Source organism: Streptomyces sp. NPDC054813 (assembly GCF_053611365.1).
Genome location: NZ_JBSHAF010000005.1, coordinates 348564 through 405223, shown reverse-complemented (window position 1 = coordinate 405223; position 56660 = coordinate 348564). Strand labels below are relative to the sequence as shown.

The following is a 56660-nucleotide window of genomic DNA, read 5'->3' as shown; positions in this document are numbered from 1 at the left end:
GGTCGTCCGGGACTCCCGCGAGGCGGGCCCCGGCAGCCTGTTCGCCGCCTTCGTGGGCGAGCGCGTGGACGGCCACGACTTCGCCGCCCAGGTCGTGGGACAGGGCGCGGTCGCCGTTCTGGCGTCCCGCCCCGTCGGCGTGCCCGCGATCGTCGTGGACGACGTCCAGACCGCCCTCGGCGCCCTCGCCCGCCATGTCGTACGACGGCTCGGCGCGACCCTGGTGGCCCTCACCGGCTCGGCCGGCAAGACCAGCACCAAGGACCTGATCGCCCAGGTGCTGCGCACCAAGGCGCCGACCGTGTTCACGCCGGGCTCGCTCAACAACGAGATCGGCCTGCCGCTGACCGCCCTGTCCGCCACCGAGGAGACGAAGTTCCTGGTGCTGGAGATGGGCGCCCGCGGCATCGGACACATCCGCTACCTGACGGATCTGACGCCCCCGAGGATCGGCCTGGTCCTCAACGTCGGCACCGCCCACATCGGCGAGTTCGGCGGCCGTGAGCAGATCGCCCAGGCGAAGGGCGAGTTGGTGGAGGCCCTGCCCCCGGCCGAGGACGGCGGCGCCGCGATCCTCAACGCGGACGACCCCCTGGTGCGGGCCATGGCATCCCGTACCAAGGCGAAGGTGGTCCTTTTCGGAGAGTCGGCCGAAGCGGACGTACGCGCCGAGAACGTACGACTCACGGACACGGGACAGCCCGCGTTCAGCCTTCACACACCCTCCGGTGCAAGCGATGTGACCATGCGCCTGTACGGTGAGCACCACGTGTCGAACGCGCTCGCCGCGGCCGCCGTCGCCCATGAGCTGGGCATGTCCGCGGAAGAGATCGCCACCGCGCTCTCCGAGGCTGGCTCCCTCTCCCGCTGGCGTATGGAGGTCACCGAGCGCCCGGACGGCGTGACCATCGTCAACGACGCCTACAACGCCAACCCCGAGTCCATGCGAGCCGCGCTGCGCGCGCTCGCGGCCATGGGCCAGGGGCGCCGCACGTGGGCGGTGCTCGGCAAGATGGCCGAGCTCGGGGACGAGGCGCTCGCCGAGCACGACGCGGTCGGACGGCTCGCCGTCCGGCTCAATGTCGGCAAGCTCGTCGCGGTCGGGGGAGTAGAAGCCTCCTGGCTGCAACTGGGCGCATATAACGAGGGTTCGTGGGGTGAGGAGTCGGTGCACGTGTCCGACGCACAGGCGGCGGTCGACCTGTTGCGCAGCGAGTTGCGCCCGGGGGACGTCGTCCTCGTGAAGGCGTCACGGTCGGTGGGCCTGGAGAGTGTTGCCCAGGCGCTCCTCCAGAGCGGTGCCGAGGGTGTTGATGCCCGATGATGAAGCAGATCCTCTTCTCGGGCGTCATCGGTCTCTTCCTGACGCTGATCGGCACTCCGCTGCTGATCAAGCTCCTCGCGCGCAAGGGCTACGGCCAGTACATCCGTGACGACGGCCCGCGCGAACACGCCAGCAAGCGCGGTACGCCGACGATGGGCGGTATCGCCTTCATCCTGTCGACGGTCGCCGCCTACTTCCTGTCCAAGGTGATCACCGGCTACGCCCCGACCTACTCGGGTGTGCTGGTGCTCGGCCTGATGTGCGGCATGGGCCTGGTCGGCTTCCTGGACGACTACATCAAGATCGTCAAGCGGCGTTCGCTGGGTCTGCGGGCCAAGGCGAAGATGGCCGGCCAGCTGATCGTCGGCATCTCCTTCGCGGTCCTCTCGCTGCAGTTCCCGGATGCCATCGGCAACACCCCGGCGTCCACCAAGCTGTCCTTCATCACGGACTTCGGCTGGACCATCGGCCCGGTGCTGTTCGTGGTCTGGGCGCTGTTCATGATCCTCGCGATGTCCAACGGCGTGAACCTGACGGACGGTCTGGACGGTCTCGCCACCGGCGCCTCCGTGCTCGTCTTCGGCGCCTACACGTTCATCGGCGTCTGGCAGTTCCAGGAGTCCTGCGCCAACGCGATGACCCTGACCAACCCCAACGCCTGCTACACGGTCCGCGATCCGCTGGACCTCGCGGTCATCGCCTCCGCGCTGATGGGTTCCTGCCTCGGCTTCCTGTGGTGGAACACCTCGCCGGCCAAGATCTTCATGGGCGACACCGGTTCGCTCGCGCTCGGCGGTGTCCTCACCGGCCTCGCGATCCTGTCCCGCACGGAACTCCTCGTCGCCCTCATGGGCGGCCTGTTCGTCCTCATCACCATGTCGGTCGTCATCCAGGTCGGCTCCTTCCGGCTCACCGGAAGGCGCGTCTTCCGGATGGCACCACTCCAGCACCACTTCGAACTCAAGGGCTGGTCCGAGGTACTTGTGGTGGTCCGCTTCTGGATCATCCAGGGTATTTGCGTGATTGTCGGACTCGGCCTCTTCTATGCGGGATGGGCAGCGGACAAGTGACCTCCTCGGTGTCCCCGGAATTCCACGGCACGCACGTCACCGTCGCCGGGCTCGGCGTCTCCGGCGTCCCGGCGGCGAAGGTGCTGCACGCGCGCGGGGCGATCGTCACGGTCGTCAACGACGGCGACGACGAGCGCGCGCGTGCGCAGGCCGCGGAGCTGGAGGCGCTCGGCATCACCGTGCGTCTCGGCGACGGCGCCACCCTGCCGGAGGGCACCGAGCTGATCGTCACCGCGCCCGGCTGGAAGCCGGACAAGCCGCTGTTCGCGGCGGCCCGTGCGGCGGACGTGCCGATCTGGGGCGACGTCGAACTCGCCTGGCGGCTCAGGGGCCCCGACGCGGCCCCCTGGCTGGCCGTCACGGGCACCAACGGCAAGACCACCACCGTCCAGATGCTGGCGTCGATCCTGAAGGCCGCCGGCCTGCGCACGGCCGCCGTCGGCAACATCGGCGTCTCGCTGCTCGACGCGGTCCTCGGCGACGAGGAGTACGACGTCCTGGCCGTCGAGCTGTCCAGCTATCAGCTGCACTGGGCGCCCTCCCTGCGCGCCCACTCGGCGGCCGTACTGAACCTCGCCCCCGACCACCTCGACTGGCACGGCTCCATGGAGGCGTACGCCAGGGACAAGGGCCGTGTCTACGAGGGCAACCGGGTCGCCTGCGTCTACAACGTCGCCGACAAGCTCACCGAGGATCTGGTGCGGGAGGCCGACGTCGAGGAGGGCTGCCGGGCCATCGGCTTCACCCTCGGCACCCCGGGGCCGTCCCAACTCGGTGTCGTGGACGGCATCCTGGTGGACCGCGCCTTCGTCGAGAACCGGCAGAAGAACGCCCAGGAGCTGGCCGAGGTCTCCGACGTCAACCCGCCCGCCCCGCACAACATCGCCAACGCCCTTGCCGCGGCGGCCCTGGCGCGCGCCTTCGGGGTGCCCGCCACGGCCGTACGGGACGGGCTGCGGAACTTCACCCCGGACGCCCACCGCATCGCGCACGTGGCCGACGTGGACGGGGTCGCGTACATCGACGACTCCAAGGCGACCAACACGCACGCGGCGGAAGCCTCGTTGGTGTCGTATGAGTCGATCGTATGGATTGCGGGCGGTCTGGCGAAGGGCGCGACCTTCGACGAACTGGTCGCCAAGTCGGCAAAGCGGCTTCGCGGCGTGGTGCTGATCGGCGCCGATCGCGCCCTCATCCGGGAGGCCCTCGCGCGACACGCGCCGGAAGTACCCGTCGTCGACCTCGACCGGACCGACACTGGGGCGATGCTCGCGGCGGTCCAGGAGGCGCGGCGACTCGCTGTCGCCGGAGACACGGTGCTGCTTGCCCCTGCCTGTGCCTCCATGGACATGTTCGCCAACTACAACAAGCGCGGTGACGCGTTCGCTCAGGCTGTTCGCGAACTCGGCGCCTGACCCGGCCGCCAGCCGGGCGACCTTGGGAGGGACGCGTGGGACGCTCGACGTTCAGCGGAGGCGTTGATGCCCGGTAGCCGCACCGGCCGACCGCCCGTACAGCGAGCAGTCCGCAGGCCCGCGGCCCCCCGCGCGTCGCGCGACAATCCGCTGCGGCGGCTCCACACGCGCCTCCACCGGGCCTGGGACCGGCCGCTGACCGCGTACTACCTGATCCTCGGCGGCAGCCTGCTGATCATCGTGCTGGGTCTGGTGATGGTCTACTCGGCCTCCCAGATCACCGCGCTGCAGATGTCGCTGCCGGGTTCGTTCTTCTTCCGCAAACAGTTCCTGGCCGCCTGTATCGGGGGCGTGCTGCTGTTCGTGGCGTCCCGCATGCCGGTGAAACTGCACCGGGCGCTCGCCTACCCGATCCTCGCCGGTGCCGTCTTCCTGATGGCCCTGGTGCAGGTCCCCGGGATAGGGATGTCGGTCAACGGCAACCAGAACTGGATCTCCCTGGGCGGCTCCTTCCAGATCCAGCCCAGCGAGTTCGGCAAGCTCGCCCTGGTGCTCTGGGGCGCCGACCTGATGGCGCGCAAACAGGAGAAGCGGCTGCTGACCCAGTGGAAACACATGCTGGTGCCGCTGGTCCCGGTCAGCTTCCTGCTGCTCGGCCTGATCATGCTCGGCGGCGACATGGGTACCGCGATCATCCTGACCGCGATCCTGTTCGGCCTGCTCTGGCTGGCGGGGGCACCCACCCGGCTGTTCGCCGGGGTGCTGTCGATCGCCGGCCTGCTCGGTGTGATCCTCATCAAGACCAGCCCCAACCGAATGGCCCGGCTCGCCTGTATCGGCGCCACCGAGCCCAAGAGCGGCGTCGCCGACTGCTGGCAGGCGGTTCATGGCATCTACGCCCTGGCCTCCGGCGGACTTTTCGGCTCCGGACTCGGTGCGAGTGTGGAAAAATGGGGCCAACTACCCGAAGCCCACACCGACTTCATCTTCGCCGTCACCGGTGAGGAACTGGGGCTGGCGGGGACGCTGTCGGTACTGGCTCTCTTCGCGGCTCTAGGCTATGCGGGTATCCGCGTGGCCGGACGCACGGAGGACCCCTTCGTGAGGTATGCCGCGGGAGGCGTGACCACCTGGATCACCGCACAGGCGGTGATCAACATCGGTGCGGTGCTCGGCCTGCTGCCGATCGCCGGCGTCCCGCTCCCGCTGTTCTCCTACGGGGGCTCCGCCCTGCTGCCGACCATGTTCGCCATCGGGTTGCTGATCGCCTTCGCGCGCGACGAGCCCGCTGCGCGGGCGGCGCTTGCGATGCGGCAACCTCGCTTTGGTAGAAAGCGGGGAGGCGGGGGCCCGCAGGGGCCTCGGAGATGGAACACGATGCGACGGCGTGCCTCCGCGGTGCGCTCGTCCGGAGAGCGGTGAATTTCGGTGCATGTCGTACTCGCTGGTGGGGGGACCGCCGGCCACATCGAGCCCGCGCTCGCCCTCGCGGACGCCCTGCGCAGGCAGGACCCCACCGTGGGGATCACGGCCCTGGGCACGGAGCGCGGGCTGGAGACCAGGCTGGTGCCCGAGCGCGGCTACGAGCTCGCCCTGATCCCGGCGGTGCCGCTGCCCCGCAAGCCCACCCCTGAACTGATCACCGTCCCGGGACGGCTGCGCGGCACCATCAAGGCGGCCGAGCAGATCCTGGAGCGCACCAAGGCGGACTGCGTCGTCGGCTTCGGCGGCTATGTCGCCCTGCCCGGCTATCTCGCCGCCAAGCGCCTCGGTGTGCCGATCGTGATCCACGAGGCCAACGCCCGGCCCGGCCTCGCCAACAAGATCGGCTCCCGGTACGCCGCCCGGGTCGCGGTCTCCACCCCCGACAGCAAGCTGCGCGACGCCCGCTACATCGGCATCCCGCTGCGCCGCTCTATCTCCGTCCTGGACCGGGCCGCCGCCCGCCCCGAGGCCCGCCACCGCTTCGGCCTCGACCCCAACCTGCCCACGCTGCTGGTCTCCGGCGGCTCCCAGGGTGCCCGCCGCCTCAACGAGGTCGTCCAGCAGGTCGCGCCCTGGCTGCAGCAGGCCGGTATCCAGATCCTGCACGCGGTCGGCCCGAAGAACGAACTGCCGCAGGTGCACCAGATGCCAGGGATGCCCCCGTATGTCCCGGTAAGTTACCTGGACCGGATGGACCTCGCGTACGCCGCGGCCGACATGATGCTCTGCCGCGCGGGCGCGATGACCGTCGCCGAACTCTCCGCCGTCGGACTCCCGGCCGCCTATGTCCCGCTGCCCATCGGCAACGGTGAACAGCGGCTGAACGCTCAGCCGGTGGTCAAGGCCGGCGGCGGCCTGCTGGTCGACGACGCGGAACTCACCCCGGAGTGGGTGCAGCAGAACGTCCTGCCCGTGCTCGCCGATCCGCACCGGTTGTACGAGATGTCCCGCGCGGCAAGCGAGTTCGGCCGCCGGGACGCCGACGACCTGCTCGTCGGGATGGTGTACGAGGCGATCGCCTCCAGCCGTTAGGCCGTATGACGAAAGGCAAGTGAGCAGCGTGGCCGGACCGACCACCGCCGAGCGCGGTCAACGCCAGCAGGAGTCGTCCGGCCCGCCGCCCGCCCGGCGATGGAGGAACCGCCGCTTTCGTACGATCGTCATTCTGGTCCTGGGAGTTGTGCTCCTGGGTTCCGGTTCCGTCTGGCTGCTGTACGGCTCCTCGTGGCTGCGCGTACGACACGTCTCCGTCTCCGGTACGGTCGTTCTGACGCCCGGGCAGGTGCGGGAGGCGGCCGACGTCCCCGTCGGGGCGCCGCTGATCTCCATCGACACCGACGGCCTCGAGGCCCGACTGCGCCGCAAGCTGCCCCGAATTGACGAGATTGACGTCGTCCGTGCCTGGCCTCATGGAATCGGGCTGAAAGTGACCGAGCGCATGCCGGTTCTGCTCATCGAAAAGGGTGGAAAGTTCACCGAAGTGGACAAGGAAGGCGTCCGTTTCGCGACGGTTTCACAGGCGCCGAAAGGCGCTCCGGCGCTGGAATTGAGTCTGTCCCGGTCGGGTTCGGCCACCGCGAGTCTGCGCCGTTTCGGCACCGACCGGCTGGTGCGGGAAGCCGTGGCGGTCGCGGGTGACATTCCGGCCGCCGTCCGCCGGGACACCCGAACCCTCAAGGTCCGTTCCTATGACGACATCACGCTGGAGTTGAGCGGCGGCCGCAGGGTCGAGTGGGGCAGTGCCGAGAACGGCGCCGCCAAGGCGCGCACGCTCACCGCGCTCATGAAAGCCGCTTCGGGTGCCCGGTACTTCGACGTGAGTGTTCCCACCGCGCCTGCGTCATCAGCGAGTTGACGCACATCAGCGCAGGCCAGCACCCTGGTTGGGCACTGCTACGGCTGATCACATAGGGTGAAAAGAAAAACGGGAGGTTCGGCGTGTTCGTTGAACGCGCGCCACTTGTCGACTTAGTGTCCTGTTCAGAAGACTCCAGGGAACAGACACACTGGTAACCCTAAACTTCAACGTTAGGGTTCGGGTCGGCGCTACGGACCGTCCCAATCGGCATCTGCCGTCCCACGCGGGCATCGCATGGCGACGGCAACGTAATTCGAGGCGAGAGGCCTTCGACGTGGCAGCACCGCAGAACTACCTCGCAGTCATCAAGGTCATCGGTGTCGGCGGCGGTGGTGTCAATGCCATCAACCGGATGATCGAGGTCGGTCTCAAGGGCGTCGAGTTCATCGCCATCAACACCGACGCACAGGCGCTGTTGATGAGCGACGCCGACGTCAAGCTCGACGTCGGCCGTGAACTCACCCGTGGACTCGGCGCCGGCGCCAACCCGGCCGTCGGCCGCAAGGCCGCCGAGGACCACCGTGAGGAGATCGAGGAGGTCCTCAAGGGGGCCGACATGGTCTTCGTGACGGCCGGCGAAGGCGGTGGCACCGGCACCGGCGGCGCCCCCGTCGTGGCCAACATCGCCCGCTCGCTGGGCGCCCTCACCATCGGCGTGGTCACCCGCCCCTTCACCTTCGAGGGCCGGCGCCGCGCCAACCAGGCCGAGGACGGCATCGCGGAACTCCGCGAAGAGGTCGACACCCTCATCGTCATCCCGAACGACCGGCTGCTCTCCATCTCCGACCGCCAGGTCTCGGTCCTCGACGCCTTCAAGTCGGCCGACCAGGTCCTGCTCTCCGGTGTCCAGGGCATCACCGACCTCATCACCACCCCCGGTCTGATCAACCTCGACTTCGCCGACGTCAAGTCCGTCATGTCCGAGGCCGGCTCGGCCCTCATGGGCATCGGCTCGGCCCGTGGCGACGACCGCGCGGTGGCCGCCGCCGAGATGGCGATCTCCTCGCCGCTCCTGGAGGCCTCCATCGACGGCGCCCGGGGCGTCCTGCTCTCCATCTCCGGCGGCTCCGACCTCGGCCTGTTCGAGATCAACGAGGCCGCCCAGCTGGTCAGCGAGGCCGCCCACCCCGAGGCCAACATCATCTTCGGCGCGGTCATCGACGACGCCCTCGGCGACGAGGTCCGGGTCACGGTGATCGCGGCCGGCTTCGACGGGGGTCAGCCCCCGGCCCGCCGGGACACCGTGCTCGGCTCGTCCTCGGCCTCGTCCTCGGCCCGCCGCGAGGAGCCCACTCCGGCCCGGCAGCCCGAGTCCCGCCCGTCCTTCGGCTCGCTCGGCAGCGTGACCCCGAAGGAGGAGCCGGAGCCGGCGCCCGAGCCGGTGGCCGACATCCCGGTCGCCCCGCCGGTCCCGCCGTCGCGTTCCTACACGGACAGCGCGGCCGAGGAACTGGACGTACCGGACTTCCTCAAGTGATCCTTCAGACGTGATAGGACAGCGCGAAACCGTGAGCGGCGCGCACTTCGCCTTCACCGACAGGTGGGGCGGGGTGAGCGCCGCTCCGTACGAGCAGCTCAACCTGGGCGGGGCGGTCGGCGACGACCCCGACGTGGTGCAGACCAATCGGGAACTCGCCGCCAAGTCGCTCGGTCTGGATCCCGGCCGGGTGGTCTGGATGAACCAGGTGCACGGCAATCTCGTCGCCGAGGTCGAGGGGCCCTGGACCACCCGGCAGACTCCGCCGGTCGACGGACTGGTGACCGCGACCCGAGGGCTCGCCCTCGCCGTGCTGACCGCCGACTGCGTGCCGGTCCTGCTGGCCGACCCGGTGGCCAAAGTGGTCGCCGCCGCCCACGCCGGACGGCCCGGCATGGTGAAGGGCATCGTGCCGGCCGCGATCGACGCCATGGAGTCGCTCGGCGCCGACCCGGCCCGGATCGTCGCCCGCACCGGACCCGCCGTCTGCGGACGGTGCTACGAGGTGCCGGAGGCGATGCGCGCCGAGGTGGCCGCCGTCGAGCCCGCGGCGCACGCCGAGACCAGCTGGGGCACTCCGGCGGTCGACGTGAGCGCCGGTGTGCACGCGCAGCTCGCGCGCGCCGGGGTGCTCGACCGGGCGCAGTCGCCGGTGTGCACGCTGGAGTCGGGCGACCACTTCTCCTACCGTCGCGACCGCACCACCGGGCGGCTCGCAGGCTATGTGTGGCTGGACTGATGGGACATGACGGACCGTAGGACCGAACTCGCCGGAAACCTGGCGAAAGTGGAGGAGCGCATCGCCGCCGCCTGTGCGGCGGCCGGGCGCAAGCGGGCGGAGGTGACCCTGATCGTGGTCACCAAGACCTATCCGGCGAGCGATGTGCGGATCCTGTCGGAACTCGGCGTGCGCCATGTCGCCGAGAACCGGGACCAGGATGCCGCCCCCAAGGCTGCCGAATGTACCGATCTGCCCCTTGCTTGGCACTTTGTTGGTCAATTGCAGACCAATAAAGTGCGATCCGTGGTGGGTTACGCGGATCTCGTGCAGTCCGTCGATCGTTCCAAGCTGGTCGAGGCGCTGTCCAAGGAGGCGGTGCGGGCCGGGCGCGAGGTGGGGTGTCTCCTCCAGGTCGCGCTCGACGCGGGTGCGAGCGGAAGGGGTGAGCGCGGTGGCGTGGCGCCCGGCGGAATCGAAGAGTTGGCCGACCTGGTCGCCGGATCGGCGGGGCTGCGGCTCGGCGGACTGATGACCGTCGCTCCGCTCACCGGGGAGTACGCGGGGCGCCAACAGGCGGCGTTCGAGCGGTTGATGGATTTGTCGACCGACCTGCGCCGAGCCCATCCGGCTGCGAACATGGTCTCGGCAGGGATGAGTGCGGACCTCGAGGAAGCCGTGGCCGCCGGGGCGACACATGTGCGCGTCGGCACTGCGGTACTCGGCGTCCGCCCCAGGCTCGGGTAACGTCGCCAAGAAGTCGGACCACAGCAGAAAATATGGCCAATGCGGCCCAAGACGGGCACAACGGCCACGTGGATCGCGGGACTTGGCAGTCGTCACCGATCCACCACAGAGCGGAGGACTCAGAGCATGGCCGGCGCGATGCGCAAGATGGCGGTCTACCTCGGCCTCGTGGAGGACGATGGGTACGACGGCCGCGGATTCGACCCCGACGACGACTTCGAGCCCGAACTGGACCCGGAGCCCGAACGGGACCACCGACGGCATGAGCCGTCACACCAGTCCCACGGCGCACACCAGTCCCAAAGGGACGATTCGGTACGAGTGGTACAACAGCCGGCGCCGCGTGAGCCGGTGTCGCATTCCGCATCGCTATCCGCGGAATCGGGACGCCCGGCGCGTATCGCCCCCGTGGCGTCCATCACACAAGAACGCGCAAGCCTGGAGAAGAACGCACCGGTGATCATGCCCAAGGTCGTGTCGGAACGAGAGCCTTACCGGATCACCACGCTCCACCCCCGGACCTACAACGAGGCCCGTACCATCGGGGAACACTTCCGTGAGGGCACCCCGGTGATCATGAATCTGACTGAGATGGATGACACAGACGCGAAGCGACTTGTCGACTTTGCGGCCGGTTTGGTGTTTGGTCTTCACGGCAGCATCGAGCGGGTGACGCAGAAGGTGTTCCTGTTGTCGCCTGCTAACGTCGATGTCACGGCGGAGGACAAGGCCCGCATCGCAGAGGGCGGGTTCTTCAACCAGAGCTGAGACGCAACACCGGTACGAAGCACGGAACAGGGGAGAGGGAAGCACGAACCATGAGCGTGTTCCTGGATGTGATCTACATCGCGCTGATGTGCTTCCTCATCGTGCTCATCTTCCGGTTGGTCATGGACTACGTGTTCCAGTTCGCCCGCTCATGGCAACCCGGCAAGGCGATGGTGGTCGTACTTGAGGCCACCTACACTGTCACCGATCCACCGCTCAAGCTTCTGCGGCGGTTCATCCCGCCGCTGCGTCTCGGGGGCGTGGCGCTCGACCTGTCCTTCTTCGTACTGATGATCATCGTCTACATCCTGATCGCGATCGTTGGTCGGCTGTGATGAGCGATGTGACCTACCGTCTTGCCGATGCCGACGACTACGTTGAGGTGAAGAGATGCCGTTGACCCCCGAGGACGTGCGGAACAAGCAGTTCACGACCGTCCGCCTCCGAGAAGGCTATGACGAGGACGAGGTCGATGCCTTCCTCGATGAGGTCGAAGCCGAACTGACGCGCCTGCTGCGCGAGAACGAGGACCTGCGCGCCAAACTGGCCGCGGCCACGCGCGCGGCCGCCCAGAACCAGCAGAACATGCGCAAGCCTCCGGAGCCGCAGGACCAGCAGGGCGGTATGCCTCAGGGCGGCATGCCCCAGCAGGGTGGTATGCCGCAGCAGGGTGGTATGCCGCAGCAGGGCATGCGAGGTCCCGGCGCTCCGGTGCCCGCCGGCATATCGGGCCCGCCGCAGCAGCAGATGGGTGGCCCCATGGGTGGCCCCCCGCAGCTGCCGAGCGGCGCCCCGCAGCTGCCGGCCGGTCCCAGTGGCCAGGGCGGTCCGCAGGGTCCTGGTCCGATGGGTCAGGGTCCGATGGGCCAGGGCGGTCCGATGGGCCAGGGCGGTCCGATGGGCCAGGGCCCCATGGGCCAGGGACCGATGGGTCAGGGTCCGATGGGCCAGGGACCGATGGGTCAGGGTCCGATGGGCCAGGGCATGGGCCAGGGCCCGATGGGCGGCCAGCCCCCCATGCAGCAGCAGATGGGTGGCCCGATGGGCGGTCCCATGGGCGGTCCGATGGGCGGCCCCGGTCAGGGCCCCGGTGGCGACAGCGCCGCCCGAGTCCTCTCGCTGGCCCAGCAGACCGCCGACCAGGCGATCGCCGAGGCCCGCTCCGAGGCCAACAAGATCGTCGGCGAGGCCCGCAGCCGCGCCGAGGGTCTGGAGCGTGACGCCCGTGCCAAGGCGGACGCGCTGGAGCGGGACGCGCAGGAGAAGCACCGCGTCGCCATGGGCTCCCTGGAGTCCGCGCGCGCCACGCTGGAGCGCAAGGTCGAGGACCTGCGAGGCTTCGAGCGCGAGTACCGCACGCGTCTGAAGTCGTACCTGGAGTCGCAGCTGCGTCAGCTGGAGACCCAGGCCGACGACTCCCTGGCGCCGCCGCGTACCCCGGCCGCGGCCTCCCTCCCGCCGTCCCCGGCGCCCTCCATGGCCCCGGCCGGCGCGAGTGCCCCGTCCTACGGCGGCAACCAGCAGATGGGTGGTCCGTCTCCCGCTCCGCCGTCCTACGGCGGCCAGCAGCAGATGACGCCGGCGATGACCCAGCCGATGGCACCGGTACGCCCGCAGGGCCCCTCTCCGATGGGCCAGGCGCCGTCCCCGATGCGCGGCTTCCTCATCGACGAGGACGACAACTGACGGCGGGCGCGTAGCACGCCGTCGGCGTCGGCAGAGCACCACAGGGCGGGACCCCGGTTCACCAACCGGGGTCCCGCCCTGTTTATGCGCGTTGCGCGGCCTTACCCAGCTAACCGCGCACGCTCAGGGCGCCGACCCGCAGGCGTGCGGAGGGAGTCCGGAAGGGGCGCGGGGAACCGCGCACGGTACCTGCTTTGACCCGCACCTACGAGAAGGGCCCGATCCCCACCGTGGAGACCGGGCCCTTTCTCACCAGGGTCGGCGGCTACGCCTTCCGCAGCCGGAACGTCAGAGACAGCCCCTCGTCCACGAACGGCTCGCCGTAGCCGCCGTCGGCCTCGCCCTGCGCGAAGTCCGTCGCCAGCACCTCGTCGGCGATCAGCGAGGCATGCTCAGCCAACGCCGCGATCACCGCCGGGTCGGTCGACACCCACCGCAGTGCGATCCGGTCGGCCACATCCAGCCCGCTGTTCTTCCGCGCCTCCTGGATCAGCCGGATCGCGTCCCGGGCGAGCCCCGCCTGGCGCAGCTCCTCCGTGATCTCCAGGTCGAGCGCGACGGTCGCGCCCGAGTCCGACGCCACCGACCAGCCTTCACGCGGCGTCTCCGTGATGATCACCTCGTCCGGCGCCAGCGTCACGGTCTCGCCGTCGACCTCCACCGACGCCGTGCCCTCGCGCAGCGCCAGCGACAGCGCGGCCGCGTCCGCCGCGGCGACCGCCTTCGCCACGTCCTGCACCCGCTTGCCGAACCGCTTGCCCAGCGCCCGGAAGTTGGCCTTGGCCGTGGTGTCCACCAGCGAGCCGCCCACCTCGGACAGCGACGCCAGCGAGGAGACGTTCAGCTCGTCGGTGATCTGCGCGTGCAGCTCCGGGTCGAGCGCGTCGAAGCCCACGGCCGCGACCAGCGCCCGGGACAGCGGCTGACGGGTCTTGACGCCCGACTCGGCGCGCGTGGCCCGGCCGAGCTCCACGAGCCGTCGTACCAGCACCATCTGCTTGGAAAGCTCCGGGTCGATCGCGCCCAGGTCGGCCTCCGGCCACGCCGCCAGGTGCACCGACTCCGGTGCGCCCGGCGTGACCGGCGCCACCAGGTCCTGCCAGACCCGCTCGGTGATGAACGGGGTCAGCGGGGCCATCAGCTTGGTGACGGTCTCCACGACCTCGTGCAGCGTGCGCAGCGCGGCCTTGTCGCCCTGCCAGAAGCGGCGGCGCGAGCGGCGGACGTACCAGTTGGACAGGTCGTCGACGAAGGCGGACAGCAGCTTGCCGGCGCGCTGGGTGTCGTACGCCTCCAGCGCCTGGGTCACCTGGTCGGTGAGCGCGTGCAGCTCGGAGAGCAGCCAGCGGTCCAGCAGCGGGCGGTCGGCCGGAGCCGGGTCCGCCGCGCTCGGCGCCCAGTTCGACGTACGGGCGTACAGGGCCTGGAAGGCGACCGTGTTCCAGTACGTCAGCAGGGTCTTGCGGACGACCTCCTGGATGGTGCCGTGGCCGACCCGGCGGGCCGCCCACGGGGAGCCGCCGGCCGCCATGAACCAGCGCACCGCGTCCGCGCCGTGCTGGTCCATCAGCGGGATCGGCTGCAGGATGTTGCCCAGGTGCTTGGACATCTTGCGGCCGTCCTCGGCGAGGATGTGGCCGAGGCAGACCACGTTCTCGTACGACGACTTGTCGAAGACCAGCGTGCCGACCGCCATGAGGGTGTAGAACCACCCTCGCGTCTGGTCGATCGCCTCGGAGATGAACTGGGCCGGGTAGCGGCTCTCGAACAGCTCCTTGTTCTTGTACGGGTAGCCCCACTGCGCGAACGGCATCGAGCCCGAGTCGTACCAGGCGTCGATGACCTCCGGCACGCGCGTGGCCGTCTTCGCGCACTGGGGGCAGGCGAAGGTGACCGCGTCGATGAACGGGCGGTGCGGGTCCAGCCCCGACTGGTCGGTGCCGGTCAGCTCGGTCAGCTCCGCGCGGGAGCCGACGACGGTGAGGTGGTCGTCCTCGCAGCGCCAGATCGGCAGCGGGGTGCCCCAGTAGCGGTTGCGGGACAGCGCCCAGTCGATGTTGTTGTTCAGCCAGTCCCCGTAGCGGCCGTGCTTGACGGTCTCCGGGAACCAGTTCGTCTTCTCGTTCTCCTCGAGGAGCCGGTCCTTGATCTCCGTGGTGCGGATGTACCAGGACGGCTGCGCGTAGTAGAGCAGCGCGGTGTGACAGCGCCAGCAGTGCGGGTAGCTGTGCTCGTACGGCAGGTGCTTGAAGAGGAGGCCGCGCTGCAACAGGTCCTCGGTGAGGCGCTCGTCGGCCTTCTTGAAGAAGACGCCGCCGACCAGCGGGACGTCCTCCTCGAAGGTGCCGTCCGGGCGGACCGGGTTCACCACCGGCAGGCCGTAGGCGCGGCAGACCTTGAGGTCCTCCTCGCCGAAGGCGGGGGACTGGTGGACCAGGCCCGTACCGTCCTCGGTCGTGACGTATTCCGCGTTCACGACGTAGTGCGCCGGTTCCGGGAACTCAACCAGCTCGAACGGACGTTGGTAAGTCCAGCGCTCCATCTCGGCGCCGGTGAAGGTCTGGCCCGTGGTCTCCCAGCCCTCGCCGAGCGCCTTGGCGACCAGCTGCTCGGCGACGACGAGCTGCTCCTCGCCGTTGGTGGCGACGACGTAGGTGACCTCCGGGTGCGCGGCGACCGCCGTGTTGGACACCAGGGTCCACGGGGTGGTCGTCCACACCAGGAGCGCGGCCTGGCCGGCGAGCGGACCGGAGGTGAGCGGGAAACGGACGTACACGGAGGGGTCGATGACCGTCTCGTAGCCCTGCGCCAGCTCGTGGTCGGACAGGCCGGTGCCGCAGCGCGGGCACCAGGGGGCGACCCGGTGGTCCTGGACCAGCAGGCCCTTGTCGAAGATCTCCTTGAGCGACCACCAGACCGACTCGATGTACTCGGGGTCCATGGTCACGTACGCGTCGTCGAGGTCGACCCAGTAGCCCATGCGGGTCGTCAGCTCGGAGAACGCGTCGGTGTGGCGGAGTACGGACTCACGGCACTTGGCGTTGAACTCGGCGATGCCGTACTTCTCGATGTCCGGCTTGCCGCTGAAGCCCAGCTCCTTCTCGACCGCCAGCTCCACGGGCAGGCCGTGGCAGTCCCAGCCGGCCTTGCGGGCCACGTGGTAGCCGCGCATGGTGCGGAAGCGGGGGAAGACGTCCTTGAAGACCCGCGCCTCGATGTGATGGGCGCCGGGCATGCCGTTGGCGGTGGGCGGGCCCTCGTAGAACACCCACTCGGGGCGGCCCTCGGACTGCTCCAGGGTCTTGGCGAAGATCTTCTGCTCGCGCCAGAAGTCGAGCACGGCGTGCTCGAGGGCGGGCAGGTCGACCTGTGCGGGCACCTGGCGGTACGTCGGCGCTGTCATCTGCGAGCTTCCTCCAACGGACTTGCTGCCTTCCGTCGGAGGGACGAGAGCCTTGTCTTCCGTACGCCGTGTGCGGCGCGCTCCCGCGGTACCACCCTCCTTGGCTCCCCGATCGCCGTGCGCGCCGGTGAGCCCCCTCATTGCGGTCGCGAAACCGGTTCTACTCGCCGTAGCAGGTCCTGCACGGCTTTCTTCCGGCGGCTCCGGGGTGATCTTCACGTCGCGCTCACCCCCGGGCTCCCACCGTCCCCGGGTCGCTCTGGGCTGCGTACGCCGCTACTCGTCCCCATCCAAGCTTCTCGCTGCGCCCAGTGTACGGCGCCGCACGGACAGCGGCCGACCCGTTTTCCGGGCACCGGTGGCGCCGGGCCGTCCACCTGCCGAGATGACCCGAATGGCGCGGTACGCGTGTTCGGATCCCGGGATGTCCGGCTCGGCGGATTACCGCGCGGGGAGCTGGGCACAACGCATGCATACCGGCTGCGTGGGGGGTGCGGGGCAGGCGGATCGGGCGGCGTGCCCCGTTGCCGAGGGACTCAGGTCGATTTATCGTCCCAGCACGATTCGCGTGCAAGATCACAATATGTGAAGGGGCCGCGGCCATGGTGGCGAAGAAGACCGCCGTACAGCAGTCGGCGTCCGGCCGGTCCGGGGTCGCGGCTGCCTCGGACGGCGACACCAAGGGGGGCGGCGGAAAGCGGGGCACGCGTGCGGGGGAGACCGCCGCGGCGGAGAAAACGGCTGGTGAGAAGGGTTCCGCCAGGAAGACGGCCGCAAAGAAAACGCCGGTGAAGAAAGTGGACGGGAAGCGAGCGGACGGGAAGAGAGCGGACGGGAAGCGAGCCGCGGAGACGAAGACGGCCGGGAAGCCGGCCGCCGAGACGAGGGCGGCCGGTGACAAGGCTGCCGAGGGCGCCGCGGGGAAGTCGGAGAAGGGCGCGTCCAAGGCCGCGGCGACGAAGACCGCGGCGGCGAAGAGCACGGCCAAGAAGAGCACGGCCAAGAAAGCGGGCGCGGCGCGGGCCGCGAAGCAGACGGGAGCCACGACGGTGGTTGCGAAGAAGACCCCTGGCACGGCCACTGCGGCGGCGGAGACCGCCGTCCCCAAGGCGCGCGTCGCCGCGGCGGCTCCGGGCGAACTCGCGGTGCGTCCCGGCGAGGACCCGTGGACGCCGGAGGAGGTCGAGGAGGCGCGCACCGAGCTGATGACCGAGGCACTGCGGCTGCGCACCGAGCTGGACGCCTCCGGCAGCGCCCTGGCCGGTCTGATGCGGGACTCCGGTGACGGCGCCGGTGACGACCAGGCCGACACCGGCACCAAGAACATCACCCGCGAGCACGAGCTGGCGCTGGCCGCCAACGCGCGCGAGATGCTGGAACAGACCGAGCGGGCCCTGGAGAAGCTCGACGCGGGCACCTACGGACTCTGCGAGAACTGCGGGAACCCCATCGGGAAGGCCCGGATGCAGGCCTTCCCGAGGGCGACTCTGTGCGTCGAGTGCAAGCAGAAGCAGGAACGCCGCTACTGAGCATCGGGGTCGCGTGGGGCGTGCCGTAGTCTCGTCCCGAGGCAGGCACCTAGGTTGAGGGACTCACGTGGCAGAGGCGGAGCGCATCATCGGTACGCCGGACACTCCGGACGACGGCGGTGAGGAGACGGCGGCACCCGGCGTGTCCGGCGCGGAGCAGCAGCGGGCCGACGACGAACGACGCCCCGGGCGCGGACGCCGGATCGCCGTGCTGTTCGCGGTCGCCGCCTTCGCGTACGCCCTCGACCTGGTCAGCAAGATGATCGTGGTCGCGAAGCTGGAGCACCACGCGCCGATCGAGGTCATCGGTGACTGGCTGGAGTTCCACGCGATCCGCAACCCGGGTGCGGCCTTCGGGTTCGGCGGCGCCTTCACGATCATCTTCACGGTGATCGCGGCGGCCGTGATCGTCGTGATCTTCCGCCTGGCCCGCAAGCTCTACAGCTTCCCCTGGGCGGTCGCCCTCGGCCTCCTGCTGGGCGGCGCGCTCGGCAACCTCACCGACCGGATCTTCCGCTCGCCCGGTGTCTTCGAGGGCCAGGTCGTCGACTTCATCGCGCCCAAGGGGTTCGCGGTGTTCAATCTGGCCGACTCGGCGATCGTCTGCGGCGGCATCCTGATCGTCCTGCTCTCCTTCCGCGGCCTGGACCCGGACGGCACCGTCCACAAGGACTGACCGCGGCCGGAGCGGGGGCCGGACGGGCTTGCGTACGGCGCTGTCGGTGCGGTCCGGCATACTCGACGGGTGAGCACGATTCCCGAGATCCGAACCCTGCCCGTGCCCGACGGCCTGGAGGGCGAGCGCGTCGACGCCGCCATCTCCCGCATGTTCGGCTTCTCCCGCACCAAGGCGGCCGAGCTGGCCGCGGCGGGCAAGGTCCAGGTCGACGGTGCGGTGGTCGGCAAGTCCGAGCGGGTGAGCGGCGGGTCCTGGCTGGAGGTCGAGATGCCGGGGGCGCCCGCGCCCGTGCAGATCGTCGCGGAGCCCGTCGAGGGCATGGAGATCGTGTACGACGACGATGACGTGGTCGTCATCGTCAAGCCGGTCGGCGTGGCCGCGCACCCCAGCCCCGGCTGGACCGGCACGACCGTCATCGGCGGTCTGGCTGCCGCCGGCTACCGGATCTCCACCTCCGGCGCCGCCGAGCGCCAGGGCATCGTGCACCGCCTCGACGTCGGCACCTCCGGCCTGATGGTGGTGGCCAAGTCGGAGCGTGCGTACACCTCGCTCAAGCGCCAGTTCAAGGAGCGCACGGTCGACAAGCGCTACCACACGCTCGTGCAGGGCCACCCGGACCCGACCAGCGGCACCATCGACGCCCCCATCGGCCGCCACCCCCAGCACGACTACAAGTGGGCGGTCACGGCCGACGGCAAGCCCTCCGTGACCCACTACGACCTCATCGAGGCGTTCCGCGCGGCCTCCCTGCTGGACGTGAAGCTGGAGACCGGCCGCACCCACCAGATCCGTGTCCACATGGCCGCCCACCGCCACCCCTGCGTCGGTGACCTCACCTATGGCGCCGACCCGACGCTCGCCAAGCGGCTGCACCTGACCCGGCAGTGGCTGCACGCGGTCCGGCTCGGCTTTGAGCACCCCGGCAGCGGTGACTGGGTCGAGTTCGAGAGCGACTACCCGGCCGACCTGAGCAAGGCGCTGGACCAGGTCCGCGAGGAGACGTACGGATGAGCACGCGCGCGTACGAGGTGCGCGTCGCCGAGGACCCCGCCGACCTGGAGGCGTGCTTCGCCGTACGCAAGCAGGTCTTCGTCGTCGAACAGGGCGTGCCCGAGGACCTGGAGTACGACGAGTACGACCCCGTGGCCCTGCACGTCCTCGCGATCCGCGAGGACGGCGTACCGCTCGGCACCGGTCGGCTGCTGTACGGCGAGACGGCCGCGGAGAAGACCGACGGCGATCCGTCCCTCGGCTCGCTGGGCCGGCTCGCGGTCTCCCAGGAGGCCCGCGGCCTCGGCATAGGCGTGGCCCTGGTCCGGGCCATCGAGGACGCGGCACGCGCGCGTGGCCTGAGCGCGGTGGACCTGCACGCGCAGACGCACGCGCTGGGCTTCTACGAGCGGCTGGGCTACGAGCCCTACGGCCCGGAGTACGAGGAGGCGGGCATCCCGCACCGGGGGATGCGGCGCGCGCTGTAGCGCGGCCTGTGCCGGAAGATCGCATGGCAGGCTTGAGGCCCGCCGTGTGATCGTCGACTCCCGGAGCGCTGGCCGTGGATCAGTTGGCCCTGTTGTTCGTGCTGCTGCTCGGGGCTCTGGTGAGCGTCCCGGTGGGGGACCGGCTGGGGCTGCCGGCGCCCGTGCTGATGACCCTGTTCGGGATCGTCCTCGCGGTGGCCGACTTCGTGCCGAACGTGAACATCCCGCCCGAGCTGATCCTGCCCGGCCTGCTGCCACCGCTGCTCTACGCCGCCGTACGGCGGACCTCCTGGCGCCAGTTCACGGCCAACAAGCGGCCGATCTTCCTGCTCGCGGTGGCCCTGGTGTTCGTCACCACGGTGTGCGTGGCCGTCGTCGCCAGCGCGATCGTGCCCGGGCTGCCGATCGCCGCCGCCGTGGCGCTGGGCGCGCTGGTCGCACCGCCCGACCCGGTCGCCGCGACCGCCGTCGCCGGGCAGCTCGGGCTGCCGCGCCGGCTGGTGTCGATCCTGGAGGGCGAGGGCCTCTTCAACGACGTCACGGCCATCGTGCTCTACCACGTGGCGATCGCCGCCGTGGTCAGCGGCACGTTCTCGCCCTGGCGGGCCGGGCTGGACTTCCTGCTCTCCGCCGTGGTCGCGGTCGCGGTGGGGCTGGTGCTCGGCTGGGGCGCGAACAAGCTGATGGACGTGCTCGGCGACGCGACCCTCCAGATCGGCCTGACCCTGCTGGTCCCTTACGTCTCCTACGTCCTCGCCGAGGAACTGCACGGCTCCGGGGTGCTCGCCGTGCTCACCACGGCGCTGTTCATCGCCGAGTACGCCACCGACGCCGACGACGTGATGACCCGGCTCGCCGGATACACCTTCTGGGACATCGTCGACACGCTCGTCACCGGGGTCGCGTTCGGGCTGATCGGCCTGGAACTGCACAACGCGATCCGTACGGCGTCCGGCCGCTGGGGCGAACTGCTCGGCTGGGCGGCCGCGATCGTGGGCGTGGTCGTGGTGGTCCGGCTGGTGTGGCTGATGCCGGCGACCTGGCTGACCAAGCGGCTGCACGCCCGGCGGGACTACGACGAGGAGATCCCGACCAGCTGGCGGGAGACCGTGGTGATGTGGTGGTCCGGGATGCGCGGGGTGGCGTCGGTGGCGCTGGCTCTGGCCGTTCCGCTGAACATCGACGACGGATCCCCCTTCCCGGACCGGGACGAGATCGTCTTCATCGCGTTCGGCGTGATCATGGCGACGCTGGTGCTCCAGGGGCTGACCCTGCCGTGGCTGGTGAAGCGACTGGGGGTACGGGCCGACACCGACCAGGAGAAGGAGTTCGAGAAGGAACTCGCGGTACGGGCGGCGAAGGCGGCACGGCGGAGGCTGAAGGAGATCGAGCAGGTCGAGGACCTGCCGGAGGAGGTGACGGAGCAGATGCTGCGACGGGCCTTCGAGATCGGGTTCCGGATCAGCCCCGAGGTGGTGGAGGACGAGCGGCGGGAGGGGCACGACAAGCGGGCGAAGCGGTTGAAGCGGCTGCGGCGGATCCAGCAGGAGATGCTCAGCGCGGCGCGGCACGAGGTGCTTGCGGCGCGGAGCGAGCCGGGGGCGGATCCGGAGATCGTGGACCGGGTGCTGCGGCACCTGGACGTCCGTAGCCTGCGCTGACCACCACCCCCCAGGTGCAGTAATACAAACGTATGGCCGTTGTGGATATCCGAAGGCGGGGTCGGCGGTGCGCTCGTAGTCTCGGATCATGGCTCGGAACATTGTGATCAGTGGTGGCGGAACAGGGATCGGGCTCGCCGCGGCGCGGGTGTTCGCCGCCGACGGGGATCGGGTGCTGCTGCTCGGGCGGCGCAGAGAGGTGCTGGAGCAGGCCGGGGTGCCGGGGGCGGTCTGGTACGCCGCCGATCTGACCGAGCCGGCCGGCGTACGGGGCGTGGCGCGGTACGTCGCCGACGAGATCGGCACCGTGGACGTGCTCGTCCACAGCGCCGGAGGCAACGCCGCGTTCGCGCCCGACGCGGAGGCCGGCGACCCGCTCGACGCCGTCGCCCGCACCTGGACGGGCAACTTCCAGCAGAACACGCTCACCGCCGTGCTGCTCACGGAGGCGCTGAAGGACCGGCTCGCCGACCCCGGCGGACGGGTGCTGTTCCTCAGCTCCATCGCCGCGTACCGGGGGTCGGGGACCGGGTCCTACGCCGCCGCCAAGGCGGCCCTGCATCCGTACGCCCACGACCTGGCCCGGCAGCTGGGACCGCGCGGGGTCACCGTGAACGTGGTCGCGCCCGGGTACGTCGAGGACACCGAGTTCTTCGGCGGCCCGGTCGAGGAGGCGCGGCGGGCACGGCTCGTCGCCGAGACGGCGACCGGGCGGGCCGGCATACCGGGTGACGTCGCCGCCACCCTGCACTGGCTGGCCTCCCCGGCCGCCGGACACGTCACCTCGCAGATCGTCCAGGTCAACGGCGGCGCCGAGCGCGGCCACTGACGGGAAGGGGGGCGGTCAGGCGCCGCGGCCGGTGCGGGGCGGCTCGTGCAGACGCCGGGCCGCCGCCCCGTCCTGGGAGGGGATGATCCCGCCCGGCGACAGGACCGCGTCGGCGGTGTTGACCCGGGGCAGGGCGTAGGGATGCTCGGCGGACAGCCAGGTGATCATCTGCTCGCGGACGGTGACCCGGACCTTCCAGACGTCGTCCGAGTCCTTGGCGGTCACCAGCGCCCGCACCTGGATGGTGTTCGGCGTGGAGTCGGTGACGACCAGGCTGTAGTCCCGCCCGTCCCAGGCGGGGCACTCGCGCAGGATGTCCCGGAGCTTCTCGCGCATCGACTCGATCGGCGCCGAGTGGTCGAGGTGCCAGTAGACGACCCCGGTCATCTGCGGGGTGCCCCGGGACCAGTTCTCGAAGGGTTTGGAGGTGAAGTACGACACCGGCATGGTGATCCGCCGCTCGTCCCAGGTCCGTACCGTCAGAAAGGTCAGGGTGATTTCCTCGACCGTGCCCCACTCGCCGTCGACCACGACGGTGTCGCCGAGGCGCACCATGTCGCCGAAGGCGATCTGCAGACCCGCGAACATGTTCGCCAGCGTGGACTGGGCGGCCACACCGGCGACGATGCCGAGGATCCCGGCGGAGGCCAGCAGCGAGGCGCCGGCCGCGCGCATCGCCGGGAAGGTCAGCAGCATCGCCGCCGCGGCCATCACGCCGACTATCGCCGTGACCACCCGCATGATCAGCGACACCTGGGTGCGTACCCGGCGGACCCGGGCCGCGTCGGTGTGGCCACGGGCGTAGCGGGTGTACGAGGTGTCGACGACGGCCGCCGCGATCCGCACCACCAGCCAGGCGGCCGACCCGATCAGCACCAGGGTCAGCATCTGACCGACGGCGACCCGGTGGCCCAGGAGCAGCTCGGCCTTGTCGTAGGAGCCTCTGAGCAGGGCCGCGCACAGCACCAGCTGGTAGGGGATGCGGGCCCGGCGCAGCAGCCCCCACAGGGGTGTCTCGCTGTGCCGTGCGTCTGCCTTGCGCAGCAGCAGGTCGGTCGCCCAGCCGATCAACAGGGTGAGGACGACGGCGCCGCCGACCACGATCAGCGGGCGGAGTACGTTCTCCATGTCCATAGGTCCGAACGTAACCAGATCCGCGGGGTCCTGAACATGCTGACCGGTGTCGAGGGCGTCACAAAGGCCGTCGGCGCAGGCTGGCACCATGGGCGCATGAACATCATGCTCTTTCACTCGACCTATGGCCTCAGGCCCGCGGTGCGCGAGGCCGCGGACCGGCTGCGTGCCGCGGGGCACGAGGTGTGGACGCCGGACCTCTTCGCGGGACGCACGTTCGACACGGTCGAGGAGGGCATGGAGTTCAACGAGTCGATCGGCAAGGACGAGCTGCTGAAGCGGGCCGTGCTGGCGGCGGCGCCGTACTCGGAGCGCGGGCTGGTGTACGCGGGGTTCTCGCTGGGCGCCTCGATCGCGCAGACGCTGGCGCTGGGCGACGAGCGGGCACGCGGGCTGCTGCTTGTGCACGGCACCTCGGACATCGCGCCGAACGCCTCGGTGGACGAGCTGCCGGTCCAGCTGCACGTGGCCGAGCCGGACGCCTTCGAGACGGACGACTGGCTGAGCGCCTGGTATCTGCAGATGGGCCGGGCCGGCGCCGATGTGGAGATCTACCGGTACCCGGGCGCCGGACACCTCTACACCGACCCCGGGCTGCCGGACTGGGACGAGGAGGCCGCCGAGGCCACCTGGCGGGTGGCGCTCGGCTTCCTCGACACGCTGTAGGTGACGGCTACACCGGGTCGTAGGTGCGCTCGACCTTCTGGGTGCCGCTGCGGGTGCGGTACGAACGCTCCCAGGACGAGGTCGCGTCGGCCTTCGTCTTGTCGGAGAGGACGTAGTAGTCCATCTGCGCCCGGGCGGCGGTGATGTCCAGGATGCCGTAGCCGTGCCGGTCGGTGTCCACCCAGTGCACATGGCGGTTGGCCAGCTGGATGATCGGCGCGGCGACGGTGGAGACGACACCCGGGGAGACCTTGAGGATGTCGTCCAGGTTGTCGGAGGTCACCGAGGTCACCACGAACTCCGTGGCCGCGGAGGCGGAGAGCGGGTAGGTGCCGGCGTCCACCGGCACGTCGTTGGCCCACGCCATGTGGATGTCGCCGGTCAGGAACACCGTGTTGCCGATCGCGTTGGAGCGCAGGTGGGCCAGCAGCTCGCGGCGGTCGTCGGTGTAGCCGTCCCACTGGTCGGTGTTGAGGGCGAGGCCGTCCTGCGGCAGCCCGAGCAGCTTGGCGAGCGGCTTGAGCAGGTCGGCGGAGAGCGAGCCGATGGCGAACGGCGAGATCATCACCGAGTTGCCGACCAGCCGCCAGGTGGTGTCGGAGGCCTTCAGTCCGGCCTTCAGCCAGTCGAGCTGGGCGCGGCCGGTTATGGTGCGGTCCGGGTCGTCGACCGAGCCGCTGCCCGTGGAGACCTGCTGGGAGCGGAAGGAGCGCAGGTCGAGCAGGGAGAGGTCGGCGAGCTTGCCGAAGCGCAGTCGGCGGTAGGTGGTGCCGGCGATGGCCGGGCGGACCGGCATCCACTCGAAGTAGGCCTGCTTGGCGGCGGCCTGACGGGCCGTCCAGGTGCCCTCGGCGCCCTCGGTGTGGTTCTCGGCACCGCCGGACCAGGAGTCGTTGGCGAACTCGTGGTCGTCCCAGATCGCGATGACCGGCGCCTTGAGGTGCAGGGCCTGCAGGTCGGTGTCGGTCTTGTACTTGCCGTGCCGGGTGCGGTAGTCGGCGAGGGTGATGATCTCGTGGGTCGGCGCGTGCTGGCGGACCACGGTGTCCCGGGTGCCGTACTCGCCGGTGCCGTACTCGTAGATGTAGTCGCCGAGGTGCAGCCACGCGTCCAGGTCGCCCCGGGCCGCCAGGTGACGGTAGGAGGCGAAGTAGCCGGCCTCCCAGTTGGCGCAGGAGACGACACCGAAGCGCAGGCCGGAGACGGCGGCGTCGGCCGCCGGGGCGGTGCGGGTGCGCGCCACCGCGGAGTCCGTGCCGCCGGCCGAGAAGCGGAACCAGTAGTCGGTGGCCGGGGCGAGGCCGCGGATGTCGGCCTTGACGGTGTGGTCGGAGGCGGCGGTCGCGGTGGTGGAGCCGCGGGAGACGACGTTGGTCAGCGCCTTGTCGGTGGCGACGACCCAGCTGACCTCGGTGTCGGCGCCGACACCGGAGCCCGGGGTCGCGTCGGCGCTCGGCGTCACCCGGGTCCACAGCAGGACGCCGTCGGGCAGCGGGTCGCCGGAGGCGACGCCATGCAGGAAGGCGGGGGCGTCCGAGGCGGCCCGGGCCGGCAGCGCGGCGGCGAGCGGGGCGGCCAGGACAGCCGTCGCCGCCGCGGCCTTCACGACCGTACGGCGGCGCGGGGAGAGGGAGTTGGCACCCTCGGAAGCCTGAGTTGATCTGTATCGACTGGTCACGTCCGATCAGGTTACTGACCAGTATGAACAAGAGCAGGCGAACCAGAAAAAGTTCGCCTGCTCTTCACCCGGAGCTGGTGCTGTACCTGTGCACAGCGGCGGGTTACGCCTTGAGAGCCGCGTCCACCACGGAGTTGAAGGCCGCGACGGTCATCGGCGGGTTGCCGCTGGAGTCGGCCGTGAGCTTCTTGCCGTCCATGACGAAGCTCGGGGTGCCCGTCACGCCGTCCTTGTTGGTGTCGAAGGTCTTCGACATGGCGAGAGCCCAGGCGTCGTACTTGCCGGACTTCACGGCGTCCTGGAAGGTCTTGTTGTTCTTCAGCGCCGGGACGGTGTTGGCGACCTGGATGAGGTAGCTGTCGTTCTTGAACTTGTCGTCCGTCTCCTCGGGGTGCCACTTCGTGGAGTACAGCGCGGTCTTGTACTCCAGGAACGCCTCGGGACTGACGTTCAGCGCGGCGCCCATGGCGCTCATCGTGTTCTTGGAGCCCTCGCCGTTGGTGCCGATCTTGTCCTTGCCCAGCGAGTCGCCGTCGATGAACGTGCCGCCGATGTACTGGATCTTGAACTTGCCGTCGTCGATGTCCTTCTTCACCGTGGAGCCGACGGTCTGCTCGAACTGGGCGCAGACCGGGCAGCGCGGGTCCTCGTAGACCTTGAGGGTCTTCTTGGCGGTGGACTTGCCGATGACGACCGTGGTGCCGTCCGTGCCCGTGGTGTTGGCCGGGGCGACGACCTTGGCGTCCTTCTCGTCTTCCCAGTAGCCGGGCTTGTTGGCCTGGACGACGGCGTAACCTATGCCGCCCGCCGCGGCCAGCACGGCCACGACCGAGCAGGCCACGATGACCTGGCGCTTGACCTTGGCGCGCTTGGCCTGCTTCTCGCGCTCGACGCGCAGTCGCTCCCGGGCCGCGTTCTTGGCGGACTGGCTGTTCCGCTTGCTCATGTTGGTGATCTCCATATGGGACGCGCACATGTCGTACGCGGGATACGTGTGGGGGACTCGTCGTGCTCGAACGAGGGGCGTGCTCGTGAGGGAGGGGCGCTCAGGCGAAGGGCAGGGCGAGCGCCCGGGAGCACGGCGGTCCACGCCGTCCCAGGGAGTGCACGAGCACCAGGTCGCGGGCGGCGGCCGTACGCGGCGCCGGACGCGGCAGTCGTCGTACCGGGACCAGCCGGACCGTGCCCGCGGCGACCGCGAGGAGCAGCGGCCGGAAGGTGGTGGCGGCGACCGCGCGCAGCAGCTGGGTCAGGGCGCGCTCGCCGCGGCGCAGCCAGGCGGCGGCCAGCAGGCCGACGCCGACATGTGCGGCGAGCAGCAGCCAGGCCGCGGTCGGGTCGGCGTGGGCGAGCGCCGCGGTGGCCCGGGAGCCGCCGGTCATCTGAGCGAGCGGGGTGCCGACGGCGCCGCCGTGGCACAGCACGTCGAAGCCGACCGCGCGCAGCGGGCCGGCGATGGGGCCGCCCGCCCGGCCGTAGCAGGCGTGCTGGCCGGTGGTGAAGACCGTGTCGGCGGCCAGTTCCAGCGGGATGAGCAGGGCCGCGATCCGGCCGAAGCCGCGCTCGCGGCCCGCCAGCGCGTACGCCGTGACGAACACCCCGGCGGCGACCGCGGCCACCGTGGTGAACGGCAGCGGGGCCCGGGACAGCAGCACGTGCGACGCGGTGCTGAGCGTCACGACGAAGGCCGTGAACAGCGCCGCGCGCACGGCTCTGAGCTGGGTCCCGGATATGTCCATAGCGGTGGAGAGTCTGTCACGTACTCATGTAAGGGACCCCTAAAAGAGCCCTGTGAATCCGTGAAGGTTACAGCCCCGGAATCCGGCCGTTGCGGAACAGGTCGACGAAGATCTGGTGGTCGGCACGCGCGCGTGCGCCGTAGCTGTGCGCGAAGTCCACAAGGAGCTGATCGAAGCCCGCGCCGTCGTCGGGGTCCGCCGCGATCGCCGCGTCGATGGCCCGCTCGGTGGAGAACGGCACCAGGGACTCACCGGACTGGTCGTCGGCCGCCGAGTGCATCGAGGCCGTGGCCCGGCCGAGGTCCGCGACGACCGCCGCGATCTCCTCCGGGTCGTCGATGTCGCTCCAGTCCAGGTCCACCGCGTACGGCGACACCTCGGCGACCAGCTGCCCGGAGCCGTCCAGCTCGGTCCAGCCCAGCCACGGGTCGGCGTGCGCCTGCAGGGCGCGCTGGGAGATCACCGTGCGGTGGCCCTCGTGCTGGAAGTAGTCGCGGATCGCCGGGTCCATGATGTGCCGAGAGACGGCCGGGGTCTGGGCCTGCTTGATGTAGATCACGACGTCGTTCTCCAGGGCGTCCGTGGAGCCCTCCAGGAGGATGTTGTACGACGGCAGGCCGGCCGAGCCGATGCCGATGCCGCGCCGGCCGACGACGTCCTTCACGCGGTAGGAGTCCGGGCGGGACAGGGACGACTCCGGAAGCGTCTCCAGGTAGCCGTCGAAGGCGGCGAGGACCTTGTAGCGGGTGGCGGCGTCCAGCTCGATGGAGCCGCCGCCGGAGGCGAAGCGGCGCTCCCAGTCGCGGATCTCCGTCATCGAGTCCAGCAGCTCGAAGCGGGTCAGCGAGCGGGCCGCGCGCAGCGCGCCGAGCAGCGGGCCTTCGGCGCTGTCCAGGGTGAACGGCGGCACCTCGTCGCTCTTGGCGCCGGTCGCCAGCGCGTGGATCCGCTCCCGGTACGCGCCCGCGTACACCTCCACCAACTCGGTGATCTGCTCGTCGCTGAGCGCCTTCGCGTACCCGATCAGCGCGATGGAGGCGGAGAAGCGCTTCAGGTCCCAGGTGAAGGGGCCGACGTAGGCCTCGTCGAAGTCGTTGACGTTGAAGACCAGGCGGCCGTTGGAGTCCATGTACGTGCCGAAGTTCTCCGCGTGCAGGTCGCCGTGGATCCACACGCGCGAGGTGCGCTCGTCCAGGAACGGGCCGCCGCGCTTCTCGGCGTCCACGTCGTGGTAGAAGAGCGCCGCCGTGCCCCGGTAGAAGGCGAAGGCCGAGGCCGCCATCTTCCGGAACTTCACGCGGAACGCGGCCGGGTCGGCGGCCAGGAGCTCGCCGAAGGCGGTGTCGAAGACGGCGAGGATCTCCTCGCCGCGCTGCTCGCCGTTGAGCTGGGGGACCGGCATCGCTGGGTGCCTCCTGGTACGGGTGGTGCGTGACATGTGGGGCGGATCTCTCCTTGGGGCCAACGTGCGAAGGCCCGGGGGAGTGCCCGCTTTCTTCGCCTGAAGGTACGCGGGGTGGCGGGCGGATTGTCAGTGCCGAGGCATAGGATTTCGCCGTCCCACCAGACTGTCCGCAGTCGGTCCGCAGTCGGTCGGAAGATCGTCGACGCTTGTTTCCTCTGGAGGCCGAAACCGTGTCAAAGCCGCCGTTCACGCACCTGCACGTCCACACCCAGTACTCGCTGCTGGACGGTGCCGCGCGGCTGAAGGACATGTTCAACGCCTGCAACGAGATGGGCATGACGCACATCGCCATGTCCGACCACGGCAACCTGCACGGGGCGTACGACTTCTTCCACACCGCGCAGAAGGCCGGAGTCACCCCGATCATCGGGATCGAGGCGTACGTCGCGCCCGAGTCGCGGCGCAACAAGCGCAAGATCCAGTGGGGCCAGCCGCACCAGAAGCGGGACGACGTCTCCGGTTCCGGTGGTTACACCCACAAGACGATGTGGGCGGTGAACAGCACCGGCCTGCACAACCTCTTCCGGCTCTCCTCCGACGCCTACGCCGAGGGCTGGCTGCAGAAGTGGCCCCGGATGGACAAGGAGACGATCTCCCAGTGGTCCGAGGGGATCGTCGCCTCTACCGGCTGCCCCTCCGGCGAGCTCCAGACCCGGCTCCGCCTCGGCCAGTACGACGAGGCCCTGAAGGCGGCCGCCGACTACCAGGACATCTTCGGCAAGGACCGCTACTTCCTGGAGCTGATGGACCACGGCATCGAGATCGAGCACCGGGTCCGCGACGGCCTCCTGGAGATCGGCAAGAAGCTCGGCATCCCGCCGCTGGTGACGAACGACTCGCACTACACGTACGCGCACGAGGCGACCGCCCACGACGCCCTGCTGTGCATCCAGACCGGCAAGAACCTCTCCGACCCGGACCGCTTCAAGTTCGACGGCACCGGCTACTACCTGAAGTCCACGGACGAGATGTACGCCGTCGACTCCTCGGACGCCTGGCAGCAGGGCTGCGCCAACACGCTCCTGGTCGCCGAGATGGTCGACACCACCGGCATGTTCGAGGCGAAGAACCTCATGCCGAAGTTCGACATCCCCGACGGCTACACCGAGGTCACCTGGTTCAAGGAGGAGGTCCGCCGGGGCATGGAGCGCCGCTTCCCCGGCGGCGTCCCGGACGACCGCCAGAAGCAGGTCGAGTACGAGCTGGACGTCATCATCCAGATGGGGTTCCCGGGCTACTTCCTGGTGGTCGCCGACTTCATCATGTGGGCCAAGAACAACGGCATCGCGGTCGGCCCCGGCCGAGGTTCCGCGGCCGGTTCGATCGTCGCCTACGCCATGGGCATCACCGACCTCGACCCGATCCCGCACGGTCTGATCTTCGAGCGGTTCCTCAACCCCGAGCGCGTCTCCATGCCCGATGTCGACATCGACTTCGACGAGCGCCGGCGCGTCGAGGTGATCAGGTACGTGACCGAGAAGTACGGCGCCGACAAGGTCGCCATGATCGGCACCTACGGCAAGATCAAGGCCAAGAACGCCATCAAGGACTCCGCGCGTGTGCTGGGCTACCCGTACGCGATGGGCGACCGCCTCACCAAGGCGATGCCCGCCGACGTCCTCGGCAAGGGCATCGACCTGGACGGCATCACCAACCCCTCGCACCCGCGGTACAACGAGGCGGGCGAGATCCGCGGGATGTACGAGAACGAGCCGGACGTCAAGAAGGTCATCGACACCGCCAAGGGCGTCGAGGGCCTGGTCCGGCAGATGGGTGTGCACGCGGCCGGCGTGATCATGTCCAGCGAGCCCATCGTCGACCACGCCCCGATCTGGGTGCGGCACACCGACGGCGTGACCATCACGCAGTGGGACTACCCGCAGTGCGAGTCGCTCGGCCTGCTGAAGATGGACTTCCTCGGCCTGCGCAACCTGACGATCATGGACGACGCCGTCAAGATGGTGAAGTCCAACAAGGGCATCGACCTCGACCTGCTGGCCCTGCCGCTCGACGACCCGAAGACCTTCGAACTCCTCCAGCGCGGCGACACCCTCGGCGTCTTCCAGTTCGACGGCGGCCCCATGCGCTCGCTGCTGCGCCTGATGAAGCCCGACAACTTCGAAGACATCTCCGCCGTCTCCGCGCTCTACCGTCCCGGCCCGATGGGCATGGACTCGCACACCAACTACGCGCTGCGCAAGAACAAGCTCCAGGAGATCACCCCGATCCACAAGGAGCTGGAGGAGCCCCTGGAAGAGGTCCTGGCCGTCACCTACGGCCTGATCGTCTACCAGGAGCAGGTGCAGAAGGCCGCCCAGATCATCGCCGGCTACTCGCTCGGCGAGGCCGACATCCTGCGCCGCGTGATGGGCAAGAAGAAGCCCGACGAACTGGCTAAGAACTTCGTCCTCTTCCAGAAGGGCGCCCGGGACAAGGGCTTCAGCGACGAGGCCATCCAGGCTCTGTGGGACGTGCTGGTCCCCTTCGCCGGATACGCGTTCAACAAGGCGCACTCCGCCGCGTACGGCCTGGTCTCGTACTGGACCGCCTATCTGAAGGCGAACCACCCCGCCGAGTACATGGCCGGGCTGCTCACCTCGGTCAAGGACGACAAGGACAAGTCGGCCGTCTACCTCAACGAGTGCCGCCGCATGGGCATCAAGGTGCTTCCGCCGAACGTCAACGAGTCGGTGCACAACTTCGCCGCCCAGGGCGACGACGTGATCCTCTTCGGCCTGGAGGCCGTCCGCAACGTCGGCACGGGCGTCGTGGAGTCGATCATCAAGGCCCGCAAGGCGAAGGGGAAGTTCGCCTCCTTCCCCGACTACCTGGACAAGGTCGACGCCACCGCCTGCAACAAGCGGACCACGGAATCCCTCATCAAGGCGGGCGCGTTCGACGCGCTCGGGCACACCCGCAAGGGCCTCACCGCCCAGTACGAGCCGATGATCGACAACGTGGTCCAGGTCAAGCGCAAGGAGGCCGAGGGCCAGTTCGACCTCTTCGGCGGGATGGGCGAGGCCGAGAGCAACGAGCCCGGGTTCGGCCTCGACGTGGAGTTCACCACCGACGAGTGGGACAAGACCTATCTGCTCGCCCAGGAGCGGGAGATGCTCGGTCTGTACGTCTCCGACCACCCGCTCTTCGGTCTGGAGCACGTGCTCTCCGACAAGGCCGACGCGGGTATCGCTCAGCTGACCGGCGGCGAGCACGCCGACGGCGCGGTCGTCACCATCGGCGGCATCATCTCCGGCCTGCAGCGCAAGATGACCAAGCAGGGCAACGCCTGGGCGATCGCCACCGTCGAGGACCTCGCGGGCTCCATCGAGTGCATGTTCTTCCCGGCGACCTACCAGCTCATCTCGACCCAACTCGTCGAGGACGCGGTCGTGTTCGTCAAGGGCCGCCTCGACAAGCGCGAGGACGTGCCCCGCCTGGTGGCGATGGAGCTGGCGATCCCGGACCTGTCCGCCGCGGGCGCCAACGCGCCCGTGATCCTCACCATCCCCGCCACCCGGATCACCCCGCCGATGGTCAGCCGCCTCGGCGAGATCCTCAGCCACCACAAGGGCGACAGCGAGGTCCGGATCAAGCTCCAGGGGCCGACCAAGACGACCGTGCTGCGCCTCGACCGGCACCGGGTGAAGCCGGACCCGGCGCTGTTCGGTGACCTGAAGGTGCTGCTCGGCCCGTCCTGCCTGGCCGGATAGGTTTTCCGGTCGTACGCGCGCGGAAGGGGCGCACCCGCACCGGGTGCGCCCCTCCTGCGTGCCTGGGCTTCAACAGCCCGGTGGGACCTGGTCAGTCCGCTCAGTTGTGGCCGAAGCTCTTCTGCTTCTTGCGAGCAACATCCGCCGGGCTGCCCTGGATGTGCGACACCGGCGAGTCCTGGGACTCCGTCGACGTACGCTGCGGGTGCTCGTGGGTCTGCTCGGTCTGCGGGGTGCGGTTCTGAGAGCCACCCTTGCGGTTCTTGTTCTTGGCCATGGTGATCTGCCTCCTGTGGGGGATCTAGGGGCCGAATTCAGACTCACATAGGCTGACAACAGACGCATTTCGGATAATTACCGTGTGTGACAGGGTTTGTCGGAGAGCGAGGTGCCGAAACGCCACGCCGAAGATCGAGTTCGGGCCGTTAACCCCCGCGCCGTCGGGCAGACTCGAAGGAAGCCCCGAAAGCAAACCTCCCGGAAAGAGGGTGAGTCGCGTGGACCGCTGCATTGTCCTGGTGGACGCCGGGTATCTGCTGGGTGCCGCCGCCAGTCTCCTCGCCGGTGAGCCCTCCCGATCCCGGATCACCGTCGACCACGCCGCGCTCATCCAGGCGCTGCGCGACCGCGCGGAATCCGACACCGAGCGTCCACTGCTGCGCATCTACTGGTTCGACGGCGCCCCCGACCGCGTCCCGCAGCCGGAACACCGCCGGCTGCGCGTGATGCCCCGGGTCACCGTCCGGCTCGGCGCGCTGACCCGCAGCGACGGACGCTGGGCCCAGAAGGGCGTGGACGCGGCCATGCACGCGGAGCTGACCGAGCTGGCCCGCAACCGCGCCTGCTCGGACGTCGTGCTGGTGACCGGCGACGGCGATCTGCTGCCGGGCATGATGGCCGCCAAGGAGCACGGGGTCGCCGTGCACCTGTGGGCCGTGCAGGCCGCTGACGGGGACTACAACCAGTCCGAGGACCTGGTCGCGGAGGCCGACGAGCGGCGGGTCCTGGACCGCGCGTGGATCACCCAGGCGGTACGGGCGAAGGAGCTGACCGCGGTCTGCGCGCCACCGCCGGCGCCGCGGCCGGAGATCGCCGCGATCCTCTCCGCGCCGCTGCCCGACTCGGGGCTGTCGGCCGCGGCCGAGCCGGGGGCCGACGAGGCCGAGCGGGCGCCCGTGGCGGGCGCGGCGGAGAACGGGGCGGCCGAGCGGGTGCCGGCGCCCAAGGGGGTGCCCACGCCGAAGGACCTCGCCGCGCTGCGGGCGCCGGGCGCGCAGCCGCCGGTGCAGCATCCGCCGACCACGGCGACCCTGCGGTGGTCCTCCGACAAGGGGTGGGTGGACCGGCCGGGCGCCGTCGCGGAGCCCGCGGAGGCCGTCGTCATGCCGACACTGGCCCAGCTGACGACCGCGGAGCAGCGGTGGGCCGACCGCGAGGAGGACATCACGACCGTCGGCGGGGATCCGTACGAGGTCGGGCAGGTGTTCGCACGGCGGTGGATCTCGCGGCTGGGCGACCAGAACCACGTGCAGAAGCTGTCCGGGATGTACCCGCGGATTCCGCATCGGATCGACGGGGAGCTGTTGCGGTACGCGGCCCGGTTCGGGCTGCTGGCGCACAAGGACGACCAGATCGACGAGCACGACCGGTACGCCATTCGGGCGGGGTTCTGGCGCGAGATCGACGTGCCGGCGGGGGCCGCGGAGCATGCGCCGGCCGAATGAGTCGGCCCCGGGGTCGTGAAGCCGACGGCCCCAAAGGCGAGTAAACGGGGCCGACCCCGTAGTCTCGTCCCTTGTGAGTACGGGCGTGGGTCGGGCACTTCGGCAGCAGAGCGACGTGGTGTGTGCCGTGCGTGGGCTGACGAAGACCTACGCCGCGGTCAAAGGGCGGCGTGGGACTCCCGCGGTGCCCGAGGTCCGGGCCACCGACCGGGTGGACCTCGATGTCCGGCGCGGGGAGATCTTCGGGCTGCTCGGGCCGAACGGAGCCGGCAAGTCCACCCTCGTACGACAGCTCACCGGGCTGTTGCGGCCCGACGCCGGCACCGTCGAGATCCTTGGGCACGACATCGTGCGGCATCCCGAGCGGGCCGCGCGGATCCTCGCCTACCTCGGCCAGGAGTCCAGCGCCCTCGACGAGCTGACCGTGTCCCTCGCCGCCGAGACCACCGGGCGGCTGCGCGGCCTGGACGTACGGCAGGCCCGTGCCGAGCGGGACGCGGTGCTGGCGGAGCTGGGGCTCGCGCCCCTCGCCGGGCGGGCGATCAAGAAACTCTCCGGAGGCCAGCGGCGGCTGGCCTGCTTCGCCGCGGCGCTGGTCGGACAGCGGCCGCTGCTGGTGCTCGACGAACCGACGACCGGGATGGACCCGGTGGCCAGGCGGGCCGTGTGGGCCGCTGTCGACCGGCGGCGGGCCGAGCACGGCGCGACCGTCGTCCTGGTCACCCACAACGTGATCGAGGCCGAGACGGTGCTCGACCGGGTCGCCGTGCTCGACCAAGGGCGGGTCATCGCCTGTGACACCCCGGCCGGGCTCAAGGAGCGGGTCGCCGGCGAGGTGCGGGTGGAACTGGTGTGGCGGGAGCGGGCCCCGCTGGAGGTGCCCGAGGTGGCCGTCCTGCGCGAGCGTGCCGTCGAGTCCGGCCGGCGCTGGACGCTGCGGCTCGCGCCCGAGGAGGCGCGTGCCGTCGTCGCCACGGTGACCGGCGGGGCAGCCTTCGCGGCCCTCGACGACTTCACCCTCGCCACGCCCAGCCTGGAGGACGTCTATCTGGCGCTGGGCGGCGCCGCACGGCAGGGGCTGGTGAAGGCATGAGCGTGAACGCCGGGGCGACCGGGCCCGTACGGGAAGGCGCGGCGGCCGTACGTGCCGTGGATGCCGTTGGGAAGAGGAGCTGCGCGACGTGAGTGTCGTACCCGCGGAGGTTCTGCCGGGCGGTGCCCTGGCCCTGGAGGAGACGGCGCCGCGCGCGGCGGCCGAGCTGGGCCCGCGTGCGCGTCTGTGGCCGTCGCTGGCGGCCGTCTACCGGGCGCAGCTGTCCCGTGCCCGGGTGGCGCGGATCCCGTTGCTGTTCGTCGCGACCTTCCAGTCCGTCGGCATCATGATCATGATGCGCGGGGTGGTGGACAGCCGGGGCGAGGCCCAGTCCGTGGTGGCGGGGTCGTCGGTGGTCGTCGTCGCCTATGTGGCTCTGAACCTGCTCGCGCAGTACTTCGGGCAGCTGCGGGCGAGCGGTGGCCTCGACCACTACGCCACGCTGCCGGTGCCGCCGGCCTCCGTGGTGCTCGGGGCGGCCGCGGCGTACGCCTCCTTCACCGTGCCGGGGACGCTGGTGACGGCCGTCTTCGGGTGTGTGCTGTTCGGGCTGCCGCTGAGCAACCTGTGGATTCTGCTGGCCGTGATCCCGCTGGCGGGGGCCGCCCTGTCCGGGCTCGGCGCCGCCTGCGGGCTGCTCGCGCCCCGGCCTGAACTCGCCACGCTGCTGGGGCAGTTGGGCATGTCGGCGGCACTGCTGCTCGGCGTGCTGCCGCCGGACCGGATGCCGGGGATCATCCAGTTCGCGCGTGACCTGCTGCCTTCGACGTACGGCGTGGAGGCCTACGCCCGGACCTTCGGGGCGCGGCCCGACTGGGCCGTCGTCCTTGCTGATCTGGGCGTGTGTGCCGGGGTGGGGGTCGTCTCGCTGGCCGTCGCCACCTGGGCGTATCGCCGGGCCGCCGTCCGGTGACGCGCCGCACAGGCCGACCTGGCACGATGTCAGGGTGACCGCACCGTTGACGCCGCCTCCGCCGCCGCACGACCAGTCCTCACACCAGGCCTGGCAGGCGCCGCCGCCTGCCGGGACGGTCGAAGCATCGTACGGACAGGACGGTCCCGGGATGAAGACCGAGCTGCGTCAGGCCACGGTGATCGTTCTCGTGCTCGCGGTGAGCGGGGTGCTGCTCGGGCTGCTGTGGCTGTGGCTGGCGCCGCACGTCCCGCTGGTGGGGGACCACACCACCAAGGGCTGGGTGGTCTACCTCGAGGACACCGAGGGCGAGCAGGCGGTGGGGGTGGACGGGACGTTCACGCTGCTGGCGCTGGCGTTCGGGGCGGTGACCGCGGCGGTGGTGTTCCTGTGGCAGCGGCGCGGGGGCGTGCCGCTGGTGGTGGCGCTGGGGATCGGGGGAGTGCTCGGGTCGCTGCTGGCGTGGCGGCTTGGGGTATGGCTGGGGCCGGAGCAGGACGTGATCGCGCACGCGAAGGCCGTGGGCAAGGGGGTCACGTTCTCGGCGCCGCTGAAGTTGGGGGCGAAGGGGGCGTTGCTGGCGTGGTCCCTGTCGGCGTTGGTGGTGCATCTGGGGCTGACGGCGTTGTTCGGCCCGCGGGATCCGGAGCCGCCCTACGAGGACGGACCGTACGCGGCTCCGCCGGCGTAGTTCTCCGCCCCCGCCGCCCTTACCCGTCCCATCCCCCAGGGGGCTCGGCCCCCTTCGACCCCCGCCCCTGGTGGCTGCCGCCCCCAGACCCCCGCATCGGCCTGAACGGCCTCGTCCTCAAACGCCGGACGGGCTGAGTGGTGCCTGAACGGCCTCCTGTTTAGACGCGGGACGGGCTGAGTGGTGCCTGAAGGGCCTCGTGCTCAGACGCCGGACGGGCTGAGTGGTGCCTGAAGGGCCTCGTGCTCGGACGCCGGACGGGCTGAGTGGTGGGGGTGCGGACCGGCTGCGGGGCTCACGGGCGCGGGGAACTGCGCGATCCGGCCGCGGCGGGCCGTGGTCGGCAGTCCGCCCGTGCTCCCACCCTCTATGCCGGACGGCGACCGTGGTTCGCGTGGCCCTTCTTCGTGCGCCACTTCCGTTTCCGTGTCTTCTTTGACATGTCTCCCGTAATTAACCGAGAACGGGAGCTTCGTCGAGAGGTCACGCACGCCCGATGGGTGCCACGGTCGCGTCCGTCAGGTCGGCCAGGGACGCCGGGGACAGCTCGACCTCCAGGCCGCGGCGGCCCGCCGAGACGCAGATCGTGGGGTGGGAGGACGCCGACGCGTCCAGGACCGTGGGGAGCTTCTTGCGCTGGCCCAGCGGGGAGATGCCGCCGCGGACGTAGCCCGTCGTGCGCTCGGCCAGGGCCGGGTCCGCCATCGCCGCGCGTTTGCCGCCGACCGCCGTCGCCAGGGCCTTCAGGTCCAGGCTGCCGGCCACCGGCACCACCGCGACCGTGAGTGCGCCGTCGACGTCCGCGACCAGGGTCTTGAAGACCCGGTCGGGGGACACGCCCATCGCCTCCGCCGCCTCCTCGCCGTAGGACGGGTGGGAGGGGTCGTGGTCGTAGGAGTGGACGGTGAAGTCCACGCCCGCCGCGGTCAGGGCCACCGTCGCCGGGGTGCCGCCGCCGGACTGCTGCTTCTTCGACTTCTTCGGCATGTCAGGAAACCCCGGCTCAGTTCAGGCTCGTCGGCGCCCGCGTCAGCTCCGCCGCGGGCAGTGACGGCAGGTTACGGATGATCGCCGTCTCGGAGCGAAGCAGTTTCAGCTCGTCGCGGAGCCGGGACGCCGTGTCGGGCGCCTGGAGCAGTCGCTGCTTGGTGGGGATGTCGTGCATCATCGCCGCGGCGACCAGGTAGGAGACCACGGAGGGTTCGTCGGGGAGCTCGACGCCCGTCGACAGCGAGCGCTCCCGCGCCCCCGCCAGCCGCTTCTGGTACTGGCGGAAGGCCCGCAGCACCCCCTCCGCCAGCGCGCCCGCCTCGTCGCCCTGTTCCTCGGGCAGCTCCTCCAGCTCCGCCGTCAGGAACGGCCCCGACGCGTCGACGGAGAGCAGCCGCACCCGGCTGGTCCCGGTCGCCAGCACCTCGAACGTGCCGTTCGCCCGCTCCCGGATCGTCGCCGCGTCCGCCACACAGCCCACCCGGTGGAAGGACTTGAGGGGGTCGGGCCCGAAGCCGGCCGCCGGCCCCCGGTCGGGCTGGGCCCTCGGATCCGGCATGCCCGGCGCGCTCGGTGCCACTTCGTGGCCGTCGCGGATCGCCACGACGGCGAACCGGCGCGGTTCCTCCTCGGGGGTCTTCAGGAGATCGCGCATCATGGCGCGATAGCGCTCCTCGAAGACGTTCAGCGGCAGCACGAGCCCCGGGAACAGCACCGAGTTCAGCGGGAAGAGGGGAAGACGGACGGTGGTCACGGCGCCACAGCCTAGTGGTCATCGGCGGGAACATGTCCGCCGTGCTCGGCCCGTGGGCGCCCCGCGCTCCGCTGCGAGGGGACCGGTCCGGCCTCGGGGAGCGGTTCGGTACCGGCCAGCAGGTGCGCGCGCAGCCGTACGAAATGGCCCAGCGGGTCGTCGGACAGGCGGTCCCAGGGGAACGACGTGACGTACGGGCCGATCAGGTGCAGCTGGGTGCGGGCGGCCTCCCAGCGCTCCAGCCGGACCAGGAGGTACATCAGCTTGTTGCGGACCTCGGCCGCCCAGGGGTCGGCCGCCGGGAACCGGCCGGAGAGGGCGATCGCCCGGTCGGCCGCCGCGTCCAGGCGGGCGCGCGGTATCACCGGGCCGCAGCCGTCGGCGAGGTAGGCGAAGGCGGCCCGGGCCGGGAGGGCCTGGACGAGGGAGTCGGCCGGGGCGTCCTGGGCGGCCAGGTCGGCGAAGTCGAAGCACTCGCCGTGCGAGCCGTGCCAGTACGTGCCCAGATAGCGCAGGGCCGCCGCATGGCAGCCGTAGTGGTGCGGGGCGCGGCGGACCGCCGCCTCCCACAGCTCCTCGAAGTACTTGTGACCGGCGTCGGAGCCGCGTGCGTGGTCCAGCGCCACCCGCCAGGGCACCGGGTCGCGGTCGTCGCCGCGTGCGGCGGCCGTGATCAGGGGACTCACCGCGCGTAGCAACTCGGTCCGGGCCGGGGACGGCCAGGCCTGGTCCACCGCCAGCTGGGCCCGCAGCAGGAGCAGGTCCGGGTCGTGGGGGGCGGCCGCGGACCAGTCGCCCAGCCACTCGGCCCGGGAGCGGGCGAAGAGGGCGAGCCGGTGCACGTACCGGTCCCGGGCCTCCCACTCGGCCGCGGCCCGGGTACCGGCCAGCAGTCGCGCGGCGGGCCGGTACTCGCCACGGCCTGCCGCGACCAGCACGGGGGCGAGTCGCTCGTCGGGCGCGTCGAGGAAGACCTCGTCGTCGGCCGGCAGCGGGCCGAGGGCGGGGCGTGGGGTGGTCCTTGCCGTCCGGGTGGGACGGAACAGCGCACGCAGCGAAGCCATGGTGTCGCCATTGAAAGTCCGCAGGTCGAGCGCGCGCCAGACCACCAGGCCAACTCCCTGAAAGTTGTACGGTTCCAGGTCAAGGGAAGGCAAAAGGTGACTGTTGCTCACCTGTTGGGTACCTGCCAGGCACACCCAGCCGTGCCCAGCGTGCCCTACCGCGCCCCACCGTGCCTACCGCGCCCGACCGAGCCCAACGGCGCCCACCGCGCCTAACCGCGTCGCAGCAGCCGGGTGGCCCCCGCCGCCACCGTCGTCGCCAGGATCCAGCCCAGCAGGATCATCGCGGCGGATGCCCACTCCCAGCCCCCGCTGAGGCGCCACTGGCCGACCTGGCCCAGGTCGATCACCGGCAGCAGCAGATCGAGGACGAACAGCGCCGGGTCCCAGACCGGATGCCCGCCGGAGGTCATCGGCGGATGAGGGGCGTGCGCGAAGGCGAGCGTGCCCGCCGCCCACAGCACCGCCATCCACACCGCCGCCCGGCCCGGCCGGTAGCCGTAGGCCACCGTCAGGTCCTGCGCGTACCCCCAGAACTTGGCGGCGACCGGCAGCGTCTCGCGGCGCCGGCGCTGCTTGGCGAGTTGCACCTCGCGCGCGTCCTCGTCCTCGCCGGCGGCCCGCAGCACGGTCGCGAGCCGCTCGTACGGCTCCGGGTTGTACTCGGCGGTCGCCGCCGCCACCCAGCCGAGCCGCCGGGTCAGCGGGAACGGACCCTGCGGAACCAGGTTCTCGTAGGCGAAGCCGCCCATGTGCAGCCGCCCGGGGCCCGGCCAGCTGGTCGCCCGGTCCACCAGGTTCACGGTCCGGGCGCCCGACAGCACCACCCGGCCACGCTGCGGCTCCTCCCCGAGGAACCGCAGCTCCGGCGCCTGCACCCGGCGCAGCGACAGCTCCTGGTCGTCCGTGAAGGTGAAGCGCGCCCGCTCCAGGTCGACGGCGTCCCCGAACCGCCCGTCGTCCAGCCGGATCCCGCCCTGGCACTCGAACCGCTGGATCCGGGTCCCGCGCGCCGGGGTCGTGCCGCTCTGCCAGGGGCCGCCCACCCCGGCCGGGGTCAGGTACAGGGTGCGGCCGACGGTCAGCTGGGGCGCGTTCAGCGCGAACCGCCCGTGGGGATTGCGCAGCCGGGCCCCGCGCAGGCTCAGTGACACGCCCACCTTGGCGCTGCGCAGGCTCAGCTCCCCGTACGACTCCAGGAGCTCCGCCTGCAGATCCTGCCCGACCGTCATGCCGTCCGCCGCGATCGACCGTCCGCTGCGGTCCCGGTACACCACCGCCTGGTTCAGCAGCAGGTCGGTGCCGATGTGCGCGTCGGTCAGCCGGACCCCGCCCAGGAAGCGGCAGCGCGGCAGATGCAGGTCACCCTCCGTGCGCACCCGGGCCGCCTCGAGGCGTGGCACCGCGCAGTCCACGAACCGCACGGTGGTGAAGTGCGCCTCCGGCAGCAGGACCTCGTCGTCGAACCGGCAGCCGCGCATCTCCACGTACGGGGTGACCGTGCCGCCCGCCAGGTCCAGGGCGCCGGTGATCCGCAGGCCGGCCAGCTTCAGCGCGGGCACCCGACCCGCGAGCGCCGGCGGCCCGTCGAGCAGCAGCCAGCAGACGATCCGCGCCCGCACGGTCCGCTCGGGCCCCCAGGGGTGGCCGCCGTGCGGATCGTCCATCTGCGCGTCGCCGCTGCTCAGGTCGTACACGCTGCCGTTGCGGAAGGCCTGCCACATGCCGGCCTCGGCCGCGGTCAGATCGTCCGGCAGCTCCACGTCCCGGACCCCCTCGGTCACGGCTCTTCCTTCTTCCTCAGCTACTCGTCAGTCAGGTGTTCGCCCACCGGTGATGCCCGGTCCGTCACCCCTCGAACACAACACGTGAAGGTGATCTTCCGGGTTCCGGCCAGGCTATGTACCGGCCGTTGGCTCACGTTCTGTATCAGCCATTGATACGCGCGAACGGGCCCCGAGTGCCGTCTGAGAGAATTGAGCCTGTGATCTCTCGTATCGATCTGCGCGGCGACGCCCTCCCCGAGGGACTCGCTCTGCGCGACCTGCTGCCCCGAGCCGACTTCGACGTCTCGGCCGCCCTGGAGAAGGTGCGTCCGATCTGCGAGGCCGTGCATCATCGGGGCGACGCGGCGCTGATCGACTTCGCCGAGAAGTTCGACGGGGTCACCCTGAAGCAGGTGCGGGTGCCCGCCGAGGCCCTGACCAGGGCACTTGAGGAGCTGGACCCGGCCGTGCGCGCGGCCCTGGAGGAGTCCGTCCGGCGCGCCCGTCTGGTCCACCGCGAGCAGCGCCGTACGAGCCACACCACCCAGGTCGTGCCGGGCGGGTCCGTGACCGAGAAGTGGGTGCCCGTGGAGCGCGTCGGGCTGTACGCGCCCGGCGGCCGGTCGGTCTACCCGTCCTCCGTGGTCATGAACGTGGTGCCCGCGCAGGAGGCCGGCGTCGAGTCCATCGCGCTCGCCTCGCCCGCCCAGGCCGATTTCGGTGGCCTGCCGCACCCGACGATCCTCGCCGCCTGCGCCCTGCTCGGCGTCGACGAGGTGTACGCGGCCGGCGGTGCCTCCGCCGTCGCGATGTTCGCGTACGGCACCGAGTCCTGCCCGCCCGTCACCATGGTCACCGGCCCCGGCAACATCTGGGTCGCCGCCGCCAAGCGCTACTTCACCGGCCGGATCGGCATCGACGCCGAGGCCGGCCCCACCGAGATCGCGGTCCTCGCGGACGCCACCGCCGACCCGGTGCACGTCGCCGCCGACCTGATCAGCCAGGCCGAGCACGACCCGCTGGCCGCCGCCGTCCTGGTCACCGACTCCGTGGATCTCGCGGACGCGGTGGCGAAGGAGCTGGAGCCGCAGGTCGCGGCCACCAAGCATGTCGACGACCGGATCGTCCCGGCGCTCAAGGGCCGGCAGTCCGCGATCGTCCTGGTCGACGGCGTGGACGAGGGCCTGCGGGTCGTCGACGCGTACGGCGCCGAGCACCTGGAGATCCAGACCGCCGACGCCGCCGCGGTGGCCGGCCGGGTCCGCAACGCGGGCGCGATCTTCGTCGGCCCCTGGGCGCCGGTCTCCCTCGGCGACTACGCGGCGGGGTCCAACCACGTGCTGCCCACCGGCGGCTGCGCCTGCCACTCCTCCGGGCTGTCCGTGCAGTCCTTCCTGCGCGGCATCCACATCGTCGACTACACGCGGGAGGCGCTGGCCGACGTCGCGCACCACGTGGTCACGCTGGCGGAGGCGGAGGACCTGCCGGCCCACGGCGCGGCGGTCAAGGCGAGGTTCGGGTGGAAGGTACCGGCGAGCAAGTGAACTTCGGAATCGACGATCTCCCCGTACGGGACGAGCTGCGCGGCAAGTCCCCCTACGGCGCGCCCCAGTTGGATGTCGCCGTACGACTGAACACCAACGAGAACCCCTACCCGCTGCCCGAGCCGCTGGTCGAGCGGATCGCCGAGCGGGTGCGCGAGGCCGCCCGGGACCTGAACCGCTACCCCGACCGGGACGCGGTCCAGCTCCGCACCGAGCTGGCCAGGTACCTGACCGAGACCGGCAACCACCCGCTCGCCGTCGAGAACGTCTGGGCGGCCAACGGCTCCAACGAGGTCATCCAGCAACTGCTGCAGACCTTCGGCGGACCCGGGCGTACCGCGCTCGGCTTCGAGCCGTCGTACTCGATGCACTCGCTGATCGCGCGCGGCACCGGCACGGGGTGGATCTCCGGTCCGCGCGAGGACGACTTCACCCTCGACGTCGAGGCCGCCACCCGCGCGATCGCCGAGCACCGGCCCCACGTCGTGTTCATCACGACCCCCAACAACCCCACGGGCAACGCGGTGCCCGCCGAGACGGTCCTCGCGCTGTACGACGCGGCCCAGGAGGCCCGGCCGTCCATGGTGATCGTCGACGAGGCGTACGTCGAGTTCAGCCACGGCGCCTCGCTGCTGCCGCTGCTCGAAGGTCGGCCGAATCTCGTCGTGTCCCGGACCATGTCGAAGGCCTTCGGCGCGGCCGGCCTGCGCCTCGGCTACCTCGCCGCGCACCCCGCGGTGGTGGACGCCGTACAGCTGGTCCGGCTGCCGTACCACCTGTCGGCGATCACCCAGGCGACCGCGCTGGCCGCCCTGGAGCACACCGACACCCTGCTGAAGTACGTCGAGCAGCTGAAGGCCGAGCGGGACCGGCTGGTCGCCGAGATGCGCGCGCTCGGTCTGGAGGTCACCGAGTCCGACGCGAACTTCGTGCAGTTCGGGCGGTTCGAGGACCCCCACCGCGCCTGGCAGGGGATCCTCGACCGCGGGGTCCTGGTCCGCGACAACGGCGTGCCCGGCTTCCTGCGGGTGTCCGCCGGAACCCCCGAAGAGAACGACGCGTTCCTCGACGCGGTACGTGAAGTCAAGAAGGAGCTGGACGCATGACCCGCGTAGGGCGCGTGGAGCGCACCACCAAGGAGACCTCGGTCCTCGTCGAGATCGACCTCGACGGCACCGGGAAGACCGACATCGCCACCGGCGTCGGGTTCTACGACCACATGCTCGACCAGCTCGGCCGGCACGGACTGTTCGACCTCTCCGTGAAGACCGACGGCGATCTGCACATCGACTCGCACCACACCATCGAGGACACCGCCCTCGCCCTCGGCGCCGCCTTCAAGCAGGCGCTCGGCGACAAGGTCGGCATCTACCGCTTCGGCAACTGCACGGTCCCGCTGGACGAGTCCCTCGCCCAGGTCACGGTGGACCTGTCCGGCCGCCCGTACCTCGTGCACACGGAGCCGGAGAACATGGCTCCGATGATCGGCGAGTACGACACCACCATGACCCGGCACATCCTGGAGTCCTTCGTGGCCCAGGCCCAGGTCGCCCTCCATGTGCACGTGCCCTATGGGCGCAACGCACACCACATCGTGGAATGCCAGTTCAAGGCGCTCGCCAGGGCGCTGCGCTACGCCTCCGAGCGCGACCCGCGCGCGGTCGGCATCCTCCCCTCGACGAAGGGCGCTCTGTAAGCCATGACCGGGCTCAACACCCTGCTGATCGTCGTCGGCCTCTTCCTGGTCGGCGGAATCATCTCCTTCGTCAAGCAGAAGATGCCCACCAGCCTCATCGTGCTGCTCTCGATAGGAGCCGCGATGTGCCTGGTGGCGGGCATCATGAGGCTGGAGGTGTGGAATTGAGCGCACCCTCGAAGAAGGTCGTCGTCTTCGACTACGGCTTCGGGAACGTCCGGTCCGCCGAGCGGGCGCTCGCCCGCGCCGGGGCCGACGTCGAGATAACCCGTGACTTCGACAGGGCGATGAACGCCGACGGCCTGCTGGTGCCGGGTGTCGGCGCCTTCGCCGCCTGCATGGAGGGCCTGCGCGGGGCCCGCGGGGACTGGATCATCGACCGGCGGCTGTCCGGCGGACGGCCGGTGATGGGCATCTGCGTCGGCATGCAGATCCTGTTCGCGCGCGGCATCGAGCACGGCGTGGAGACCGAAGGCCTCGACGAGTGGCCCGGCTCGGTCGAGCCGCTGCAGGCCGAGATCGTGCCCCACATGGGCTGGAACACCGTGGACGTGCCGGCCGCCTCCGAGCTGTTCGCGGGCCTGGACACCGACGCCCGCTTCTACTTCGTGCACTCCTACGCCGTCCAGGACTGGTCGCTGGAGACGCACAACGCCTCGCTGCGGGCCCCGCTCGTGACCTGGTCGACGCACGGCAAGCCGTTCGTGGCCGCCGTGGAGAACGGCGCCCTGTGGGCCACCCAGTTCCACCCCGAGAAGTCCGGCGACGCCGGCGCCCAGCTCCTCACCAACTGGATCGGAACACTGTGAGCAAGCTCGAACTCCTCCCCGCCGTCGACGTCCGCGACGGCCAGGCCGTCCGCCTCGTGCACGGCGAGTCGGGAACCGAGACCTCCTACGGCTCCCCCCTGGAGGCCGCCCTCGCCTGGCAGCGGTCGGGCGCCGAGTGGCTGCACCTGGTCGACCTGGACGCCGCGTTCGGCACCGGCGACAACCGCGAGCTGATCGCCGAGGTCGCCGGGGCGATGGACATCAAGGTGGAGCTGTCCGGTGGGATCCGGGACGACGCCTCGCTGGCGGCCGCCCTGGCCACCGGCTGCCGCCGGGTGAACCTCGGCACGGCCGCCCTGGAGAGCCCGGAGTGGGTCGCCAAGGTCATCGCCGAGCACGGTGACCAGATCGCGGTGGGCCTGGACGTCAAGGGCACGACCCTGCGCGGCCGTGGCTGGACCCGCGACGGCGGCGACCTCTACGAGACGCTGGCCCGCCTCGACCAGGAGGGCTGCGCGCGGTACGTCGTCACCGACATCGCCAAGGACGGCACCCTCCAGGGCCCGAACCTGGAGCTCCTGAAGAACGTCTGCGCGGCGACGGACCGCCCGGTCGTGGCCTCCGGCGGCGTGTCGTCGCTGGACGACCTCCGCGCGCTGGCCGGGCTGGTACCCCTCGGTGTCGAGGGCGCCATCGTCGGAAAGGCCCTCTATGCCAAGGCGTTCACCTTGGAAGAAGCACTGGAGGCGGTGTCCCCGTGAGTGAGCTGCGACGTGTCACGACGGGCGCGCCCTGGGAGGATGCCTTCGGGTACTCCCGCGCGGTGGAACTGCCCAACGGCCTGGTACTGGTCTCCGGCTGCACCTCCATAGTGGACGGCGAGATCGCCGGGGGCGGCCCCTACGAGCAGGCGGTCAACTCCTTCAACGTCGCGTTCGCAGCGCTGGGGCAGCTGGGCCTCGGCCGTGACGATGTGGTGCGGACACGTATGTACGTCACCCACGCACGGGACGTGGACGATGTCGGGCGCGCCCACAAGGAGCTGTTCGACTCCGTCCGGCCCGCCGCATCCATGATCATCGTCTCCGGCTTCGTGGACCCCAGCCTGGTCGTCGAGGTCGAGGTGGAGGCGTACCGAGGGGAGGCCACGGCATGACCCTGGCGGTCCGAGTCATCCCCTGCCTGGACGTGGACAACGGCCGGGTCGTCAAGGGCGTCAACTTCCAGAACCTGCGGGACGCGGGCGACCCGGTCGAGATGGCCAAGGTGTACGACGCGGAGGGCGCCGACGAGCTGACCTTCCTGGACATCACCGCGTCCTCCGGCGACCGCGAGACCACCTACGACGTGGTGCGCCGCACCGCCGAGCAGGTCTTCATCCCGCTGACCGTCGGCGGCGGGGTGCGCACGGCCGAGGACGTCGACAAGCTGCTGCGGGCCGGCGCCGACAAGGTGGGCGTCAACACGGCCGCGATCGCCCGCCCGGACCTGATCCGGGAGATCGCGGAACGCTTCGGCCGCCAGGTCCTGGTCCTGTCGGTGGACGCCCGCCGCACCCCCGAAGGCACCTTCGAGGTCACCACCCACGGCGGCCGCCGCGGCACCGGCATCGACGCGGTCGAGTGGGCGCACCGGGCCGCCGAGCTGGGCGCGGGGGAGATCCTGCTCAACTCGATGGACGCGGACGGCACCAAGGACGGCTACGACCTGGAGATGATCACGGCCGTCCGCAAGCACGTCACCATCCCGGTCATCGCCTCCGGCGGCGCGGGTCGGCTGGCCGACTTCGCCCCGGCCGTCGCGGCGGGCGCGAACGCCGTCCTCGCCGCCTCCGTCTTCCACTTCGGCGACCTGCGGATCGGCGAGGTGAAGCAGGCGCTGCGCGAGGCGGGACATCCCGTGCGGTGACGCTGCGCTGAGCCCTGGCCCCGGTTTCCCCAGGTGGGGTGCCGGGGCCTTCTGCTGCACGACCCCGGATGCCTGCCGACCGGCTGGGGCCGCGCCGGGTCGCCATCGGCAGTGACGCGGTGCGCTGCGCGGCAGTCCTCGCCGTGGCCGCGCTGCTCTTCCTGACCAGCCCCGGCCTGTGGCTGCTCGCGGCGCTCGCCCTGGTCTTCGGCACCGTCGACACGTGTTCATGCCCGCCGTGGGCGCCCTCCCCGCGCGCGTGACCAGCTGTCACCAACTCGCGCGCGTGCAGGGCATGCGCGGTATCGCCATACGCGTCGCGAGCATCCTCGGCGCCCCGCTCGGCGGCCTCGGCGTGGCGGTCGGCGGCGCCGCGGCCGCCTTCGGCCTCGCCGGGCTGCTCATCGCCGTATCGGTCCCCCTGCCGATGACCCTGCGGGTGCGGGAACTCCCGGCCGACGGCCGCGCTGCCGACCCCACCCCCTGGCAGGACCTGCGGGCGGGCTCGCCCACATCCGCCGCCACCGCGTCCTGGCCCCGCTGATGCTGGCCATCGCCCTCGGCGACCTGGGGTTCGTCAGCCCCCTCAACGTCGGGCTGACCCTGCTCGCCGACCGGCGCGGCTGGGGTGCGGCCGGGGTGGGCTGGGGGCCGGGTCACCTCCGTCTCCGGCCTGATCAGCCTGGGTCTGACCCCGCTGAGCATGCCGTTCACGGCCGCCGCGAGCGGCGTCTTCGGACTCGGCCCGGTCTACGTCGTCAGCGCCGCCGTCTGCGGGCTCGGCGGGGTCGTCGCGGTGGCCGTACCGGGGCTGCGCCGCGCCGAACTGCCCCGCTGAGACCGCTCAGCCCTTCGGCTGGGTCAGCTGGATCAGGTTGCCGACCGTGTCGTCCATGACGGCCGCGATCACCGGGCCCTGTTCCTGCGGCTCGTGGGTGAAGCGGACGCCGAGGGCGCGCAGGCGGTCGTACTCCGCGCGGATGTCGTCGACCGAGAAGACGATGGCCGGCAGGCCCGCCTCATACACGGCCTTGCGGTACGGCTCCGCGATGGTGCCCTGGCCGGGCTCCAGGAGCAGTTGGAGGTCCGGCTGGGCGCCGCCGGGCGCGCCGACGGTGATGAACAGGGTTCCACCGCCCAGGTCGAGGTGGGTGCGGGTCTCGAAGCCCAGGACGTCGGTGTAGAAGACGTGCGCTTTCGGCACGTCGTCCACGAACACGCTCGTCATCGCGACCTTGATCACCGCGGGCCCCTCAGATGCCCAGCTGCTTGGACTCGTGGAGCTTGGCGATCGCGTTCTCGTCGCCGTCCACCGCGACCTTCGCCGCGTTCTGCCGGCCGAAGGCGAACATCAGCAGCTCGGAGGGCTCGCCGGTCACCGTCACCACCGGGGCGCCGCGATGGGCGACGGCCGTCTGGCCGTCCGGACGGCGCAGCACCAGGCCCGTCGGCACGCCCCTGCCCAGCAGCCGTGCGGTGCGCTCCAGACGGGACCACAGGGCGTCCTGGAAGACGGGGTCCAGCTCGCGCGGCGACCAGTCCGGCTGGGCGCGGCGGACGTCCTCCGTGTGGACGTAGAACTCCACCGTGTTGGCCGCCTCGTCGACCTGCTTGAGCTGGAACGGCGAGAACCGCGGCGGGCCGGTACGGATCAGCTGGATAAGCTCCTCGTACGGCTTCGCGGCGAACTCGGCCATCACCTTCTCCAGGCGTGGCGCGAGCTGTTTGATCAGCGTGCCCCCGGCCGCGTCCGGCCGGCGTTCGCGCACCACCACGTGCGCGGCCAGATCACGGGTCGCCCAGCCCTCGCAGAGGGTCGGCGCCTCGGGACCGGCGGTCTCCAAGAGGTCGGCGAGCAGAAGCCGTTCACGCTTGGCGAAGGTCGACATGGTGCCAGCCTACGGCCCCACGCACGGTCCGGACAGTGGACACGGTCCGTGACTGTCGGTGCCGCGCGGCACAATGGCACCCATGACCAGTACGACCGGTACGCCCCCGCCCAGCGGCCTCGCCCCGGAGATCGCCGCCCGCCTCAAGCGCAGCGCCGACGGCCTCGTGCCCGCCATCGCCCAGCAGTACGACACGGGCGAGGTACTGATGCTCGGCTGGATGGACGACGAGGCGCTGCACCGCACCCTCACCACCGGCCGCTGCACCTACTGGTCGCGCAGCCGCCAGGAGTACTGGGTCAAGGGCGACACCTCCGGTCACTTCCAGTGGGTCAGGTCCGTCGCCCTCGACTGCGACGCCGACACCCTGCTGGTCAAGGTCGACCAGGTGGGCGCCGCCTGCCACACCGGCGACCGCACCTGCTTCGACGCCGACGTGCTCCTCAAGGACGGTGCCGATTCCGGCGTCCCGGCCTCCGATCAGTAAGGTCTGCCGCCATGGACCTAGAGACCTTCCGCAAGCTGGCGACCGACCGGCGTGTCATCCCGGTCACCCGCAAGCTCCTCGCCGACGGCGACACCCCGGTCGCGCTCTACCGCAAGCTTGCCGCCGAGCGCCCCGGCACCTTCCTGCTGGAGTCCGCCGAGAACGGCCGCACAGCCTTCCAATGGTCTCGCTACTCGTTCGTGGGCGTCCGCTCCGCGGCCACTCTCACCGCCCGTGACGGCCAGGCCCACTGGCTCGGCGCCCCGCCGGTCGGCGTGCCCGTCGACGGCGACCCGCTGGCCGCCCTGCGCGCCACCATCGAGGCCCTGCACACCCCGCACGCGGAGGACCTGCCCCCGTTCACCGGCGGCATGGTCGGCTATCTGGGCTACGACATCGTGCGCCGCCTGGAGAAGATCGGCCCGGGGGAGCGGGACGACCTCGGGCTGCCCGAGCTGACCATGCTCCTCACCAGCGATCTCGCGGTGATGGACCACTGGGAGGGCTCGGTCCTGCTGATCGCCAACGCGATCAACCACAACGACCTCGACACCGGCGTCGACGAGGCCTACACCGACGCGATCGCCCGCCTGGACGCCATGGAGGCCGACCTCTCCCGCCCGGTCGCCCAGCCCCCGGCCGCCCTGCCCCCCTCCGAGCTCCCCGAGTACACCGCCCTGTGGGGCGGCCCCGACTTCCAGGCCGCGGTCGAGGACATCAAGGAGCGCATCCGCGCCGGCGAGGCCTTCCAGGTCGTCCCCTCACAGCGCTTCGAGACCCCGTGCACGGCGAGCGCGCTGGACGTCTACCGCGTCCTTAGGGCCACCAACCCCTCGCCGTACATGTACCTCTTCCGCTTCGAGGGCTTCGACGTCGTCGGGTCGTCCCCCGAGGCCCTGGTCAAGGTCGAGGACGGCCGGGCCATGGTCCACCCCATCGCCGGCACCCGGCCGCGCGGGGCCACCCCGCGCGAGGACCAGGACCTCGCCGACGAGCTGATGGCCGACCCCAAGGAGCGCGCCGAGCACCTGATGCTCGTCGACCTCGGACGCAACGACCTGGGCCGGGTCTGCGAACCGGGCTCCGTCGAGGTCGTCGACTTCATGTCCGTCGAGCGGTACTCGCACGTCATGCACATCGTCTCGACGGTCACCGGCAAGGTCTCCGAGGGCCGTACCGCCTTCGACGTCCTCACCGCCTGCTTCCCGGCCGGCACCCTCTCCGGCGCCCCCAAGCCCCGGGCGATGCAGATCATCGACGAACTGGAGCCGTCCAGAAGGGGGTTGTACGGCGGCTGCGTCGGCTACCTCGACTTCGCCGGCGACTCCGACACCGCGATCGCCATCCGTACCGCCCTGTTGCGGGACGGCACGGCGTACGTCCAGGCCGGCGCGGGCATCGTCGCCGACTCCAACCCGGTCGCGGAGGACCAGGAGTGCCGCAACAAGGCGGCGGCGGTGCTGCGCGCGGTGCACACGGCCAACAGACTGGGCAAGTAGGGCGCTTCTCACTCAACCCCGGGTGACCGTTCGCCCGGGGTTCAAGCGATAGTGGAGTACGTGACTGCCGTTCCTCACCCCCGTTCCCAAGCCGCCGCGCACAGCGGGTCCGGCCGCCGCAGCCTCGCCGTCGCGCTGTTGTTCGGTGGGCTCGGCGCGGCCGTGGCCCTGCTGTCCAGCCGGCAGCGCTGGGCGGAGGGCACCGCGACGGTGGCCGGTGGCGCCTTCCCGCTGACCGCCAAGGGCAGCGACGTCACGGGCGTTCCCGCGGCCCTCGCCATAGTGGGCCTCGCCGCGCTCGTCGCCGTCTTCGCCGTCCGCAGGGCCGGCCGCTTCCTGGTCTCCGGGCTCCTCGCGCTCTCCGGCGCCGGTATCGTCGTCGCCGCCCTGGCGGGCGCCTCCGACGGCTCCGCGCTGGACGAGAAGGCCGCCGAGGCCAGTGGCGACTCCTCCGCCGCGGTCGACGCCCTCAGCCACACCGGCTGGCCGTACGTCGCCGCGGCCGGCGGCGCGCTCATCCTGATCGCCGGACTGCTCGCGCTGCGCTACGGCCGTCTCTGGCCCGCCATGTCCGGCCGCTACGAGCGCGGCACGGGGGCGGAGCGGCCGCGCCGCGCACCGAAGCCGGTCGACCCGGACCGGCCCGAGGACATCTGGAAGGCCCTGGACCGGGGCGAGGACCCCACGGGAGCCTGAGCGCTCCGCTGGGGGCGCCGCGATGAGATGCTCTGCCGTCTGCCGTCTGCCGTCTGCCGTCTGCCGTCTGCCGTCTGCGGCGCCGTCGCGGCTGGTCGCGCCCACGCGGCGGAGCCGCCCATCGAACACGGCCCCGCGCCCCTTCGGGCGCTTGACGACGGGCTCAAGTGCCCGGATGTGGCGAATCAGACGCTCCCCCCGCTCACGGCAGGCGTGCGGGTACGTGACAATGGAAGTCGAGCGTCCGGAACGGACCCGTACGAGCGCGGCCACGGACGGCACGTACGACACGCACCAGCTAACGAGGAGCAAGTCATGGCGGGCAGCAGCCACGGTCACACCCCGGCCGCCTGGACGGGCGTCACCATCGCCTTCATCGGTTTCTGCGTCGCGGGCGCCTTCATGGTGATGGCCCAGCCGGTGGGCTTCTGGGCCGGCATGGTGATCGTGGTCCTCGGTGGCGTGGTCGGCATGATCATGCGCGCCATGGGCCTCGGCATGCCGAAGCAGACCGCCCTGGTGACGGCGCACAGCGCCCCGGCCGTCACCCGCGAGCCGGTCACCGCCGAGGGCTGATCGACAGCGCTTGCAGCGCTTCCCGAGGGGCGTCCCGAGACATCGGGACGCCCCTCGCGCGCATGTGCCGACCGTACGGGGCACAATGCGAGGCGTGAACGCCGACACCTCCAGCGCGGCCGCCCCGGCGCCGCCCTCCCTGCGCGGACGGCTGGCCGTGCCCGCGGGGGTGCTGGCCGCCGTCGTCGGGGCCTTCGCCTACGTCGGCACGGTCGACCCCAACCAGCCCGGCCACTACCCGGTCTGCCCCCTCTACCGGCTCACCGGCCTGTACTGCCCCGGCTGCGGCGGCCTGCGCAGCGCGCACGCGTTCATCCACGGCGACTTCCTGGCCGCGCTGCGGGACAACGCGGCGGGTGTGGCCGCCTATCTGGCCTTCGCCGTGGTGTGGACCATCTGGGTGGTGCGCGCGGCACGCGGCCGGCCCGCCCGGATCGAGCTCAGGCCGGTCCCGATGTGGACCCTGGGCGCGGTGCTGCTGGTCTTCACCGTTGTCCGGAATCTGCCCTTCGTCGGCTGGTTGCATCCTTGATCAACTGGCAAACGTCCAGGTAGCGGGATCGGGCCTCGGCCGGATGCGAGGTCGGCGCCGTCCTGCGGATACCATCGATGTGACCATGGGTTTTGACCCGCAAGGGTTTCGACCCGCTCGGAAGAACCGTCCGGAACCGGAAGGGGACCGCTCGCGTGAGTGTGCTCGACGAGATCATCGACGGAGTCCGTGCCGACCTCGCGGAGCGGCAGGCGCGCGTCAGCCTCGACGAGCTCAAGGAGCGCGCGGCGAAGGCGCCCGCCGCCAAGGACGGCGTGGCCGCACTGCGCGGCGACGGCGTCAAGGTGATCTGCGAGGTCAAGCGCTCCAGCCCGTCCAAGGGCGCGCTGGCCGCGATCGCCGACCCGGCCGGGCTCGCCGCGGACTACGAGGCGGGCGGCGCGGCCGTCATCTCGGTCCTGACCGAGCAGCGTCGCTTCGGCGGCTCGCTGGCCGACCTGGAGGCGGTCCGGGCCCGTGTGGACATCCCGGTCCTGCGCAAGGACTTCATCGTCACGTCGTACCAGCTGTGGGAGGCCCGCGCGTACGGCGCCGACCTCGCGCTGCTGATCGTCGCCGCCCTCGACCAGCCGGCCCTGGAGTCGCTGATCGAGCGCGCGGTCTCCATCGGCCTCACCCCGCTCGTCGAGGTGCACGACGAGGACGAGGCCGAGCGCGCGGTGGACGCGGGCGCCAAGGTGATCGGCGTCAACGCGCGCAACCTGAAGACCCTGGAGGTCGACCGCTCCACCTTCGAGCGGGTCGCCCCGGAGATCCCCGACACCGTGGTCAAGGTCGCCGAGTCCGGCGTCCGCGGCCCGCACGACCTGATCGCCTACGCCAACGCCGGTGCCGACGCGGTCCTGGTCGGCGAGTCCCTGGTGACCGGCCGCGACCCCAAGTCGGCGGTGGCCGACCTGGTGGCGGCGGGTGAACACCCGGCACTGCGCCACGGCCGCCCCTGATCACCCGGTAGGCTGACACCGATGACTCTGACCGTGACGACCGTGGACCGGTACGCCCGCCTCGCGCGCGGCTGCCGCCCCCGGGGCTGCCGAGCCCCGGCGAGGCGCGTCCACGGCCGCCGCGTGCGTTATGTCATCGGAGACGAACCTGGGCAGGTCAACGGGCGTCGATGGCAGCGCGCCCCCAAGGGGCGCGGGGCTGTATCTGACCATGCGACTCCGTCGCGTGAGCGCGACCAGCCGCACACGGCCTGAGGTCGTACAGCAAGCTCCGCCCCCACGGCGAACAGTGTCTTTTCACACGCACTCACCGTGAGGTTTCCGCATGCCCAGCGAGTACTTCTTCCCTGACCCAGAAGGCCAGGTGCCCTCTCCCGAGGGCTACTTCGGCGCCTTCGGCGGCAAGTTCATCCCGGAGGCCCTCGTCGCCGCCGTGGACGAGGTCGCCGTCGAATACGACAAGGCCAAGCACGACCCCGAGTTCGCCCGCGAACTCGACGACCTGATGGTCAACTACACCGGCCGCCCCAGCTCCCTCACCGAGGTGCCCCGCTTCGCGGAACACGCGGGCGGCGCCCGCGTCTTCCTCAAGCGCGAGGACCTCAACCACACCGGCTCCCACAAGATCAACAACGTGCTCGGCCAGGCACTGCTCACCAGGCGCATGGGCAAGACCCGGGTGATCGCGGAGACCGGCGCCGGCCAGCACGGCGTGGCGACGGCCACCGCCTGTGCGCTGTTCGGCCTCGACTGCACCATCTACATGGGCGAGATCGACACCCAGCGCCAGGCCCTGAACGTGGCCCGGATGCGCATGCTCGGCGCCGAGGTCATCTCCGTGAAGTCCGGCAGCCGCACCCTGAAGGACGCCATCAACGAGGCGTTCCGCGACTGGGTGGCCAACGTCGACCACACCCACTACCTCTTCGGTACGGTCGCAGGACCGCACCCCTTCCCGGCGATGGTCCGCGACTTCCACCGGGTCATCGGCGTCGAGGCCCGCCGCCAGCTCCTGGAGCGGGTCGGTCGCCTCCCCGACGCGGCGATCGCCTGCGTCGGCGGCGGCTCCAACGCCATCGGCCTCTTCCACGCCTTCATCCCCGACGAGGGTGTCCGCCTCATCGGCTGCGAGCCCGCGGGCCACGGCATCGAGACCGGCGAGCACGCGGCCACCCTCACCGCCGGCGAGCCCGGCATCCTGCACGGCTCCCGGTCCTACGTCCTCCAGGACGACGAGGGCCAGATCACCGAGCCGTACTCGATCTCGGCCGGTCTGGACTACCCGGGCATCGGCCCGGAGCACTCCTACCTCAAGGACTCCGGCCGCGGCGAGTACCGCGCGGTCACCGACGACGCGGCCATGCAGGCCCTGCGCCTGCTGTCCCGCACCGAGGGCATCATCCCGGCCATCGAGAGCGCGCACGCCCTCGCCGGCGCCCTGGAGGTCGGCCGGGAGCTCGGCAAGGACGGGCTGATCGTCGTCAACCTGTCCGGCCGCGGCGACAAGGACATGGACACCGCCGCCCGCTACTTCGGGCTGTACGACACCGACGCCGAGGTCGCCGCCGACGCCACCGCCACCGCCGAGATCGAGGGGGACGCCAAGTGAGTGGGAACATTCAGCTCCTGTCCGACACCCTCGCGGGTGCCAAGGCCGAGGGCCGCAGCGCCCTGATCGCCTACCTCCCGGCCGGGTTCCCGACCGTGGCCGGCGGCATCGAGGCGATCAAGGCCGTCCTGGACGGCGGCGCTGACGTCGTCGAGGTCGGGCTGCCGCACAGCGACCCGGTGCTCGACGGCCCGGTCATCCAGACCGCCGACGACATCGCCCTGCGCGGCGGCGTCAAGATCGCGGACGTCATGCGCACGGTCAAGGAGGCCTACGCGGCCACCGGCAAGCCGATCCTCGTCATGACGTACTGGAACCCCATCGACCGCTACGGTGTCGAGCGCTTCACCGCCGAGCTGGCCGAGGCGGGCGGCGCGGGCTGCATCCTGCCCGACCTGCCCGTCCAGGAGTCGGCCCTGTGGAGGGAGCACGCCGAGAAGCACGGCCTCGCGACGGTCTTCGTCGTGGCGCCCAGCAGCAAGGACGAGCGGCTCGCGCAGATCACGGCGGCCGGCAGCGGCTTCGTCTACGCGGCCTCCCTGATGGGCGTCACGGGTACCCGGGCATCGGTCGGCGCACAGGCCCAGGACCTGGTGGAACGCACCCGGGCCACCGGCACCGGACTGCCCGTCTGTGTCGGCCTCGGTGTCTCCAACGCGGCCCAGGCCGCCGAGGTCGCCGGCTTCGCCGACGGGGTGATCGTCGGCTCGGCCTTCGTGAAGCGGATGCTGGACGCGCCGGACGACGCGGCCGGCGTGGTGGCCGTCCGGGAACTCGCCGGTGACCTGGCGAAGGGCGTGCGCGGACAGGCGTAACGGAACACCACGGATCATCCGGTCACTCGAACGGGTGGACCTCGGACCGGGGGGGGGGGGGGGGGGGGCGGGGCCCGGGGGGGGGGGGGGGGGGGGGGCGTTGCGCGGCGCGGGGCAGGCCGGCCGCCCGCCGCGCACACCCCCGCCCGCGCGACGCCGA

54 protein-coding genes and 1 pseudogene (1 of these 55 only partly in view) are annotated in these 56660 nt (G+C 70.9%); 42 read left to right on the top strand and 13 right to left on the bottom strand.

Going from position 1 to position 56660, the window contains the following annotated elements; all coding sequences use genetic code 11:
• From ACWGJB_RS12750 to ACWGJB_RS12695, 12 genes are all read left to right on the top strand, one after another.
• Window positions 1-1324, top strand: the 3' portion of a protein-coding gene (locus tag ACWGJB_RS12750) for a UDP-N-acetylmuramoyl-tripeptide--D-alanyl-D-alanine ligase (protein ID WP_453380187.1). It extends 89 nt beyond the left edge of the window; 1324 of the gene's 1413 nt are visible here — the last part of the coding sequence; its start codon lies beyond the left edge, outside the window; its stop codon occupies window positions 1322-1324.
• Window positions 1324-2394, top strand: coding sequence for a phospho-N-acetylmuramoyl-pentapeptide-transferase (gene mraY / locus ACWGJB_RS12745; RefSeq protein ID WP_360482513.1), 1071 nt, complete (start codon window positions 1324-1326; stop codon window positions 2392-2394). The genes ACWGJB_RS12750 and mraY overlap by 1 nt, the downstream gene beginning before the upstream one ends.
• Window positions 2376-3809, top strand: a complete 1434-nt coding sequence (gene murD / locus ACWGJB_RS12740) for a UDP-N-acetylmuramoyl-L-alanine--D-glutamate ligase (RefSeq protein WP_453380186.1) — start codon at window positions 2376-2378, stop codon at window positions 3807-3809. Before mraY ends, murD begins: the two co-directional genes overlap by 19 nt.
• A 66-nt stretch (window positions 3810-3875) precedes the next feature.
• Window positions 3876-5231, top strand: a complete 1356-nt coding sequence (gene ftsW / locus ACWGJB_RS12735; RefSeq protein ID WP_453380185.1) for a putative lipid II flippase FtsW — start codon at window positions 3876-3878, stop codon at window positions 5229-5231.
• Window positions 5232-5237: 6 nt separating this feature from the next.
• Window positions 5238-6326 (top strand): undecaprenyldiphospho-muramoylpentapeptide beta-N-acetylglucosaminyltransferase, encoded by a 1089-nt coding sequence (gene murG, locus ACWGJB_RS12730; RefSeq protein ID WP_453380184.1) that lies wholly within the window; start codon window positions 5238-5240, stop codon window positions 6324-6326.
• A 28-nt stretch (window positions 6327-6354) separates the two neighbouring features.
• Window positions 6355-7149, top strand: coding sequence for a cell division protein FtsQ/DivIB (locus ACWGJB_RS12725; RefSeq protein WP_453380290.1), 795 nt, complete (start codon window positions 6355-6357; stop codon window positions 7147-7149).
• A 277-nt stretch (window positions 7150-7426) separates the two neighbouring features.
• A complete protein-coding gene (ftsZ, locus tag ACWGJB_RS12720) occupies window positions 7427-8629 on the top strand; it encodes a cell division protein FtsZ (RefSeq protein ID WP_450760010.1) in 1203 nt (400 codons plus the stop codon).
• Window positions 8630-8639: 10 nt separating this feature from the next.
• The gene (pgeF, locus tag ACWGJB_RS12715) at window positions 8640-9368 is read left to right on the top strand and encodes a peptidoglycan editing factor PgeF (RefSeq protein WP_453380183.1); all 729 of its coding nucleotides are present in this window, start codon (window positions 8640-8642) and stop codon (window positions 9366-9368) included.
• Window positions 9369-9374: 6 nt separating this feature from the next.
• A complete protein-coding gene (locus ACWGJB_RS12710; protein WP_453380182.1) occupies window positions 9375-10094 on the top strand; it encodes a YggS family pyridoxal phosphate-dependent enzyme in 720 nt (239 codons plus the stop codon).
• A gap of 126 nt (window positions 10095-10220) precedes the next feature.
• Window positions 10221-10862, top strand: a complete 642-nt coding sequence (locus ACWGJB_RS12705) for a cell division protein SepF (protein WP_453380181.1) — start codon at window positions 10221-10223, stop codon at window positions 10860-10862.
• 50 nt (window positions 10863-10912) lie between these two features.
• Entirely contained in the window at window positions 10913-11197 is a 285-nt protein-coding gene (locus tag ACWGJB_RS12700; protein WP_046729537.1) for a YggT family protein, read from the top strand.
• Window positions 11198-11252: 55 nt separating this feature from the next.
• A complete protein-coding gene (locus ACWGJB_RS12695; protein ID WP_453380180.1) occupies window positions 11253-12548 on the top strand; it encodes a DivIVA domain-containing protein in 1296 nt (431 codons plus the stop codon).
• Window positions 12549-12813: 265 nt separating this feature from the next.
• Here the strand turns inward: ACWGJB_RS12695 and ileS are convergent, their stop codons facing one another.
• Window positions 12814-15951 carry an isoleucine--tRNA ligase gene (gene ileS / locus ACWGJB_RS12690; protein ID WP_453380179.1) on the bottom strand — a complete coding sequence of 1046 codons (3138 nt, stop codon included), beginning with the start codon at window positions 15949-15951 and terminating at the stop codon, window positions 12814-12816.
• Window positions 15952-16553: 602 nt separating this feature from the next.
• Here ileS and ACWGJB_RS12685 point away from each other — a divergent pair.
• The 6 genes from ACWGJB_RS12685 to ACWGJB_RS12660 all read left to right on the top strand — a co-directional run bounded on the left by ACWGJB_RS12685 (window position 16554) and on the right by ACWGJB_RS12660 (window position 22127).
• Complete coding sequence (locus ACWGJB_RS12685) at window positions 16554-17480, top strand: TraR/DksA C4-type zinc finger protein (RefSeq protein WP_453380178.1); 927 nt, start codon at window positions 16554-16556, stop codon at window positions 17478-17480.
• Window positions 17481-17547: 67 nt separating this feature from the next.
• The gene (lspA, locus tag ACWGJB_RS12680) at window positions 17548-18156 is read left to right on the top strand and encodes a signal peptidase II (protein ID WP_453380177.1); all 609 of its coding nucleotides are present in this window, start codon (window positions 17548-17550) and stop codon (window positions 18154-18156) included.
• A gap of 69 nt (window positions 18157-18225) precedes the next feature.
• On the top strand, window positions 18226-19170 hold the full coding sequence (locus ACWGJB_RS12675; protein ID WP_453380176.1) for an RluA family pseudouridine synthase: 945 nt from the start codon (window positions 18226-18228) through the stop codon (window positions 19168-19170).
• Window positions 19167-19637, top strand: coding sequence for a GNAT family N-acetyltransferase (locus ACWGJB_RS12670; protein ID WP_453380175.1), 471 nt, complete (start codon window positions 19167-19169; stop codon window positions 19635-19637). The genes ACWGJB_RS12675 and ACWGJB_RS12670 overlap by 4 nt, the downstream gene beginning before the upstream one ends.
• A 74-nt stretch (window positions 19638-19711) precedes the next feature.
• Window positions 19712-21298: a Na+/H+ antiporter gene (locus tag ACWGJB_RS12665; protein ID WP_453380174.1), complete on the top strand. Its 1587-nt coding sequence runs from the start codon at window positions 19712-19714 to the stop codon at window positions 21296-21298.
• An 88-nt stretch (window positions 21299-21386) separates the two neighbouring features.
• Complete coding sequence (locus ACWGJB_RS12660) at window positions 21387-22127, top strand: SDR family NAD(P)-dependent oxidoreductase (RefSeq protein ID WP_453380173.1); 741 nt, start codon at window positions 21387-21389, stop codon at window positions 22125-22127.
• 15 nt (window positions 22128-22142) lie between these two features.
• Here ACWGJB_RS12660 and ACWGJB_RS12655 read toward each other — a convergent pair whose 3' ends face one another.
• Window positions 22143-23255, bottom strand: coding sequence for a mechanosensitive ion channel family protein (locus tag ACWGJB_RS12655; protein ID WP_453380289.1), 1113 nt, complete (start codon window positions 23253-23255; stop codon window positions 22143-22145).
• Window positions 23256-23357: 102 nt separating this feature from the next.
• Between ACWGJB_RS12655 and ACWGJB_RS12650 the strand changes: the two genes are divergently transcribed.
• On the top strand, window positions 23358-23927 hold the full coding sequence (locus tag ACWGJB_RS12650) for a dienelactone hydrolase family protein (RefSeq protein WP_453380172.1): 570 nt from the start codon (window positions 23358-23360) through the stop codon (window positions 23925-23927).
• Between the two features lie 7 nt (window positions 23928-23934).
• Here the strand turns inward: ACWGJB_RS12650 and ACWGJB_RS12645 are convergent, their stop codons facing one another.
• The 4 genes from ACWGJB_RS12645 to ACWGJB_RS12630 all read right to left on the bottom strand — a co-directional run bounded on the left by ACWGJB_RS12645 (window position 23935) and on the right by ACWGJB_RS12630 (window position 28746).
• Window positions 23935-25605, bottom strand: a complete 1671-nt coding sequence (locus ACWGJB_RS12645; RefSeq protein ID WP_453380171.1) for an alkaline phosphatase D family protein — start codon at window positions 25603-25605, stop codon at window positions 23935-23937.
• 103 nt (window positions 25606-25708) lie between these two features.
• Window positions 25709-26551, bottom strand: a complete 843-nt coding sequence (locus ACWGJB_RS12640; protein ID WP_453380170.1) for a thioredoxin domain-containing protein — start codon at window positions 26549-26551, stop codon at window positions 25709-25711.
• 100 nt (window positions 26552-26651) lie between these two features.
• Window positions 26652-27344 (bottom strand): hypothetical protein, encoded by a 693-nt coding sequence (locus tag ACWGJB_RS12635; RefSeq protein ID WP_453380169.1) that lies wholly within the window; start codon window positions 27342-27344, stop codon window positions 26652-26654.
• Window positions 27345-27411: 67 nt separating this feature from the next.
• On the bottom strand, window positions 27412-28746 hold the full coding sequence (locus ACWGJB_RS12630) for a DUF2252 domain-containing protein (protein ID WP_453380168.1): 1335 nt from the start codon (window positions 28744-28746) through the stop codon (window positions 27412-27414).
• Between the two features lie 233 nt (window positions 28747-28979).
• Here ACWGJB_RS12630 and dnaE point away from each other — a divergent pair, with 233 nt between their 5' ends.
• Entirely contained in the window at window positions 28980-32519 is a 3540-nt protein-coding gene (dnaE, locus tag ACWGJB_RS12625) for a DNA polymerase III subunit alpha (protein ID WP_453380167.1), read from the top strand.
• Window positions 32520-32619: 100 nt separating this feature from the next.
• Here the strand turns inward: dnaE and ACWGJB_RS12620 are convergent, their stop codons facing one another.
• Window positions 32620-32796, bottom strand: coding sequence for a hypothetical protein (locus ACWGJB_RS12620; protein ID WP_453380166.1), 177 nt, complete (start codon window positions 32794-32796; stop codon window positions 32620-32622).
• Window positions 32797-33016: 220 nt separating this feature from the next.
• Here ACWGJB_RS12620 and ACWGJB_RS12615 point away from each other — a divergent pair, with 220 nt between their 5' ends.
• The 4 genes from ACWGJB_RS12615 (at window position 33017) to ACWGJB_RS12600 (ending at window position 36940) form a co-directional block, all read left to right on the top strand.
• The gene (locus tag ACWGJB_RS12615; protein WP_453380165.1) at window positions 33017-34243 is read left to right on the top strand and encodes an NYN domain-containing protein; all 1227 of its coding nucleotides are present in this window, start codon (window positions 33017-33019) and stop codon (window positions 34241-34243) included.
• A 118-nt stretch (window positions 34244-34361) separates the two neighbouring features.
• On the top strand, window positions 34362-35336 hold the full coding sequence (locus ACWGJB_RS12610; protein ID WP_453380288.1) for an ABC transporter ATP-binding protein: 975 nt from the start codon (window positions 34362-34364) through the stop codon (window positions 35334-35336).
• Window positions 35337-35424: 88 nt separating this feature from the next.
• The gene (locus tag ACWGJB_RS12605) at window positions 35425-36249 is read left to right on the top strand and encodes an ABC transporter permease (protein ID WP_360482220.1); all 825 of its coding nucleotides are present in this window, start codon (window positions 35425-35427) and stop codon (window positions 36247-36249) included.
• 34 nt (window positions 36250-36283) lie between these two features.
• Window positions 36284-36940 (top strand): AAA family ATPase, encoded by a 657-nt coding sequence (locus tag ACWGJB_RS12600; protein WP_453380164.1) that lies wholly within the window; start codon window positions 36284-36286, stop codon window positions 36938-36940.
• Window positions 36941-37423: 483 nt separating this feature from the next.
• On the opposite strand, the gene ybaK is transcribed toward ACWGJB_RS12600, so the two are convergent.
• The 4 genes from ybaK to ACWGJB_RS12580 form a co-directional block, all read right to left on the bottom strand.
• The gene (gene ybaK, locus ACWGJB_RS12595) at window positions 37424-37927 is read right to left on the bottom strand and encodes a Cys-tRNA(Pro) deacylase (RefSeq protein ID WP_453380163.1); all 504 of its coding nucleotides are present in this window, start codon (window positions 37925-37927) and stop codon (window positions 37424-37426) included.
• Window positions 37928-37943: 16 nt separating this feature from the next.
• Complete coding sequence (locus ACWGJB_RS12590) at window positions 37944-38684, bottom strand: LON peptidase substrate-binding domain-containing protein (protein ID WP_453380162.1); 741 nt, start codon at window positions 38682-38684, stop codon at window positions 37944-37946.
• Between the two features lie 11 nt (window positions 38685-38695).
• Window positions 38696-39748, bottom strand: coding sequence for a hypothetical protein (locus tag ACWGJB_RS12585; protein ID WP_453380161.1), 1053 nt, complete (start codon window positions 39746-39748; stop codon window positions 38696-38698).
• A gap of 212 nt (window positions 39749-39960) precedes the next feature.
• Window positions 39961-41472 (bottom strand): oxidoreductase, encoded by a 1512-nt coding sequence (locus ACWGJB_RS12580; protein ID WP_453380287.1) that lies wholly within the window; start codon window positions 41470-41472, stop codon window positions 39961-39963.
• Window positions 41473-41732: 260 nt separating this feature from the next.
• Between ACWGJB_RS12580 and hisD the strand changes: the two genes are divergently transcribed.
• The 9 genes and pseudogenes from hisD to ACWGJB_RS12535 form a co-directional block, all read left to right on the top strand.
• The gene (hisD, locus tag ACWGJB_RS12575) at window positions 41733-43058 is read left to right on the top strand and encodes a histidinol dehydrogenase (protein ID WP_453380160.1); all 1326 of its coding nucleotides are present in this window, start codon (window positions 41733-41735) and stop codon (window positions 43056-43058) included.
• Window positions 43055-44164: a histidinol-phosphate transaminase gene (locus tag ACWGJB_RS12570; RefSeq protein ID WP_453380159.1), complete on the top strand. Its 1110-nt coding sequence runs from the start codon at window positions 43055-43057 to the stop codon at window positions 44162-44164. The genes hisD and ACWGJB_RS12570 overlap by 4 nt, the downstream gene beginning before the upstream one ends.
• Window positions 44161-44754, top strand: coding sequence for an imidazoleglycerol-phosphate dehydratase HisB (gene hisB, locus ACWGJB_RS12565; RefSeq protein WP_453380158.1), 594 nt, complete (start codon window positions 44161-44163; stop codon window positions 44752-44754). The genes ACWGJB_RS12570 and hisB overlap by 4 nt, the downstream gene beginning before the upstream one ends.
• A gap of 3 nt (window positions 44755-44757) precedes the next feature.
• Window positions 44758-44922 carry a hypothetical protein gene (locus ACWGJB_RS12560; RefSeq protein WP_351695204.1) on the top strand — a complete coding sequence of 55 codons (165 nt, stop codon included), beginning with the start codon at window positions 44758-44760 and terminating at the stop codon, window positions 44920-44922.
• Entirely contained in the window at window positions 44919-45563 is a 645-nt protein-coding gene (gene hisH / locus ACWGJB_RS12555) for an imidazole glycerol phosphate synthase subunit HisH (protein WP_453380157.1), read from the top strand. Before ACWGJB_RS12560 ends, hisH begins: the two co-directional genes overlap by 4 nt.
• Window positions 45560-46285, top strand: a complete 726-nt coding sequence (gene priA, locus ACWGJB_RS12550) for a bifunctional 1-(5-phosphoribosyl)-5-((5-phosphoribosylamino)methylideneamino)imidazole-4-carboxamide isomerase/phosphoribosylanthranilate isomerase PriA (protein ID WP_453380156.1) — start codon at window positions 45560-45562, stop codon at window positions 46283-46285. The genes hisH and priA overlap by 4 nt, the downstream gene beginning before the upstream one ends.
• On the top strand, window positions 46282-46680 hold the full coding sequence (locus tag ACWGJB_RS12545; RefSeq protein ID WP_453380155.1) for a RidA family protein: 399 nt from the start codon (window positions 46282-46284) through the stop codon (window positions 46678-46680). The genes priA and ACWGJB_RS12545 overlap by 4 nt, the downstream gene beginning before the upstream one ends.
• Window positions 46677-47432: an imidazole glycerol phosphate synthase subunit HisF gene (hisF, locus tag ACWGJB_RS12540; protein WP_453380154.1), complete on the top strand. Its 756-nt coding sequence runs from the start codon at window positions 46677-46679 to the stop codon at window positions 47430-47432. The genes ACWGJB_RS12545 and hisF overlap by 4 nt, the downstream gene beginning before the upstream one ends.
• Before the next feature lie 74 nt (window positions 47433-47506).
• Window positions 47507-48270 (top strand): annotated as a pseudogene (locus ACWGJB_RS12535) (MFS transporter); the annotation flags it as partial.
• 6 nt (window positions 48271-48276) lie between these two features.
• Here ACWGJB_RS12535 and ACWGJB_RS12530 read toward each other — a convergent pair.
• The gene (locus ACWGJB_RS12530) at window positions 48277-48675 is read right to left on the bottom strand and encodes a VOC family protein (RefSeq protein ID WP_453380153.1); all 399 of its coding nucleotides are present in this window, start codon (window positions 48673-48675) and stop codon (window positions 48277-48279) included.
• A gap of 10 nt (window positions 48676-48685) precedes the next feature.
• The gene (locus ACWGJB_RS12525) at window positions 48686-49321 is read right to left on the bottom strand and encodes a TIGR03085 family metal-binding protein (protein WP_453380152.1); all 636 of its coding nucleotides are present in this window, start codon (window positions 49319-49321) and stop codon (window positions 48686-48688) included.
• A gap of 82 nt (window positions 49322-49403) precedes the next feature.
• Here ACWGJB_RS12525 and hisI point away from each other — a divergent pair, with 82 nt between their 5' ends.
• The 9 genes from hisI (at window position 49404) to trpA (ending at window position 56500) form a co-directional block, all read left to right on the top strand.
• A complete protein-coding gene (gene hisI / locus ACWGJB_RS12520) occupies window positions 49404-49808 on the top strand; it encodes a phosphoribosyl-AMP cyclohydrolase (protein ID WP_453380151.1) in 405 nt (134 codons plus the stop codon).
• A gap of 11 nt (window positions 49809-49819) precedes the next feature.
• Complete coding sequence (locus ACWGJB_RS12515; RefSeq protein WP_453380150.1) at window positions 49820-51307, top strand: anthranilate synthase component I; 1488 nt, start codon at window positions 49820-49822, stop codon at window positions 51305-51307.
• Window positions 51308-51358: 51 nt separating this feature from the next.
• A complete protein-coding gene (locus ACWGJB_RS12510) occupies window positions 51359-52003 on the top strand; it encodes a TIGR02234 family membrane protein (protein ID WP_453380149.1) in 645 nt (214 codons plus the stop codon).
• Between the two features lie 315 nt (window positions 52004-52318).
• Window positions 52319-52579: an HGxxPAAW family protein gene (locus ACWGJB_RS12505; RefSeq protein WP_453380148.1), complete on the top strand. Its 261-nt coding sequence runs from the start codon at window positions 52319-52321 to the stop codon at window positions 52577-52579.
• 85 nt (window positions 52580-52664) lie between these two features.
• Complete coding sequence (locus ACWGJB_RS12500) at window positions 52665-53111, top strand: DUF2752 domain-containing protein (protein WP_453380147.1); 447 nt, start codon at window positions 52665-52667, stop codon at window positions 53109-53111.
• Window positions 53112-53266: 155 nt separating this feature from the next.
• Window positions 53267-54076, top strand: a complete 810-nt coding sequence (trpC, locus tag ACWGJB_RS12495; RefSeq protein WP_453380146.1) for an indole-3-glycerol phosphate synthase TrpC — start codon at window positions 53267-53269, stop codon at window positions 54074-54076.
• A 21-nt stretch (window positions 54077-54097) separates the two neighbouring features.
• Window positions 54098-54331: a tryptophan biosynthesis modulator TrpM gene (gene trpM / locus ACWGJB_RS12490; protein ID WP_453380145.1), complete on the top strand. Its 234-nt coding sequence runs from the start codon at window positions 54098-54100 to the stop codon at window positions 54329-54331.
• Window positions 54332-54401: 70 nt separating this feature from the next.
• Complete coding sequence (gene trpB / locus ACWGJB_RS12485; protein WP_453380144.1) at window positions 54402-55685, top strand: tryptophan synthase subunit beta; 1284 nt, start codon at window positions 54402-54404, stop codon at window positions 55683-55685.
• Entirely contained in the window at window positions 55682-56500 is an 819-nt protein-coding gene (gene trpA / locus ACWGJB_RS12480) for a tryptophan synthase subunit alpha (protein WP_453380143.1), read from the top strand. The genes trpB and trpA overlap by 4 nt, the downstream gene beginning before the upstream one ends.
• Window positions 56501-56660 lie beyond the last annotated feature (160 nt).

Excerpts from the sequence above, each read along its gene's own strand:
- mraY (WP_360482513.1), top strand. The coding sequence starts at position 1,324 with ATGAAGCAGATCCTCTTCTCGGGCGTCATCGGTCTCTTCCTGACGCTG.
- murD (WP_453380186.1), top strand. The coding sequence starts at position 2,376 with ATGGGCAGCGGACAAGTGACCTCCTCGGTGTCCCCGGAATTCCACGGC.
- ftsW (WP_453380185.1), top strand. The coding sequence starts at position 3,876 with ATGCCCGGTAGCCGCACCGGCCGACCGCCCGTACAGCGAGCAGTCCGC.
- ACWGJB_RS12710 (WP_453380182.1), top strand. The coding sequence starts at position 9,375 with ATGACGGACCGTAGGACCGAACTCGCCGGAAACCTGGCGAAAGTGGAG.
- ACWGJB_RS12705 (WP_453380181.1), top strand. The coding sequence starts at position 10,221 with ATGGCCGGCGCGATGCGCAAGATGGCGGTCTACCTCGGCCTCGTGGAG.
- ACWGJB_RS12700 (WP_046729537.1), top strand. The coding sequence starts at position 10,913 with ATGAGCGTGTTCCTGGATGTGATCTACATCGCGCTGATGTGCTTCCTC.
- ACWGJB_RS12695 (WP_453380180.1), top strand. The coding sequence starts at position 11,253 with ATGCCGTTGACCCCCGAGGACGTGCGGAACAAGCAGTTCACGACCGTC.
- ileS (WP_453380179.1), bottom strand. The coding sequence starts at position 15,951 with ATGACAGCGCCGACGTACCGCCAGGTGCCCGCACAGGTCGACCTGCCC.
- ACWGJB_RS12685 (WP_453380178.1), top strand. The coding sequence starts at position 16,554 with ATGGTGGCGAAGAAGACCGCCGTACAGCAGTCGGCGTCCGGCCGGTCC.
- ACWGJB_RS12670 (WP_453380175.1), top strand. The coding sequence starts at position 19,167 with ATGAGCACGCGCGCGTACGAGGTGCGCGTCGCCGAGGACCCCGCCGAC.
- ACWGJB_RS12660 (WP_453380173.1), top strand. The coding sequence starts at position 21,387 with ATGGCTCGGAACATTGTGATCAGTGGTGGCGGAACAGGGATCGGGCTC.
- ACWGJB_RS12655 (WP_453380289.1), bottom strand. The coding sequence starts at position 23,255 with ATGGAGAACGTACTCCGCCCGCTGATCGTGGTCGGCGGCGCCGTCGTC.
- ACWGJB_RS12650 (WP_453380172.1), top strand. The coding sequence starts at position 23,358 with ATGAACATCATGCTCTTTCACTCGACCTATGGCCTCAGGCCCGCGGTG.
- ACWGJB_RS12640 (WP_453380170.1), bottom strand. The coding sequence starts at position 26,551 with ATGAGCAAGCGGAACAGCCAGTCCGCCAAGAACGCGGCCCGGGAGCGA.
- ACWGJB_RS12635 (WP_453380169.1), bottom strand. The coding sequence starts at position 27,344 with ATGGACATATCCGGGACCCAGCTCAGAGCCGTGCGCGCGGCGCTGTTC.
- ACWGJB_RS12630 (WP_453380168.1), bottom strand. The coding sequence starts at position 28,746 with ATGCCGGTCCCCCAGCTCAACGGCGAGCAGCGCGGCGAGGAGATCCTC.
- ACWGJB_RS12620 (WP_453380166.1), bottom strand. The coding sequence starts at position 32,796 with ATGGCCAAGAACAAGAACCGCAAGGGTGGCTCTCAGAACCGCACCCCG.
- ybaK (WP_453380163.1), bottom strand. The coding sequence starts at position 37,927 with ATGCCGAAGAAGTCGAAGAAGCAGCAGTCCGGCGGCGGCACCCCGGCG.
- ACWGJB_RS12585 (WP_453380161.1), bottom strand. The coding sequence starts at position 39,748 with ATGGCTTCGCTGCGTGCGCTGTTCCGTCCCACCCGGACGGCAAGGACC.
- ACWGJB_RS12580 (WP_453380287.1), bottom strand. The coding sequence starts at position 41,472 with ATGTGGCAGGCCTTCCGCAACGGCAGCGTGTACGACCTGAGCAGCGGC.
- hisB (WP_453380158.1), top strand. The coding sequence starts at position 44,161 with ATGACCCGCGTAGGGCGCGTGGAGCGCACCACCAAGGAGACCTCGGTC.
- ACWGJB_RS12560 (WP_351695204.1), top strand. The coding sequence starts at position 44,758 with ATGACCGGGCTCAACACCCTGCTGATCGTCGTCGGCCTCTTCCTGGTC.
- hisF (WP_453380154.1), top strand. The coding sequence starts at position 46,677 with ATGACCCTGGCGGTCCGAGTCATCCCCTGCCTGGACGTGGACAACGGC.
- ACWGJB_RS12525 (WP_453380152.1), bottom strand. The coding sequence starts at position 49,321 with ATGTCGACCTTCGCCAAGCGTGAACGGCTTCTGCTCGCCGACCTCTTG.
- hisI (WP_453380151.1), top strand. The coding sequence starts at position 49,404 with ATGACCAGTACGACCGGTACGCCCCCGCCCAGCGGCCTCGCCCCGGAG.
- ACWGJB_RS12515 (WP_453380150.1), top strand. The coding sequence starts at position 49,820 with ATGGACCTAGAGACCTTCCGCAAGCTGGCGACCGACCGGCGTGTCATC.
- ACWGJB_RS12505 (WP_453380148.1), top strand. The coding sequence starts at position 52,319 with ATGGCGGGCAGCAGCCACGGTCACACCCCGGCCGCCTGGACGGGCGTC.
- ACWGJB_RS12500 (WP_453380147.1), top strand. The coding sequence starts at position 52,665 with ATGCGAGGCGTGAACGCCGACACCTCCAGCGCGGCCGCCCCGGCGCCG.
- trpM (WP_453380145.1), top strand. The coding sequence starts at position 54,098 with ATGACTCTGACCGTGACGACCGTGGACCGGTACGCCCGCCTCGCGCGC.
- trpB (WP_453380144.1), top strand. The coding sequence starts at position 54,402 with ATGCCCAGCGAGTACTTCTTCCCTGACCCAGAAGGCCAGGTGCCCTCT.